At 67.6% G+C, this 44,684-nt stretch carries 34 protein-coding genes; 20 read left to right on the top strand and 14 right to left on the bottom strand.

Annotated elements, in window-relative coordinates; genetic code table 11:
• The 3 genes from AC1D2E_RS17840 to AC1D2E_RS17830 all read left to right on the top strand — a co-directional run.
• Positions 1-1,375: MFS transporter (locus tag AC1D2E_RS17840; RefSeq protein WP_478198622.1), on the top strand; the 1,375-nt coding region annotated here is incomplete at its 5' end.
• A gap of 83 nt (positions 1,376-1,458) precedes the next feature.
• Positions 1,459-3,174 carry a hypothetical protein gene (locus AC1D2E_RS17835; RefSeq protein WP_478198621.1) on the top strand — a complete coding sequence of 572 codons (1,716 nt, stop codon included), beginning with the start codon at positions 1,459-1,461 and terminating at the stop codon, positions 3,172-3,174.
• 58 nt (positions 3,175-3,232) lie between these two features.
• Positions 3,233-4,078, top strand: a complete 846-nt coding sequence (locus AC1D2E_RS17830; RefSeq protein WP_478198620.1) for a PA4780 family RIO1-like protein kinase — start codon at positions 3,233-3,235, stop codon at positions 4,076-4,078.
• Positions 4,079-4,123: 45 nt separating this feature from the next.
• On the opposite strand, the gene AC1D2E_RS17825 is transcribed toward AC1D2E_RS17830, so the two are convergent.
• Positions 4,124-5,578 (bottom strand): alpha/beta hydrolase, encoded by a 1,455-nt coding sequence (locus AC1D2E_RS17825; protein ID WP_478198619.1) that lies wholly within the window; start codon positions 5,576-5,578, stop codon positions 4,124-4,126.
• A gap of 217 nt (positions 5,579-5,795) precedes the next feature.
• On the opposite strand from AC1D2E_RS17825, the gene AC1D2E_RS17820 reads away from it, so the two are divergent.
• The 8 genes from AC1D2E_RS17820 to AC1D2E_RS17785 all read left to right on the top strand — a co-directional run bounded on the left by AC1D2E_RS17820 (position 5,796) and on the right by AC1D2E_RS17785 (position 17,377).
• Complete coding sequence (locus AC1D2E_RS17820) at positions 5,796-7,430, top strand: MFS transporter (protein WP_478198618.1); 1,635 nt, start codon at positions 5,796-5,798, stop codon at positions 7,428-7,430.
• 77 nt (positions 7,431-7,507) lie between these two features.
• On the top strand, positions 7,508-10,033 hold the full coding sequence (locus AC1D2E_RS17815; protein ID WP_478198617.1) for a hypothetical protein: 2,526 nt from the start codon (positions 7,508-7,510) through the stop codon (positions 10,031-10,033).
• A 20-nt stretch (positions 10,034-10,053) separates the two neighbouring features.
• On the top strand, positions 10,054-11,922 hold the full coding sequence (locus AC1D2E_RS17810; protein ID WP_478198616.1) for a GMC family oxidoreductase: 1,869 nt from the start codon (positions 10,054-10,056) through the stop codon (positions 11,920-11,922).
• Positions 11,923-11,983: 61 nt separating this feature from the next.
• Positions 11,984-12,415 carry a hypothetical protein gene (locus tag AC1D2E_RS17805; RefSeq protein WP_478198615.1) on the top strand — a complete coding sequence of 144 codons (432 nt, stop codon included), beginning with the start codon at positions 11,984-11,986 and terminating at the stop codon, positions 12,413-12,415.
• A 4-nt stretch (positions 12,416-12,419) separates the two neighbouring features.
• Positions 12,420-13,751: a hypothetical protein gene (locus AC1D2E_RS17800; protein ID WP_478198614.1), complete on the top strand. Its 1,332-nt coding sequence runs from the start codon at positions 12,420-12,422 to the stop codon at positions 13,749-13,751.
• 61 nt (positions 13,752-13,812) lie between these two features.
• Positions 13,813-15,309 carry a Dyp-type peroxidase gene (locus AC1D2E_RS17795; RefSeq protein WP_478198613.1) on the top strand — a complete coding sequence of 499 codons (1,497 nt, stop codon included), beginning with the start codon at positions 13,813-13,815 and terminating at the stop codon, positions 15,307-15,309.
• Positions 15,306-16,532, top strand: a complete 1,227-nt coding sequence (locus AC1D2E_RS17790) for a catalase family protein (protein ID WP_478198612.1) — start codon at positions 15,306-15,308, stop codon at positions 16,530-16,532. The genes AC1D2E_RS17795 and AC1D2E_RS17790 overlap by 4 nt, the downstream gene beginning before the upstream one ends.
• 110 nt (positions 16,533-16,642) lie before the next feature.
• Positions 16,643-17,377, top strand: coding sequence for a glutathione S-transferase family protein (locus AC1D2E_RS17785; RefSeq protein WP_478198611.1), 735 nt, complete (start codon positions 16,643-16,645; stop codon positions 17,375-17,377).
• A gap of 60 nt (positions 17,378-17,437) precedes the next feature.
• Here AC1D2E_RS17785 and AC1D2E_RS17780 read toward each other — a convergent pair whose 3' ends face one another.
• Complete coding sequence (locus AC1D2E_RS17780) at positions 17,438-18,115, bottom strand: FMN-dependent NADH-azoreductase (RefSeq protein WP_478164627.1); 678 nt, start codon at positions 18,113-18,115, stop codon at positions 17,438-17,440.
• A gap of 96 nt (positions 18,116-18,211) precedes the next feature.
• Here AC1D2E_RS17780 and AC1D2E_RS17775 point away from each other — a divergent pair, with 96 nt between their 5' ends.
• Positions 18,212-19,183: a LysR substrate-binding domain-containing protein gene (locus tag AC1D2E_RS17775; RefSeq protein ID WP_478198610.1), complete on the top strand. Its 972-nt coding sequence runs from the start codon at positions 18,212-18,214 to the stop codon at positions 19,181-19,183.
• 323 nt (positions 19,184-19,506) lie between these two features.
• Entirely contained in the window at positions 19,507-19,809 is a 303-nt protein-coding gene (locus tag AC1D2E_RS17770) for a hypothetical protein (protein WP_478198609.1), read from the top strand.
• 281 nt (positions 19,810-20,090) lie between these two features.
• Here AC1D2E_RS17770 and AC1D2E_RS17765 read toward each other — a convergent pair whose 3' ends face one another.
• The 4 genes from AC1D2E_RS17765 to AC1D2E_RS17750 form a co-directional block, all read right to left on the bottom strand.
• Complete coding sequence (locus AC1D2E_RS17765) at positions 20,091-21,446, bottom strand: MATE family efflux transporter (RefSeq protein ID WP_478198623.1); 1,356 nt, start codon at positions 21,444-21,446, stop codon at positions 20,091-20,093.
• Between the two features lie 133 nt (positions 21,447-21,579).
• Entirely contained in the window at positions 21,580-22,152 is a 573-nt protein-coding gene (locus AC1D2E_RS17760; RefSeq protein WP_478198608.1) for a DUF2239 family protein, read from the bottom strand.
• 73 nt (positions 22,153-22,225) lie between these two features.
• Complete coding sequence (locus AC1D2E_RS17755) at positions 22,226-22,588, bottom strand: GIY-YIG nuclease family protein (RefSeq protein ID WP_478086409.1); 363 nt, start codon at positions 22,586-22,588, stop codon at positions 22,226-22,228.
• Between the two features lie 59 nt (positions 22,589-22,647).
• On the bottom strand, positions 22,648-23,142 hold the full coding sequence (locus tag AC1D2E_RS17750) for a hypothetical protein (RefSeq protein WP_478198607.1): 495 nt from the start codon (positions 23,140-23,142) through the stop codon (positions 22,648-22,650).
• Between the two features lie 97 nt (positions 23,143-23,239).
• Between AC1D2E_RS17750 and AC1D2E_RS17745 the strand changes: the two genes are divergently transcribed.
• From AC1D2E_RS17745 to AC1D2E_RS17735, 3 genes are all read left to right on the top strand, one after another.
• Positions 23,240-25,612, top strand: coding sequence for a Tex family protein (locus tag AC1D2E_RS17745; protein WP_478198606.1), 2,373 nt, complete (start codon positions 23,240-23,242; stop codon positions 25,610-25,612).
• 47 nt (positions 25,613-25,659) lie between these two features.
• A complete protein-coding gene (locus AC1D2E_RS17740; RefSeq protein ID WP_478198605.1) occupies positions 25,660-26,733 on the top strand; it encodes a patatin-like phospholipase domain-containing protein in 1,074 nt (357 codons plus the stop codon).
• An 89-nt stretch (positions 26,734-26,822) separates the two neighbouring features.
• Positions 26,823-27,737, top strand: a complete 915-nt coding sequence (locus tag AC1D2E_RS17735; protein WP_478198604.1) for a LysR family transcriptional regulator — start codon at positions 26,823-26,825, stop codon at positions 27,735-27,737.
• Here the strand turns inward: AC1D2E_RS17735 and AC1D2E_RS17730 are convergent.
• The 8 genes from AC1D2E_RS17730 to AC1D2E_RS17695 form a co-directional block, all read right to left on the bottom strand.
• Positions 27,734-28,714 (bottom strand): Bug family tripartite tricarboxylate transporter substrate binding protein, encoded by a 981-nt coding sequence (locus tag AC1D2E_RS17730; RefSeq protein ID WP_478198603.1) that lies wholly within the window; start codon positions 28,712-28,714, stop codon positions 27,734-27,736. The genes AC1D2E_RS17735 and AC1D2E_RS17730 overlap by 4 nt on opposite strands.
• Positions 28,711-29,751: an NAD(P)H-dependent flavin oxidoreductase gene (locus AC1D2E_RS17725; RefSeq protein ID WP_478198602.1), complete on the bottom strand. Its 1,041-nt coding sequence runs from the start codon at positions 29,749-29,751 to the stop codon at positions 28,711-28,713. The genes AC1D2E_RS17730 and AC1D2E_RS17725 overlap by 4 nt, the downstream gene beginning before the upstream one ends.
• A gap of 26 nt (positions 29,752-29,777) precedes the next feature.
• Positions 29,778-30,512: an enoyl-CoA hydratase-related protein gene (locus tag AC1D2E_RS17720; protein ID WP_478198601.1), complete on the bottom strand. Its 735-nt coding sequence runs from the start codon at positions 30,510-30,512 to the stop codon at positions 29,778-29,780.
• Complete coding sequence (locus AC1D2E_RS17715; RefSeq protein WP_478198600.1) at positions 30,509-31,768, bottom strand: CaiB/BaiF CoA transferase family protein; 1,260 nt, start codon at positions 31,766-31,768, stop codon at positions 30,509-30,511. Before AC1D2E_RS17715 ends, AC1D2E_RS17720 begins: the two co-directional genes overlap by 4 nt.
• 29 nt (positions 31,769-31,797) lie before the next feature.
• Positions 31,798-32,940: a porin gene (locus AC1D2E_RS17710; RefSeq protein WP_478198599.1), complete on the bottom strand. Its 1,143-nt coding sequence runs from the start codon at positions 32,938-32,940 to the stop codon at positions 31,798-31,800.
• Between the two features lie 199 nt (positions 32,941-33,139).
• Complete coding sequence (locus AC1D2E_RS17705; RefSeq protein ID WP_478198598.1) at positions 33,140-34,129, bottom strand: tripartite tricarboxylate transporter substrate binding protein; 990 nt, start codon at positions 34,127-34,129, stop codon at positions 33,140-33,142.
• A gap of 66 nt (positions 34,130-34,195) precedes the next feature.
• Positions 34,196-35,362 carry a M20 metallopeptidase family protein gene (locus tag AC1D2E_RS17700; protein WP_478198597.1) on the bottom strand — a complete coding sequence of 389 codons (1,167 nt, stop codon included), beginning with the start codon at positions 35,360-35,362 and terminating at the stop codon, positions 34,196-34,198.
• A gap of 43 nt (positions 35,363-35,405) precedes the next feature.
• On the bottom strand, positions 35,406-36,329 hold the full coding sequence (locus tag AC1D2E_RS17695; RefSeq protein ID WP_478198596.1) for a carbon-nitrogen hydrolase family protein: 924 nt from the start codon (positions 36,327-36,329) through the stop codon (positions 35,406-35,408).
• An 83-nt stretch (positions 36,330-36,412) separates the two neighbouring features.
• On the opposite strand from AC1D2E_RS17695, the gene AC1D2E_RS17690 reads away from it, so the two are divergent.
• The 4 genes from AC1D2E_RS17690 to tssI form a co-directional block, all read left to right on the top strand.
• Entirely contained in the window at positions 36,413-37,333 is a 921-nt protein-coding gene (locus AC1D2E_RS17690; protein ID WP_478198595.1) for a LysR family transcriptional regulator, read from the top strand.
• Positions 37,334-37,641: 308 nt separating this feature from the next.
• On the top strand, positions 37,642-38,373 hold the full coding sequence (locus AC1D2E_RS17685) for a hypothetical protein (RefSeq protein ID WP_478198594.1): 732 nt from the start codon (positions 37,642-37,644) through the stop codon (positions 38,371-38,373).
• A 238-nt stretch (positions 38,374-38,611) separates the two neighbouring features.
• The gene (locus tag AC1D2E_RS17680) at positions 38,612-39,013 is read left to right on the top strand and encodes a hypothetical protein (protein ID WP_478198593.1); all 402 of its coding nucleotides are present in this window, start codon (positions 38,612-38,614) and stop codon (positions 39,011-39,013) included.
• A gap of 46 nt (positions 39,014-39,059) precedes the next feature.
• Positions 39,060-44,684 (top strand): type VI secretion system tip protein TssI/VgrG (tssI, locus tag AC1D2E_RS17675; RefSeq protein ID WP_478198592.1); only part of this gene is annotated, 5,625 nt, incomplete at its 3' end.

Below are 44,684 nucleotides of genomic sequence, written 5' to 3'. Positions count from 1 at the left end.
GCCGCAGCCGCAGCGCCGGCACGCCATGGTGGTGGTCATCCTCGGCATCGCGGTGGCGGTGCTCGACGGCACCATCGTCAACCTCGCGCTGCCGGGCATCGCGCGCGAGTTGCGGGCCGATCCGGCGCATGCCATCTGGGTCGTCAACGCCTACCAGATCGCCACGCTGGTGATGCTGCTGCCGCTGGCCTCGCTGGGCGACCGGATCGGCTTTCGGCGCGTCTATCTCACCGGCATGGCGCTGTTCGCGTCGGCTTCGCTGATCGCGACGCTGTCGAACTCGCTCGGCATGCTGATCGCCGGCCGCGCGCTGCAGGGGCTGGGCGCCGCCGGCATCATGAGCGTCAATGCCGCCCTGGTCCGGCTGATCTACCCGTCGGCCCAGCTCGGGCGCGGCATGGCCATCAATTCGATGGTGGTGGCGACCGCTTCGGTGGCCGGCCCGTCGGTGGCGGCCGCGATCCTGTCGGTGGCTTCGTGGCCCTGGTTGTTCGCGCTCAACGTGCCGCTTGGGGCGCTGGTGCTGGTGCTCGGGCTGAGGGCGCTGCCGGTCAATGCCGCGAAGTCGTCCGCCGTTCGCTTTTCTCTCGTCGATGTCGCGCTCAACGTGGCGATGTTCGCGCTGATCTTCATCGGCGCCGACCGCCTGGGCGTGCGCGGCGAAACGGGGCAGGGCGGCGGGCCGTTGGCCTGGGCGCTGCTGCTGGCCGGCGTCGCGGTCGGCGTCGTCTACCTGCGGCGGCAGGCCGCGCTCGCGCTGCCGCTGTTCCCGGTCGACCTGCTGCGCATCCCGGTGTTCGCGCTCTCGATGGGCACCTCGGTCGGTGCCTTCTGTGCCCAGATGCTGTCTTTCATCGCGCTGCCCTTTCTGCTGCTCGACACCTACGGGCGCTCGCACTTCGAGGCCGGCCTGCTGATCACCGCCTGGCCGCTGGCGATCGTGGTGATGGCGCCGATCGCGGGTCGGCTGATCGGTCGATATCCGGACGGCTTGCTCGGCGGCATCGGGCTGGCCCTGCTGGCCACCGGCCTGGCGCTGCTGGCGACACTGCCGGCCCAGCCGGGCAACGGCGACATCGTCTGGCGCATGGCGCTGTGCGGGCTGGGCTTCGGACTGTTCCAGTCGCCCAACAACCACACCATCGTGACCACGCCACCGCCGCACCGCAGCGGCGCGGCGAGCGGCATGCTGGGCACCGCGCGGCTCACCGGCCAGACCCTGGGGGCGGTGCTGCTGGCCGGCATCTTCAGCTTCTGGAGCCCGCACGACGGCAAGGGGCAGGTGATCGCCCTCGCGCTCGCCGCCTGCTGCGCCGCGGTGGCGGCGGTCTGCAGTACGCTGCGGACCCGCCAGGCGGCCGCCCGCCACGCCTGAACCGCCCCTCTATCTCCGACGGCCGATTGCCGGCCGCGGGGCGGGCTCCTATCGTCGGGCCCTGCGCAGCGCAAGGGGGGCCCATGCCTGATCGTTCGGACATCCTGTGGTTCAAGACCGAGTTCCAGCCGCGGATCGTTCCGCTGCTGGGCGGCACCCCGCTGACGGTGGACATGATCGCCGCCATCGCCTGCCAGGAGACCGGCCACATCTGGCCGCTGCTGCGCCGCAAGAACCTGCCGACGGCGCGAATCCTCGCGCTCTGCGTCGGCGACACGCTCGACGCGGACAAGGGACGCCGGGCCTTCCCGACCACCAAGGCAGACCTGCTGGCGCGGCCGAACGGCGACCGGATGTTCGCGATCGCGCACCAGGCGCTGGTCGACATGGCGGCGCAGGTGCCGGGCTACACGGCGGTGGCGGCGCGGCCCGACAAGTTCTGCCATGGCTACGGCATGTTCCAGCGCGACCTGCAGTTCTTCGTGTCCGACCCGGACTACTTCCTGGAGCGCCGCTACGAGCAGTTCGAGCAGACACTGGGCCAATGCCTGGACGAGCTGCGCAATGCGCTTCGGAAGCTGGGTTTTCAGAACCGCTCCTCGCTCGGCGACCTCGAACTCGCCGCCGTCGGCATCGCCTACAACACCGGCGGCTTCAAGCCGTCCAAGGGCCTCAAGCAGGGCTACTTCAACGGCACCAGCTTCTATGGCGAGCTTCTGTTCGACTACCTCCAGCTCTCGCGCAGCGTCGCGCTGGCGGGTGACCCGGCGGCGCCGGTCGAGACACCGCCGGGCGTCGCCATCGTTCCAGCGCCCGCGCCGCCGATTGCCCAGGGCCAGGCGATGGTGGTGACCACGACCGACGGCATGCTGCGCCTGCGCAGCGCGCCGGTCATCAGCGCGCCGCCGCAGGCCAACGTGGTCGCGAATCTGCCGAGCGGGCACATGGTGCGCGCCGTGACGGGCACCGCGGTCAAGGGCTTCATGGAGGTCGAGACGGCGCTGTCCGGTGCGCTGCTGCGCGGCTTTGCGTCGATGAAGTTCCTGGCGCCGGCACCCGTGCCCCGGCGCGCAGCAGCGGCCAAGGGCGCCCGGGCGACGGCGTTGACGGCAGCCTTCACGCCGCCGGCTGTGAGCATGCCGCGGGCGTCCGGCAGCGTCACCCGGCGCCGCGACCCGGCCAGCGCGCATTCGCTGAACGAAGCAAAGCAGCCGGGCCGGCCGGGCGGCAGTGCCGAGGCGCTGCGTGGCGAACTCGGCGCCATCGTCGATTGGCTGGCGGTCGACAATCCGGCGCACAAGCGCTACCAGCCGCGCGCGGGCCTGACCTTCTGCAACATCTACAGCCACGACTACTGCCACCTCGCAGGCGTCTACCTGCCGCGTGTCTGGTGGACCACGCCGGCCATTCTTTCGCTCGCGGGCGGGACGCAGGTGGCGCCACTGATCGGCAATACGATCACCGAGATGCGCGCCAACGACCTGTTCCGCTGGCTGCGCGACTTCGGCCAGGGATTCGGCTGGCGCCGCAGCGCCACCGTGACCGAATTGCAGCAGGCGGCCAACCAGGGCGCCGTCGGCCTGATCGTTGCGCGGCGGAAGGAAGACGGCCGTTCGGGCCACATCGTGGCCGTGGTGCCGGAGACCGGCACCGAGCGCGCACGCCGCAACGTCGCGGGCGACGTCGTCGCGCCACTGCAGAGCCAGGCCGGTGCGCGCAACTTCGGCCGCGGCCCCGGCAAGGCCGGCTGGTGGAATGGCGAGGAATTCGCGGAGAGCGCGTTCTGGATCCACGCCTGAAGGGCTGAATCGGGGTGTCTGCATCGGCCTGTGAAATGGCCGACGGGCAGAATGTGCCATGAAAGCACCCCCCCGACTGCAATCGCTGATCGACGAAGGACTGATCGACAGCGTGGTACGCCAGCTCATGAGCGGCAAGGAAGCGATGGTCTACGTGGTGCGCTGCGGCGACGACACGCGCTGCGCGAAGATCTACAAGGAGGCCACGCAGCGCAGTTTTCGCCAGGCCGTCGACTACACGGAAAACCGCAAGGTCAAGAACACGCGTCTCCAGCGCGCCATGGCCAAGGGCACCAAGTTCGGACGACAAGCCACCGAGGCCGCCTGGCAAAGTGCCGAGGTCGATGCCCTCTACCGGCTGGCGGCCGCGGGCGTCCGCGTGCCGGCGCCCTACAACTTCTGCGATGGCGTGCTGCTGATGGAACTGGTCACCGATGCGCTGGGGGATGCCGCACCGCGTCTCAACGACGTGCTGTTCACGCCCGAGGATGCGCGGCGGCACCATGGGACGCTGCTGGTCGAAGTGGTCCGGATGCTCTGTGCCGGCGTGGTGCATGGCGATCTTTCGGAATTCAACGTGCTGCTCGGCGCCGATGGCCCGGTGGTCATCGACCTGCCGCAAGCGGTCGACGCCGCCGGCAACAACCATGCGCGCCGGATGCTGCTGCGCGACGTGGCGAATCTCGGCGCCTTCTTCGGGCAGTTCGCGCCCGAGCTTCTTTCGATGCGCTACGGCGAAGAGATCTGGAGCCTCTACGAGCATGGCGAACTGCATCCGGCGTCGGTTCTGACGGGCAGCTTTGCAAGCGCGACCGGGCCGGTGGACCTCGGCGGCGTGTTGCGCGAGGTCGACGATGCACGGGCGGAAGAGACTGCTCGCCTGGTGCGCATGGCTGCTCGCTGATCCGGCGGCCGCCGGACCCTGGCCGCGTCGCGATTGCCGTCGCGCTCAGGGTGCCGGGATGACGGCCGCGATGCGCTCGGCCATGAAGTCGTAGAACGGGTTCGAGGACAGCCGGGTCAGCGAATCCAGGCTGACGATCAGGCCGCCGCGCTCGCCGCGCACGGCCAGGGCGCCGAGGTTGACGCCGAAGTCGTCGCTGTCGTCGGGCCGGATGCCGTACAGCGGATCGGTGATCGGGAAGGGCAGGGCCAAGTGCGAGAGCGAGAACACCTCGAGCGGGAACTCGAGCCCGATCGGCCGCGTCTGGACCGTGGTCGCTCCGGCCTCGGTCACTTGTTGGACGACCTCCCGGCTGTGGATGTCGGCATTGGTGACCAGCGTCGTGCGGAAGCGCCGCGGGGCCGGCGGCAACACCCGGTCGGGCCGCAGGTCGCTGCCGGAGCGCAGCAGCGGTCCGAACTTGACGCTGCGATTGAGGTCGAACAGCACCAGTTCGCTGCCGTTGGCCGGCAGCCGCGCATAGAGGCCGGTGACGATGGCACGGGTGCTGACCGTGAAGTCGATCAGCGACTGGAAAGTGAGGATCGGCGGCAGCTGGTCGAGCCGGCCGTCGCGCTCCTCGCGCGCCACATGGGCCTGCAGGTCGCGCGTCAGCAGCGAGGACTGGCGTGCGCCGTTGACCGGGAACGAGTTGTACTTGAAGGGATTGAACTCGGGCACGATGCCGAGCCAGGCCGCCTTGGCGAAAGCCGGGAAGATCGCCGGCCAGCCGAAGACCCCGGCGAAGCGCGACAGTTCGGTGATGCCGATCATCGGTGCGATCAGGATCAACCGGTCGGGCCGCGCGAGCTTCGGGTCGTCGATGGCGTCGAGCGCGTACTTGGTCGCCAAGGCACCGCCATTGGAGAAGCCGACGACGTGCAGCGGCAGCGGCGCCGGCACGCGGCGGCGGGCTTCGCGCACCGCGAGCTGGGTCGCGGCGGACCAGTCTTCCCATTGCACATGGGTCAGCCCCGCGGGCACCGTGCCGTGGCCCGGCATCCGGATGGCCACGACCACGAAGCCGCGGTCGCGGTACAGCGTGGCCACGTGGCGCAGGCTGTAGGGGGAATCGGTCAGGCCGTGCAGCAGCACCACCGCACCCTTCGGCGGACCTTGCGGATCGAGGACGTAGGAGCGGTTCCAGTCCTGGCGGAAGTGGCCCGGGTAGATCGGGCTGCCGTCGAAATAGCGGTTGGAGGGCGTCTTCAGCTCGGGCGGCAGCTTCTCGCTGACCTGTTGCCGGACCTCGTCGAAGGCCGCGTTCTCGGCCGCCAGCCAGGCTGGCCAGTCGGCCTTCCGGATCTCGTCGCCGGACAATTCGCGCGGCACGTGCGTGTGCCAGGGTTCGAGCGGGGGACCGCGCTGCACATCGTAGGTGCGCACCCCGATCAGGGTGACGAAAACGATGCCCAGCAGCAGCACGATGCGCTTCAGCATCCTGGTCAGCCAGGGTCCCATTCCGATCCTTTTCCGTTCTTTTCGAGCACGCCGGCCCGGGAGACTTCCCGGCGCGCAATCTATCACGAGGCTCGAGGCGGACCCGTGGCCGGTGCTCGGCCCCGGGCCCCGGGCCGACGCCGCCCGCGAGCCGATTCGGCGATCTCGGTGGCCAGGGCTTCGCAGCGTGTCATGAGCCGGTGATTGTCCGCCGCCGCATGGGGCCGCATACTGCCGCATGCCTCAGATCGGCAAACCACCCGGGGACGACAGCCTGATCCGCTACGGCTGCGAGGTGGCCGACTGCCCGCCGGCCTCCAGGCCCTGGGTGCTCGCCGCGGCCATCGTCGGCTCGAGCATGGCCTTCATCGACGGCACCGTGGTCAATGTCGCGCTGCCGGCGATCCAGGCCGACCTGCGTGCGAGCGCGTTCCAGGCGCAATGGGTGGTCGAGTCCTATGCCCTGTTCCTGGCTGCGCTGCTGCTGGTCGGCGGCTCGCTCGGCGACCACTTCGGCCGCCGCAGGATCTTTGCGCTCGGGGTGGCGTTGTTCGCGCTGGCCTCGGTGGGCTGCGCGCTGGCAGGCACTGTGCAGCAGCTGATCGCGGCGCGTGCGGTGCAGGGCGTTGGCGGCGCCTTGCTGGTGCCCGGCAGCCTGGCGCTCATCAGCGCCTCCTATCCCGAGAAGGAGCGCGGCCGGGCGATCGGCACCTGGTCGGGCGCGAGCGGCATCACGGCCGCGGTCGGGCCGGTGCTGGGCGGCTTCCTGGTCGATCGCTACTCGTGGACCTGGGCTTTCCTGGTCAACCTGCCGATGGCCGCCCTGGTGCTGTGGATCGTCTGGCGCCACGTGCCCGAAAGCCGCGGCGGCGCGGCAGCCGGCGAGCGGCTCGATCTCCGCGGTGCGGCGCTCGCCACGGTCGCGCTCGGCGGCATCGTCTATGCGTTCATCGAGTCGCCGACCCAGGGCTGGGATGCCACCGCCGTACGGGCTGCGTTGCTCGGCGGCATGGCGGCGAGCGTGGCCTTCGTCGCCATCGAGCTGCGGGTTCGCTCGCCGATGCTGCCCCTGTCGCTGCTGCGGATCGGCAATTTCGGCGGCGCCAACCTGCTCACGCTGCTGCTCTATGCGGCACTCGGGGGCGGCCTCTACTTCTTTCCGCTCAACCTGATCCAGGTGCAGGGCTACTCGGCCACCGTGGCCGGTGCGGCGCTGCTGCCCTTCATCCTGATCATGTTCGCGCTGTCGGCCTGGGCCGGACAACTGGTCGACCGCTTCGGTCCGCGCCTGCCGCTGGTGGTCGGGCCCGGCATCGCGGCCCTGGGCTTCGCGCTGTTCACGCTGCCGGGCGTCGGCGCCGGCTACTGGACCTCCTTCTTCCCGGCGGTGCTGGTGCTCGGCTTCGGCATGACGGTGACCGTCGCGCCGCTCACCACCACCGTGATGAACGCCGTCGGCCCGGATCTCGCGGGCATCGCCTCGGGCGTCAACAACGCGGTCTCGCGCGCCRCCGCGGTGCTGGCGATCGCGGTCTTCGGCCTCGTCATGGTCTGGGCCTTCGACGCCCGCCTGGGCGCCGGCCTGCGCGACATCGGCGCCTCGCCCGAGGCCGTGGCCTTCATGCAGGCCCAGCGCAGCCAGCTGGCCGGCGCCGCGCTGCCGCCGGGCGCCGATGCAAGCGCCGCCGCGGCGCTCAGGCACACGGTCCATGCCGCCTTCGTGTCCGGCTTCCGCTGGGTGATGGGCCTGTGCGCCGCCCTCGCGCTGCTGAGTGCGCTGAGCGCCTGGCTGCTCATCGGCGGTGCGCGTACGGGCGACACGCAGAAAGCCCAACCCGGGGCGAGCGATAGCCATACGTCGCATGGCCGATAGGCAATGCCTGGAGCCCCCTCCACACTGCGCTCTCGAAAGGCCCGTTCACCCAAGCGCTGGCCGCAGGAGGAATGGCAATGAACCAGGGTATCCGCCGCGGCGCTCGATGGCTGCCGCTGCTCGTCGGCGTGCTGCTTGCGGCCTGCTCGAAGGGCCCCCAGCCCGGCGAGGTGCAGGACGAGGCGAAGATCGCCGGCCGCGACGCGGCCTCGTTCCCGCACGCCGGCGAGGACTACTTCCACGACATGGACAACGGCATCGCGCTGAGCCCCGAGGAAATCAAGGGCCGCAACATGTGGCTGGTCTGGAGCGGCGGCAACGACCGCTTCTGGACCCAGATGACCGACTACACCTTCGGCGCCTTCGACCTGCTGAAGGTGATCAGCTCGCACCCCAGCCTGGGCTACTCCCGGACCAATCGCTGGCAGTACTTCGGCCTGGTCAACGAGCCCTGCTTCGGCAACGCCGCCGGACCCGACAAGGAGCGCCGCGGCCTCTGGCTCGACGTCCGCAGCAAGGACTGCGCGCCCGATCCCTTCGAGAACGAGAGCAAGTACCCGGGCGTCGCGACCGGCTCGCGCGGCAGGCCGCTGGGCGACGGCACGATGCAACCGGTGGGCTCCTTCTACGGCTGGGCCACCGGCATCGCGGGACTGCGCCTGTTTCCGAATCCGGCCTTCGACGAGAAGGCCGCCAAGACCTGGGATGCCGAGAAGTACTACACCGATCCGAGCTACTACAACCGCCAGGACCTGGTGCGCCCGTACCGGGTCGGCATGTCCTGCGGCTTCTGCCACGTCGGCCCCAGCCCGGTGAAGCCGCCGGCCGATCCGAACAATCCGAAATTCGAGAACCTGAGTTCCTCGGTGGGCGCACAGTACATGTGGGTCGACCGGCTCTTCATCTTCAACGCCAACAAGGCCGAGGGGCGGACCAACTACATGTACCAGCTGGCCCACACCTACCGGCCGGGCGCAATGGACACCTCGCTGGTCTCGACCGACGGCATCAACAATCCGCGCACCATGAACGCGGTCTACGACTTTCCGTCGCGAATGGAGATGGCGCGGCGCATCGGCCGCGAGAAGCTGGCGGGCGGCGAGCTCGACAACAAGCAGTTCAACGACTTCATCGCCAGCGGGCCGCTGACCGAGTTCTTCTCGAAGGCCGATTCGGTGGTCTACACGCCGCATGTGCTCAAGGACGGCGCCGATTCGGTCGGGCTGCTGGGCGCGCTGAACCGGGTCTACCTCAACATCGGCCTGTTCAGCGAGGAATGGCTGCTGCATTTCAATCCGGTGATCGGCGGCAAGACCATCACGCCGATCAGGATCGCCTCGGCGCAGAAGAACTCGAGCTACTGGCAGGCGACCGAAGCCGGGACGCCGAACACCGCGCTGTTCTTTCTCAAGGCTGCCCAGCCCGACCGCCTGAAGGACGCACCCGGCGGCGACACCTACCTGGGCGCGGACGCCGCCACGCTGGAGCGCGGCAAGCTGGCCTTCGCCAACACCTGTGCGCGCTGCCATTCGAGCAAGGCGCCGCCGCTGCCGGCCTCGCTCGAGCTGAATCCGGCGCGCTGTGCGGGCCCGGGCTATGTCGACTGCTTCAAGCGCTACTGGGGCTGGACCCAGACCGAGGACTACAAGGCGCAGATGCGCAAGATCGTCCAGGCGCCGGACTTCCTCAAGAACAACTACCTGTCGACCGAGGCGCGGATCCCGGTCACCTTGCTGCGTACCAACGCCTGCAGCCCGCTGGCGACCAATGCGCTGGAGGGCAACATCTGGGACAACTTCTCGTCGCAGACCTACAAGAACCTGCCCTCGGTCGGCACCGTGACCTTGAGCGATCCGTTCACGGGCGAGCCCAGGCCTTACGCGATGCCGGCGGGCGGACGCGGCTATACGCGCGTGCCGTCGCTGATCAGCGTCTGGTCGACCGCGCCTTTCCTGCTCAACAACACCGTCGGCGATGCCAACGGCGACCCGTCGGTCGCAGGCCGCATGAAGGTCTTCGACGAGGCGATCGAGCAGATGCTGTGGCCCGACAGGCGCAAGCCCGATGCGGTGCTGGGTGCCAAGGTCGGCGGCACCATCGACCGCACCACCGAACGCAGCGTCGTCACGATCCCGACCGGCTACGTGCCCGAGGCGCTGCGGCCGCTCCAGGGCGCCTTGCACCGCTGGCTGCCCTGGCTGGTGCAGAAGGACGGCGACATCGTCCTCGGCCCGATCCCCGAGGGCGTGCCGGTGAACCTGCTGGCCAATCTCAAGCTGCGCGCCGAAAGCAACGACCTGGGCGACAAGGCCTCGCATGTGAAGGACGTCGGCGAACTGCTGGTCAAGCTCAAGCTGGCGCTCGCGAGCGCGCCCGCCGGTGCCAGCGACGACGAACTGCGCAAGCACTTCGCGGCGCTGCGCGAGCCGATGCTCGAACTCAGCAAGTGCCGCGATTTCGTGGTCAACCGCGGCCACTATTTCGGCACCGCCGAGTTCAACCGGCAGGAGGGCTTGAGCGCCGACGAAAAGGCCTTCGGCCGCGAGCCCGAACTGAGCGACGACGACAAGCGGGCGCTGATCGCCTTCCTGAAGACCTTCTGAGCCCCATCGAAACGCCACGCATGCCCGGATCCGACGCGAGTGACTGGGACTACGTGATCGTCGGTTCGGGGGCGGGCGGCGGCACCCTGGCGGCCCGCCTGGCCGAGGCCGGCATGCGGGTCTTCCTGCTCGATGCCGGCGGTGATCCGCGCAGCGGCGATGCCCGCCTGCCGGACGACTACGACGTGCCGGCCTTCCATGCCTTCGCCTGCGAGAACCCGGCGCTGCGCTGGGACTTCCGCGTGCGCCACTACGCCGACGAGGCGCAGCAGGCCAGGGACTGGAAGCACCAGGCGGGGCAGGGCGTGCTCTATCCGCGCGCCGCCGGCCTCGGCGGCTGCACCTCGCACAACGCGATGATCTTCATGCTGCCGCACGCCTCGGACTGGAATCGCATCGCCCGGCTCACCGGCGACCCCTCGTGGCGCGCGACCGCCATGCGCCGCTACGCGCAGCGCGTCGAGGACTGCCGGCACCGGCCGGTCTGGCGCGCGCTGCGGCATGTCGGGCTGGACCCGACCGGCCATGGCTGGAGCGGCTGGCTGCGGACCGAGAAATCGATCCCGCTGTCGGTGCTCGGCGACGACGGCCTGCTGCGGGTGCTGCGCGAGACCGCGAGCAGCTTCACCCGCAGCCTGCCGACCCCGCTGCGCAGCACGCTGCGCTGGTTGCGCGGCGGCCTGGGCGATCCGAATTCCCGGCGCTCGCGGCCCGGCAGCTTCGAAGGGATCTGCTACACGCCCCTCGCGACCTCCGGCCACCGCCGCAGCGGCGTGCGCGAGCGGCTGCTGGAGGTCGCGGCACGCTGTCCCGACCGGCTGCACATCGAACTCGATGCGCTCGCCACGCGGGTGCTGTTCGATGCCGATGGCGAGGCCTGCGGCGTCGAGTACCTGAAGGGCGCGCGGCTCTACCGCGCCCATGCGGCGCCGAACGAGGACGCCGGCACCCGGCGCGAAGTGCGCGCCCGGCGCGAGGTGGTCCTGTGCGGCGGCGCCTTCAACACGCCGCAGCTGCTGATGCTGTCGGGCATCGGACCGGCGGCCGAGCTGCAGGCGCACGGCATTCCCGTGCGGGTCGACCTGCCGGGTGTCGGCCGCAACCTGCAGGATCGCTACGAGATCGCCGTCACGCACCGCATGCCGGCACCGTGGGGGGTGCTGCGGGGCGCACGCTTCGATCGCGGCGACCCGCTGTGGCGCCAGTGGCAACGCAGCCGCAGCGGCATGTATGCGTCCAACGGCGCCGCGCTCGGCGTGGTCCAGCGCTCGCGTGCCGCGTCGGGCCAGGAGGAGCCCGATCTCTTCTGCATGGCGCTGCTGGCGCGCTTCGAGGGCTACTTCAGCGGCTTCTCGAAGTGGATCCGCGACCAGCCCGACCAGTTGACCTGGGCCGTGCTCAAGGCCCATACGCGCAATCGCGCCGGCACCGTGCGCCTGCGTTCGGCCGATCCGCGCGACACGCCGCTGGTGAACTTCCACTATTTCGAGGAAGGCAGCGATGACGCCGGCTGTGACCTGAAGGCCGTGGTGGAGGCGATCCGCTTCGTGCGCCGCATGAGCGCGCCGCTGCTGAAGAGCGGATGGATCGCCGAGGAGCTGGCACCCGGCCCGTCGGTCGACAGCGACGAAGGCCTGGCCGACTATGCGCGCAACACCGCGTGGGGGCACCATGCCTCGTGCTCCTGCGCGATCGGCGCCGCCGGCGAGGGCGGCGTGCTCGACCGCGCCTTCAAGGTGCATGGCGTGCAGCGGCTGCGCGTGGTGGATGCCTCGGTGTTCCCGCGGATCCCGGGCTTCTTCGTCGCCGCGGCGATCTACATGATCGCGGAGAAGGCGGCCGATGMCTTGCTGGACGAGGCGCGGCGCACACCTCTTTCGGCAAATTGACGAAGCCCGCCGAAGGACTGAAACTTTGTGAACGACGGGGCTTCCCCGCAGGAGTGAGCACATGGCCTATGACGTGCAGCAGTTGCTCGACATGTCGCAGCAGCAACTCGACGACCTGTTCCGCGCCAGCCCGCCGGGAGAGATTCCGAACGGCGAGGCCGAGGGCACCGCGATCATCTCGCCCGGCACCCGCTATACCGAGTCGATCGCGAGGATCATCAATTTCTTCGGCTGGCAGGGGAAGGTGTTCGATGCCCAGAAGGGCCTGTTGAAGAACAAGGTCAGCATCCTCGGCGTGCAGGCCATCGTCGCCAGGGTCTACCTGGGCGAGAGCTGGCTCGACGGCAAGCCGTGCATCGTGCTCGACTATTCCGACACCTCCATCGTGGCGCAGTGGATCCGGGACGAGATCCGGCTCATCGGGCCCGGCTTGTACCTCGGCAAAGTCTATTGGAGCAAGAAGCGGCTGATCGACTTCTGCCTCAAGTTCTGATGCGGTGACGCCCCAGTCCCACTTCATGGTGATCGCAGCGGTCACCGATGGCCGCGAGTCCAGCCTGCGCAAGCTGCTGGACACCATGAACCTGAAGCCCGGCATGGCCGACCCCGGCAACGCGCTGATTCCGTTCGGCCGTTTCGAGCGATTGCACTTCGCGCGTTTCGCGCTGCTCACCGACGGCACGCTCGGCGACCTCGAGGCCTTCGACCTGCCGCGGCCCCGCGTGCCGCCGCTGTACATCAGCTTCCTCGGCGAATGCGATGGTCCGGCCAGCACCCAGCTGGCCGAGTTCGCGCAGGTCGCGGACGACGGCCTGCGACGCATCTTCGCGCACTGCGAGGGTTTCGACGCCGACGGCAACCTGCTCGCGTGGCTCAAGTCGCATTCGGTGTCGGCGGCCGCGGGCTACGTCAACCGCATCGGCCGCACCGTGCGGCAGGTCCGCGAGGACAGTGCGCTGCAGCGCGCGCTGGCCTCGCAGGTGCCGCGCGACATCGCGGGCGAGGCGGAAGACCCGCAGGCGTTGCGGCACCGGCTGCTGGCCTTCGTGCAGGCCGAGCAGCTCGACGGGCGGCTGCTGCTGAGCTCGCCCGAGCGCACGCCCTCGGGCTGGCTGCTGCGCAACTTCCTGCATGCGATCGCGCCGCTGTTCGCACTCCTGGTGCTGGTGCTGCTGGTGCTGCAGCTTCCGCTCCTGCTGCCGCTGCTGCTCCTGGCGGCCGCGTACCTGGTCTGGCAACTGCGCCGCCACGAAAGGACCGACCCCGAGTTCTGCCCGCGGCCGGACCGCGCCGCGGTGGTCGAGATGCAGGGGCTGGAGGACCATGACCTCACCAACAGCTTCACGGCGCTCGGTGCGGTCAAGCCCGGGCTGTTCCGGCGCTGGCTCACGCAGTTCATCCTGTACGCGATCGACTACGCCTGCCGCCATGTCTTCGGGCACGGCCACCTGGCGCGAGTGCAGACCATCCACTTCGCGCGCTGGGTGTTCCTCGACGGCAAGTCGCGCGTGCTGTTCGCCAGCAACTACGACGGCAGCCACGAGAGCTACATGGACGACTTCATCAACAAGGCGGCCTGGGGCCTGAACCTGGTCTTCAGCAACGGCTTCGGCTGGCCGCGCACCGACTGGCTGCTGAAGGGCGGAGCGCGGCACGAGCTGCGTTTCAAGTACTACCAGCGCCGGCACCAGCTCCCGACCCAGGTCTGGTACAAGGCCTATCCGGGCCTGACACTGACCGACCTCGAGCGCAACCGGCGCATCCGCGAAGGCTTCGAGATGCACCAGATGACCGACGCCCAGGCGCTGGACTGGCTGAGGCTGCTATGAGCGCCGCGCCGGGCCGCCCCAAGCAAGCTCGCACCGCAGTGCGAAGCACGGAGGTTGCCTTGTGAGCCCGCAAGCGGTCGAGTTCGACGACATCCAGGGGCTGGTGCGCTTCGGCTACAAGCGCCTGACCCAGGCCTGCTTCCTCCTGTTGCGCGTGACCGATCCGGTGGCCGCACGCGCCTGGATGGCGCAGGCGCCGGTCAGCAGCGCGAACCTGCAGCAGCCGCCACCGGCCACCGCGCTGCAGATCGCCTTCACCAGCACCGGCCTGCAGGCGCTGGGCGTTCGGCAGGACATCGTCGAGGGCTTCTCGCATGAATTCATCGTCGGCATGGCGAGCGATGCCAGCCGCGCCCGGCGCCTCGGCGACCTCGGACCGAACGACCCCGCTTCATGGCAATGGGGCGGGACGCCGGAGCAGCTGCCGCACGTGCTGCTGATGCTCTACGCGGTGCCGGGCGGCCTCGAGGACTGGCAGCGCAGCGTGCTGTCCCAGTGCGAACTCGGCTTCGAGCTGATCGCCTGCCTCGAGACCTCCGACATGGACGGCGTCGAGCCCTTCGGATTCGTCGACGGCATCTCGGAGCCGGCCATCGACTGGCAGCGCCAGCGACCGGTGCGCGACGAGGAGCGCGGCGACTACGGCAATGTCTCGTGCCTGGGCGAATACCTGCTCGGCTACCCGAACGAATACGGCGGCTACACCGATCGGCCCTTGCTCGATACCCACCGCGACCCGGAAGCGATCCTGGCGCGGGCCGAGGATGCACCGGACAAGGCCGACCTGGGCCGCAACGGCAGCTACCTCGTGCTGCGCCAGTTGCAGCAGGACGTCGCCGGCTTCTGGCGCTTCATGGACGCCCAGGTCGGGGGCGATCCCGTGCTTCGAAAGCAGCTGGCCGAGACGATGGTGGGGCGGACGATGGAAGGCGAGCCGCTGATCGGCGATACCGGCGAGCGCGTCCCCGGCGAGGACGACCCGCGCAACAGCTTCACCTACGCCAGCGACGGCGAGGGCCTGCGCTGCCCGATCGGGGCTCACATCCGGCGCAGCAATCCGCGCAACGCCGACTTGCCGCCGGGCCCTCCCGGCCTCCTTTCCTGGGCTCGGCGGACGCTCGGCTTCGACGCCCCGGCGCTGGCGGCCGACAAGGTCTCGTCGACCCGTTTCCACCGGCTGCTGCGGCGCGGCCGCGAATATGGCGCTGGGGTGTCGATCGAACAGGCCCTGTCGTCGGCAGCCGTGAACAGCGTCGATGCTACCGGCCTGCACTTCGTCTGCCTGGGCGCCAACATCGCGCGCCAGTTCGAGTTCGTGCAGTCGGCCTGGCTGTCGGGCCTGCGCTTCGAGGGCCTGGCCGACGAAAGCGACCCGCTGACGGCCACCCACCTGCCGCGCGACGACGGCACGGCCACCGATGGATTCTCGATCCCGCTCGACTCCGGCCCCGATCGCCGCGTCTGCGGCCTGCCGCAGTTCGTGACGGTGCGCGGCGGCGCCTACTTCTTCATGCCGGGCCTGCGGGCCTTGCGTTATCTGTCGAAGGTGCAGCCATGAACTCGAATGCCAGCCGTCCGACGCCGAGGGCCAACACCGGCTCCGTCTGGCGCAACTTCGTGAGCGACTCGGGCATGGCGCTGATCCGGCTGGAGCGCCGCTTCGATCCCTTGCTGCGGCCGGCCTTCGATGCCTTCCTGCGCGATCCGCTGGCGCGCTTCACGACCGCGCTGATCAACAGCCGGCGCAGCGACGAAGGGCTGGCGATCGCCGAGGAGCGGCCCTTGCCCGACGAGGAGAGCTTCACCGACTCGATCGTCAAGAGCTTCACGCGCCAGATGACCGACCTCTGGAAGCCCGGCGGCTTCGAGCGCGGCGGCAATACCAAGACCCAGGGCATCGTGCGCGGCGAGTTCACGGTGCACGAGGACATCCCCGCGCACATGAAGCGCGGCATCTACGCCACGCCGCAGACCTTCCGCTGCTGGGTCCGGTTCTCGGGGCCCGGGCCCTACATCACGCCGGACATCGACGATGTCGGCTTCATGAGCATCAGCATCAAGCTGATGGGCGTGCCGGGGCCGAAGCTGATGGAGGACGAGCAGCACACGCTCGACATGTTCGCGGTCTCGACGCCGACCTTCGTCACGCCCGACGCCAAGTGCAATGCGGCGCTTCAGCGCGAGAGCGTGAAGAACGCGCAGATCTTCTACTTCGTGAACCTGCACGATTCGCACGTGCTCGACCTCGTGATGCAGTCGCTCTTCATCAAGACCCAGAGCAGCCCTTTCGAGGCGCCGTACTTCAGCTGCGTGCCCTACCTGATGGGGGAGGGCCAGGCGATGCAGTACTCGGTCTGGCCGAAGACGACGAAGCGCACGCCGATCCCGCGCCTGCCGCTGCGCCCGCCCGACGACTACCTGCGGCAGGCGATGGTGTCGGCGCTGGCCAACGACGATGTCGAGTTCGACATCCGGCTGCAGATGCAGACCGACCCGCACCTGATGCCGATCGAGAATGCCGGCGTGCTGTGGCCCGAGAAACTCTCGCCGCGCATCACGGTGGCGACGCTGCGGCTGCCGCGGCAGCGCTTCGATTCGCCGGCGCAGATGGAATTCGCCAAGCGGCTGTCCTACAACCCGTGGCACACGATCGCCGAGCACCGGCCCCTCGGCAACCAGAGCCGGGCGCGCAAGCGGATGTACTGGGAGCTGGCGAAGCTGCGGCACACGATGAACGCGGTGCCGCACTACGAGCCGACGGGGGACGAGGTGTTCGAGTAGGCGGGGGCCTGCGGAAGAAGCGGGCTCGATGTCAGATCGATCCGGTGGAGCCGTGGCGGTCCAGTGCTCGCTGCTCTGCTAGTCTCGAAGCGAATCACAAAGAGCATCGAATGATCGTTCACACCTTCGGCCCTGCCTGGAACGCCATCGACCTGAGCCCTTTCGTCGTCAAGCTCCTGACCTGGCTGCGGATGGCGCAGCTGCCGTGCACCACGCAGGTCGCCAACGTGCGAAAGATGAGCAACACCAAGCTKCCGGCCGTGACGCTGGATGACGGTCGGCTCGTCAACGATTCGCAGCAGATCATCGAGCTGCTGCGCCAGCTGCACCAGGACCCTTTGGGCGAGCTGCGCTGGAGCCCTTCCGAGCAGGCGGTCGCCTGCGCCTGGCGATCCCTGTTCGAGACCGATCTTTATTTCGCCGCCTACTACCAGCGCTGGGTTCCGGACCCGAACTTCGCGATCCTGATCCCGGTCATGGCCGACTACATGGGTGCGCTGGGCGTGCCCGCGTTCGTGCGCCCGTGGGCGGTCAGGGCGGTGCGGCGCAACACGCTGGCCCAACTCAAGGCGCAAGGCACCGGCCGGCGACCGATCGAGCAAATCCATGCGATGGCGAACCGCGGTTACGCCGCGGCCAGCGACTTCCTGACCGACAAGCCATACTTCCTGGGCGACCGGCCGAGCGAACTCGATGCGACCGTCTTCGCCTTCCTTCACACGCTGTTGCTGCCTCCCTTCGATTCCCCGCAAAAGGAACTGGTGGCCGGCCGATCGAACCTCGTGGGCTACCACCAGCGGATGCTGGCGCAGTATTGGCCGGAGCGGGAGGCGGTGTCGACTTGACCCTCGCATCCCGGTGCCCGGTATAAGCGCTGTCTCCACTGCGTGATCTGAGCATCCGCCTCAGAGTTGCTTCGTCGTCAGCCGTTCGACGAACTGATCGACGGCGCGCTCCGCCTGTTCGATCGACCGGATCAGCCGTTCGCCGCCAAACTCGTCGTATTCCACCGCGGCGTCGAAGACCTCGGTGATGCCTATGTAGCCCAGCGCGGTGCGCACGCTGGATTCGGCGTGATTGAGGTGTGCAATGCGCTGAACGTCGCCATAGCCGAAGTCGCCACGCGAACCCAGCAACACCACGCGTTTGCCGGCATCGGACAGCAGGGGCCAGTACGGCACCTCGCCCCGCGCACGGTCGAAACCGAACGTGCGGCCCACGCGAACGACGTTGTCGATGTAGGCCTTGAACTGCGCCGGCACGCTGAAGTTGTACATCGGCAGCCCCACGACGATCAGGTCGGCCGCGAGCAACTGGTCCACCAGGCGATCGCTTTCCGCGAGGACGTCATGCATCCATGGCTCGCGCGCCTCGGGTTTCGTGAACGCCGCGTGGATCCATGGTCCCGTGACGTGCGCGGGCGGCGACCGACCCACGTCGAGGTACTCGATCGGGTCGTCGGGCCGCGAAGCGCGCCAGCGCTCGACGAAGCGGGCAGAGAGCCTGCGTGTGTGTGAACCATGGGGATCGATGCCGGAGCGGCCGGCACGGGCACTGGCGTCGATATGAAGAATCTGTGTCATCGGGGAGCTTTCGTTGGACATAATGGATGAGTTATTTTTTCTTTTCTCATTGAGAAAGGCGTCAGGACCTTTGCATTTTTAGATGTCGAATTGACGATGACAAACGATGCTTTTTTACCTTTGGATGAATTTAATTCATCTGTTCGAAGCCCCAGGCAATTGCCTCCGCTGTCGTCGCTGCGCGCATTCGAAGCCGCCGCAGCCCACCTCAGTTTTCAGCGCGCCGCGCGCGAGCTGTCCGTCACGCCGACCGCCATCAGCCATCAGGTGCGTCGCCTCGAAGAGGCGCTCGACCAGCCGCTGTTTCGCCGGCTCACGCGTCAGCTTGCATTGACGCCTGCTGGCGAACGACTTTTCGTTGCCGTGCGCGAAGGGCTGGATATGGTCGACGCGGGCGTTCGCTCCGCACGCGCACGAAGCGCCCGCGAGACGGTGACGCTGACCACCCACGCCGCCTTCGCCGCCAAATGGGTGCTGCCGCGGATGGCCAGCTTCCGGGCCGCATGCCCCGGCATCGAACTGCGCCTCCATGCGAGCGACGCGGTCGTCGATCTGACACGCGCGGAGGCCGATCTCGCGATCCGCTCGGGATCGGGGCGGTGGCCCGGACTGGTGACCGAAGCGCTGATCGCCGAACGCTATGCGCCCGTGTGCAGTCCGCATCTGGGCCTTCGCCGCGCGCAGGACCTGGCGAAGATGCCGCTGATCCACTTCGACTGGCAGGCACGGGCGCATGCGCCCGCGACTTGGATGCGCTGGTTCGACGAGGCCGGCATCGCGCCGCAAGGACGGCACGGCGGCAGGACGCGAGAAAAGGGCGGGAAGAGCGATCTGTCGTTCTCGGACGAGACGCACGCGATGCTCGCCGCATTGGCGGGCCACGGCGTCGCCTTGCTGAGCTTGACACTGTCCGCCGACGAACTGCGAAGCGGCGCATTGCTGCAACCGTTCGGGCCGATGCTCTCGACAGGCAGCTATTTCCTCGCGGCGGCAAACGGGCGCGAGCGCGAGCCTGCGATCCACGCGGTGTGGCGCTGGGCCGCGGGCGAAGCGGCGCGTCAGGGATAGCGACGCGGCACGGCAAGACTCGGACGGTCATCGATGGCGTGAAGAAGTCGATGTCGCACCGATCGCTTTGCCATGGTGGTTATTTCGGCATCGCTCTCGCAAGGATCAGCACGGCGAACCGAGCCGCCAGCCCAGCGTTGAATGCGGCGCCGTACTGCGAGCCGACGAGAGCCGTGGTGTTCGAATAGCTGCGAGAGCAGCCGTCCTTTTCCCGTCCCGGCTTGCCAGCCCGCGCGTTCCCGAGCCCAATGGCGTCAGGTGCGGCGTCGGCCCCGGGACGTACCGGCGCCGCCGCGAGTCCGACATCCGAAAGGTGGCCGCCGATGAAGCACTTCCTCATCAAGTACCAGTTCAAGAACGGCACGGCCGAGGCATGGCACGAGCACATCCGCCAGTTCATCGCCTGGCTGGACACCGAGCCCACCGTGAAGGGCAAGATCTCGTACCGCTGCCTGAAGGAGCGGGATGGCGCCGGCTACTACCATCTGGCCGCCGCGTCGGACGAGCAGGCGATCAAGGCCTTGCAGAGCCAGGATTTCTTCAAGCGCTATACCGAGGAAAGCAAGCGCGTCGCCGGCGGCGAGGTCGAGGTCGTGCCGCTGGAGTTGATCGCGCAGACGTCTTGAGTGTTGCTCGCCCCCAGGTTGGGCTCACTTCGTGTAGCCCGCCCACCCCCTACCGGGGGCGCAGCCAGCGGCCCGGCGAAGCCGGTTCCGCGGCTGCCCACGAACAGGCGCGCTGCGCGCAGCCGAGGAACAAACACAGCGATGGCGACGGAATTGTCCCGGCCGGCGCAGCCAGGCCCCGTTGGTGAGACACCGCGGCACCGGCTTCGCCGGGCCGCTGGTGTTGCCCCCGGCAGGGGGTGGGCGCCCGGACACGAAGTGCCGGGCAACCTGGGGGCGATTCATATCAGCTTTCGGATCGCCTTCTTGCGCCATACGAAGCGGTAGTAGCAAGCCTGCAGCGTCAGCATCGCGGTGAAGGCCACCGGATAGGAGATCCAGATGCCGTTCAGGCCCAGACGGTGGCTCATCCCCCACGCCACCGGCACCTCGATCAGCGCGATGCAGAAGATCGAGATCGYGGTCGGCACCAGCACCGAGCCGCTGGCCCGCATGATCCCCGACAGGGCCGCGCCCATGCCGAAGATCACGGTGCTCCACAACATGATGTGCAGCAGCGTCTGCGCCACTTCGATCACCGGCTCGCTGGTGATGAAGAATCCCATCAGCGGCCGCGAGAAGAGGTAGCCCAGCACCACCAGCGAGCCGGTCAGCACCAGGTTCATCGACAGCGCGGTGCGGGTGATCGCGCCGAGGCGCTGCACCTGGCCGGCGCCGATCGCCTGGGCACCGAGGATCGAGGCCGTGATCGCGATCGAGATCGCCGGGAACTGCACGTAGGCCACCACCTGGTTGACCGCGCCATAGGCCGCGGTCGCATCGGAACCGTAGGCATTGACGAAGGACAGCAGCGCGATCTCGGCCAGCGACACGACGATCATCTGGACGCCGGTCGGCACGCCGACCTTGAGCACCGCCTTGAGCAGCGCCGGACGCACGCGCAAGTGCCGCACGAAGTCGGCATCCGGTGCCAGCGGACTCTTCTTGCGCCGCAGATGGAAGGCCAGCCAGGCAGTCGCGACCACGAAGGAAACCACGGTGGCCCAGGCGCCGCTGGCCACGCCGAGCTGCGGCAGGCCGAACCAGCCCCTGATCAGCGCCGGCGTGATCACCAGGCCCAGCGTGGTCGAGATCATCAGCGTGTAGAGCGGGGTCACGGTGTCGCCGACGCCGCGCAGCATGGCGGTCGACAGCAGGAACACGAACAGGCCCGGCATCGCGATCAGGATGATGCGCGCGTAGCGGGTGGCGTCGACCAGGATGTCGGCCGGCGTGCCGAGCAGCTTCAGCATCGGTTCGGTGAAGATGCCGCCGAAGAGCGCGACACCGAGGCCGAACAGGATGCCCACCGTGAGCGTCGTGCCGGCTACCGCGCGCGCCTTGTCGGGCTCGCGCGCGCCCCAGGCCTGGCCGATCAGCACCGAGGCGCCAGCCCCGAGGCCGATCGTGAAGGCGATGAAGAAGAACATGATCGGGAAGAAGCCCGACACCGCCGCCAGCGCGCGCACACCGAGCATCTGCCCCAGGTAGACGTTGTTGAGCGTGCCCGAGAGCGACTGCAGGATGTTGCTCAGCAACATCGGCGCGAGGAACAGCAGGAACACCTTCCACAGCGGCTTGGACGCCATCGCGGCCATGCGCGGATTGGCGGGTGAGGCGACCGGCGGCGGCACCGTCTCGGCGCCGACGGCCGAGTCAGCGGCGCTCATTGGGATACCTCCGTGCTTCGCACTGCGGTGCGAGCTTGCTTGGGGCGGCCCGGCGCGGCGCTCATTGCTCGCTCCAGGCCGACGCGGCGAGCTTGTGGAGCTGGGCGCCGACGTCCTCGGGCCAATCCGCGACCCGTTGCCCGAAGCGCTCGCGATCGCCGGCGAACAGCGCGCGCGCGGCTTCCTCGAAACCGGGCAGGGAGCCGGCGATCACGGTCATGAAGCGATAGGCGGCTTCGCGCGCCGCACGCACGGCATCACGGTCGGCGTTGACGCGACTGGCCTCCTGGACCAGGCGCCGCAGCGCCACGGAGGCGCCGCCGGGCTGGCGATTGAGCCAGTCCCAGTGGCGCGGAAGCAGGGTGACCTCGCGCGCCACGACGCCCAGCTTGGGACGGCCTACGCCGCGCGGCGCCTCTGCAGGCGCCTCGGCGCTGCCCGCCGGTGTCGCAGCGCCGGCCCTGTGATGCACATCGAAGTCGAGCAATTCGCCCGTCTGTTCGTCGAACACGAGGCAGGGCGCATCGTCTTCCCGCGCGCGCAACTGCGCGAGCACGTCAGCCGTGCTGCCGTGGGCGATGCGCTTCAGGTCGGCAAAGACGATCAGATTGAGGGGGGCGGAATCGGACGGCATGCTGGTTTTCTTTGTTCTCGAGGGGCCGGGCAAGAAGGAGGCTCGTAATCTACCCGCTGGCGAGTCTCGAGCGTCACGGTGCGTGGTAGCCGCGTTCGCCGACACACTGGCGTTCCTCGCGCCAGAGGGCGAGGAGCTTCTCGACTTCGGCGCCACGGTCGAAGGCCGGGTCGTCGCTCTCCTTGATCCGGTCGACCACTTCGAAGCGAAAGTGCGCCGCGCCGTGCTCGATCCAGTCGCGCAGCAGCGCCTTGTTGCGGTGCGAGCGCAGGCCAAGCTCGAAGCGCGCGCGGTTCAGGGCACCCTCGACATCCAGGCTGCCGGCCATGTAGCTGCGGCCGTTCAAGGTGTTCGTGATGGCCAGGACCCCTGCCGGGCGCAGGGCGTCTTTGTACGTTCGCGTCAGGGCGCGCCGCGTTTCTTGTGGCAAGTTCATGCCCGCATATTACCCGGGTAAATTTGATTCTTCAATATACCCGGGTAAAAATAAAAAACTCAACCTTCCCGCAGGCGCCGCCAGCCCCGACGAATGCGGCGTCTCAGCGCCCGCACAAGGCGCCAGGCACGGCTCTCGCGAACGCGCGTCAGCACCCCGTCCTTCCAGCTTTTCCAGCGCGGATAGAAACGCCCGAACCATGGGATGCGCATCAGCGCCGGCTCGACCAGCTGGAACAGCCGTGCCAGGACCGCGGTGCCCACCAGCTTGGCGGCCAGCAGCAGCAGCAGGGCGCTCACTGCGTGCCCTTCGCCGAGCAGGAAGAGTCCGAAAAGCTTGACCGGCAGCAGCATCAGCGCCGGCAGAAAGAAGGCCAGCACCGCGCCCCAGGGCGGCAGCGCGCGCACCGCGGCCTCGACGTGCGCCCAGACGGGCAGCCGCGCCAGCCGGGCTGCGCCGCGGGCCAGCGGCTCCCAGCCCCACTCCTCGAACAGCAGCACCGGCACCAGCAGGGCCATGCCGAGCAGCCTCAGGAGTTTCTTCAAGATACGCATTCGGCGCCATTGTCCCCCTGGGGCCTATGGCAAACTTCCGCGCTTTATCCGCCAGGCGCCAAGGGCGCCGTCGTCCCTGGGACTTTCCTCCTCATCCATGCAGAAAATCATTCGCCAGCTCGCGGCCGAGATCAAGGTCGGCGAGCACCAGGTGAAGGCTGCCGTCGAGCTGCTCGACGGCGGTGCCACCGTGCCTTTCATTGCCCGCTACCGCAAGGAGGCCACCGACGGCCTCGACGACATCCAGCTGCGTGAACTCGAGGCCCGCCTGTCCTATCTGCGAGAGCTCGAGGATCGCCGCGCGGCGGTGTTGAAGAGCATCGATGAGCAGGGCAAGCTCACCCCTCAACTGCGCAGCGCGATCGAACTGGCGCTCACCAAGCAGGAGGTGGAGGATCTCTATCTGCCCTTCAAGCAGAAGCGCCGCACCAAGGGCCAGATCGCGCGCGAATTCGGCATCGAGCCGCTGGCCGACAAGCTGCTGGCCGATCCGACGCTGGATCCGGCCGTCGAGGCGCAAGCCTTCCTGCAGCCGGCCACGACGCTGGACGACGGCAAGCCGGGTCCGGACTTCTCGAGCGTCCCGGCCGTGCTCGATGGCGTGCGCGACATCCTGTCCGAGCGCTGGGCCGAGGATGCGGCGCTGGTGCAGCGCCTGCGCGAATGGCTCTGGGCCGAAGGCCTCTTCAAGTCCAGCCTGATGGCGGGCAAGGACGAGAACAACGCCGACATCGCCAAGTTCCGCGACTACTTCGACTACGACGAGCCGATCGGCCGCGTCCCCTCGCACCGTGCGCTGGCCGTGTTCCGCGGCCGGGCGCAGGAGGTGCTGGATGCCAAGCTGGTGCTGCCGGTGGAGCCCGAGCCCGGCAAGCCCTCGATCGCCGAAGGCAAGATCGCGCTGCACCTGGGCTGGAGCCACGCCGGCCGCGCCGCCGACGACCTGATCCGCAAGTGCGTGGCCTGGACCTGGCGGGTCAAGCTGGCGCTGTCGACCGAGCGCGACCTCTTCACGCGGCTGCGCGAGGATGCCGAGAAGACCGCGATCAAGGTCTTCGCCGACAACCTGCGCGACCTGCTGCTGGCCGCACCGGCCGGCCCGCGCGTCGTGATGGGCCTGGACCCGGGCATCCGCACCGGCGTCAAGGTGGCGGTGGTCGATTCGACCGGCAAGCTGGTCGAGACCGCGACCGTGTTCCCGCACGAGCCACGCAAGGACTGGGAAGGCTCGCTGCACACGCTCGGCAAGCTGTGCGCCAAGCATGGCGTGAACCTGATCGCGATCGGCAACGGCACGGCCAGCCGCGAGACCGACAAGCTGGCGGCCGACCTGATCAAGCTGCTGGCCAAGATGACGGCGCAGGCCGGCGCGCCGGACGTCAACGTCGACAAGGTGGTGGTCAGCGAGGCCGGCGCCTCGGTCTATTCGGCCAGCGAGTTCGCCTCGCAGGAAATGCCCGATGTCGACGTCAGCCTGCGCGGCGCTGCGAGCATCGCGCGGCGGCTGCAGGACCCATTGGCCGAACTCGTGAAGATCGATCCGAAGTCGATCGGCGTCGGCCAGTACCAGCACGACGTGAACCAGAGCGAACTCGCACGCACGCTGCATGCGGTGGTCGAGGATTGCGTGAACTCGGTCGGCGTCGACCTCAACACGGCCAGCGTGCCGCTGCTGTCGCGGGTCTCGGGCCTGTCGGCCAGCGTCGCCAAGGCGGTGGTGCGCTGGCGCGAGGCCAACGGCGCCTTCGCCAGCCGCCAGCAGCTGCTCGACGTCAGCGGCTTCGGTGCCAAGACCTTCGAGCAGAGCGCGGGCTTCCTGCGCATCCGCGGCGGCAGCAATCCGCTCGACGTGACCGGCGTGCATCCGGAAACCTATCCGGTGGTCGAGCAGATGATGGAAAAGACCGGCAAGCCCGTGGCCGAGCTGATGGGCCGCGCCGAGATGCTCAAGACCCTCAAGCCCGAGCTGTTCGCCAACGAGAAGTTCGGCGTCATCACGGTCAAGGACATCCTCGGCGAGCTCGAGAAGCCGGGCCGCGACCCGCGCCCGGACTTCAAGGTGGCGCGCTTCAACGACGGCGTCGACGACATCAAGGACCTGGTCGAGGGCATGGTGCTCGAGGGCACGGTGAGCAACGTCGCGCAGTTCGGCGCCTTCGTCGACCTCGGCGTGCACCAGGACGGCCTGGTGCACGTGAGCCAGCTCTCGCACAAGTTCGTCAACGATGCGCGCGAGGTCGTGAAGACCGGCGACATCGTCAAGGTCAAGGTGATGGAAGTCGACGTGGCGCGCAAGCGCATCGGCCTGTCGATGAAGCTCGACGCCGCGCCGGCGCGCCGCGATGGTCCGCGCGAGAACCGTTTTGAAGGGGCAGGGCGCGGACAGCAGGGTCCGCGCCGCGACAATTCGCCGCAGCCGGCCGGCCAGATGGCCTCCGCCTTCGCCAAGCTGCAGGGGCTGCGCAAGTAGGTGGCGGCCGCGGGAGCGAGCGCAACATTCTTGCCGGCAAGCATTGCATGAAGGCGCTTCGCATCTACGCCGGCCCGGCCGCGCGTGCGCACATCGCGGCCCACGGCCTGCGTCCGCAGGACGTGCGCACGGTTCCGGGCGCGGCCGGCGGCCCCAAGGGGCTGGTGCTCGGTCCGCTCGACCGCTTCCTGTTCGGCGACTGGCTGCCGCAAAGCGCGCAGCCGATCGACCTGGTCGGCGCCTCGATCGGCGCCTGGCGGCTGGCGAACGCCTGCCTGGGCGACACGAAGACCGCCTTCGAAGAATTCGAGAAGGGCTACATCCACCAGCATTTCGAGCTGCCGCCGGGCCAGAAGCGGCTGAGCGCGAGGCAGGTCAGCGCGCAGTTCGGCGAGGGGCTGCGCAGCTTCTACGGCGGCCGGACGGCGGAAGTGCTCGGGCATGCGCGCTACCGCCTGCATGTCGTCACGGCGCGCGGCCGGCACATCCTCGGACGCGAGGGCCCGGCCCGCACGCCGGTGGGCTACCTGGGGGCCTTCCTCACCAACAGCGTGCACCGCAAGAGCCTGGGCGCATGGCTGGAGCGCGTGGTGTTCTCGACCCCCGGCGCGGCGCTGCCCTTCGGTACGCGGGATTTCCGCACCCGCCAGGTGGACCTGGTCGAGGCCAATTTCGAGCTCGCACTGCAGGCCTCGTGCTCGATCCCGTTCATGCTCGAGGCGGTGCACGACATTCCCGGCGCACCGGCGGGCGCCTACTGGGACGGCGGCATCACCGACTACCACCTGCACCTGGACTACGGCCATGCCGAAGGCCTCGTGCTGTATCCGCATTTCCAGCGTGCGGTGGTGCCGGGCTGGCTCGACAAGGGGCTCAAGTGGCGCCACAAGCCCACCGGTTTCCTCGACCGCATGGTGGTGCTGGCGCCGGACCCGGAATGGGTGCGGTCATTGCCCAACGGCAAGCTGCCGGACCGCAACGACTTCATCCGCTACGGCAACGACCTGCGCGGGCGCATCAAGGCGTGGAGCGCTGCGGCAGCCGAGTCGCAGCGGCTGGCGGACGAGTTCGGCGAATGGCTGGACGGTGGCTGCGGCGCGCTGGACGTGCGCCCGCTCTAGTGGCGCGGTTGCTAGAGTGAGCGTGCGCCTGTGCGGCGCGCGTTTCAGCAGCAACCTGGTCCCGCCCGCCGCTGGTGCCATTCGCGTCCATGATCAACATTCGTGACATCTATGCCTTTCTCGAACTGGTCGAGCAATGCAACTTCAATGCGGCCGCCGAAAGCCTGCACCTGACGCAATCCGGACTGTCCCGGAAGATCGCCCGGATCGAAGCCCAGGTCACGCAGCGGCTCTTCGATCGAACGACGCGCTTCGTGAAACCCACGCCCGCGTGCCTGCTGCTGGCACGCCATTGGAGAGAGGCCTTGCACGGCTATCAAGCCGGCCTCGATGCGATCCAGGGCTCCGACGACGAGCTCGCGGGATCGCTGGTGGTAGGCGTCAGCGCAACGTCTCGCCATGGCGTCTGGCAAGGCCTAGGCGAGCGCTTTGCCCAGCGCTATCCCAAGGTCAGTGTCCGGATCGAGACCATTCCGTCGCAGGACGTGATCCATCACGTCAAGAACGGCGATCTGGATGCCGGGTTCTGCGGTGGCCCGGTCGACGATCCTTCGCTGGGCGTGATCCGCATCGAGACGGTTCGCTACCAGGCCCTGGTGCCCGCGGCCCATCGCTTCGCTCGCCGGAAGGGCTTGAAGCTGGCCGACCTCCAGGAGGAGCCGCTCGTGCTGGTGAACCGCCGCACATGGCCGCGCGTGCGGGCGCCGATCGATGCCATCCTGGAGCCGCTCGGCCTGCTTGATCACGTCGTCTTCGAGCCTCACCTTTCCGAGGTGCTGCTCCGGCACGTCGTGCAGGATGGCCTGCTCGCCATTCATCCGGTGGGCGCCTGTCAGCTGCTGCCAAGCGGGATGAAGACCATGGAGATCCGCGATCTGGCCCTGTCGCTGGACAACTCGTTCATCTGGCGCAGGTCCACCACGTCGCCGATCGTGCGAACGCTGGTGAACGCGGTCAAAGGCATGGACCGGTCGATCGCGGCCGAATACGAGGAGCCTGTCTAGACGGTGGGCAGCTTGGCGAAGCGGACCGCTTCGCGCCAGGCCGCGAGCTGTGTCTTGAGGAGGGTCTCCAGCGCTTCAGGCGAACTGCCCGCCAGGATATTGCCGTTCTGCGAGAAGATCGCCCTCAGCTCGGGGCGTTCGAAAACCGTGACCATCTCGCGCGACAGGCGCGCCACGACCGGCGCCGGCGTTCTGGCCGGTGCGAAGAAGCCGGTCCATGGCAGCAGATTGACCTGCGGCAGGCCGATCTCCGAGAAGGTCGGCAATTCAGGTGCGCGGACACTTCGCTCAGGCAGCAGAACGGCCAGCGGCTTGCCCTGGCCGCGAAACTTGTCGATCAGGTCGATGGTTCCGATCGTGAGCTGGACGCGGCCCGCCATGAAGTCGTTCACGATCTGCGCGCTGCCCTTGTACGGCACGTGGATCAGTTCGATGCCCGCGTGCATCTGGACCTGCGCCATGGCGATGATGCTGGTGGAATCTCCGGTGCCATAGGCCAGCTGCCGAGGATGGGTCCTGGCGTAGTCGATCAGTTGCTGCATGCTGTCGACCGGAACGCTCCGGTGCACGAACAGGAGATACGTGAACGACGTAAAGCGCGAGACCGGCAGGAAATCCTTCAGCGGGTCGTAGGGCGGTTTGGTGACATGGATCGCCGGCACGTAGTTGAGTGCACTGGGCGTTGCGAGCAACAGCGTGTGGCCATCGGGCGCCGCCCGCGCAACCTCCACGGCCGCAATCGATCCGTCGCCGCCCGGGCGGTTGTCCACCAGCACCGGCTGGCCGAGTGCTTCGGTGAGCGGCTGCGCAACGATCCGGGCCGCACTGTCGGCCGGGCCGCCGGCCGTGAATGGAACGATGAGGCGAATCGCCTTGGTTGGAAAATCGACTGCCGCGGCGGACTCCTCGAGCGAGCCCCCCGCGGCGCAGACTGCGGCGGCCCTGAGCAGCAGGCGGCGGGTGATCGGGTGGTTCATGCCGGTTCGCCGCGGAGGCGCCGCCTTGCCGTCTCGTACTCGTGCCGGAGTCTTGCGACATAGTTCTCGGTCGCCAGAATTTCGGTGACGGCGTCGATGCCTTGGCCGCAGCCCCAGACGTCCTTCCAGGCCTTGGCCGCCGAATCGGGGGGCGCGGTCGGGGCGGCTTCATTGCCCGGCTGCGCCTCGTCCAACGATTGCCACTTGTGCTGCTGGCGTTCGGTATCGAAAGCCAGCAGGCGCGACGTGCGCTGCGGCAGGTTCTCGGGGTCGAGGCCGGCCCGGAGGATCGATGGCTTCAGGTAATTGCCATGGACGCCGGTGAACAGGTTGGTGTAGACAATGTCCGTCGAAGCGCCGTCCACGATCGCCTGCTTGTAGGCCTCCTTGGCGCGGGCCTCCAGGGTCGCAATGAACGCCGAGCCGATGTAGGCGAAGTCGGCGCCCATGACTTGCGCGGCCAGTACCGCGGAGCCGGTCGCGATGGCGCCGCCCAGCGCCAGCGGGCCGTCGAACCAGCGCCGGATTTCCTGCACCAGCGCGAACGGGCTCGTCGTGCCCGCATGGCCGCCGGCACCGCAGGCGACGGCAATCAGGCCGTCGGCGCCTTTCTCGATCGCCTTGCGGGCAAAGCCGTCGTTGACGACGTCGTGCAGCACCACGCCGCCGTAGCCTCGAATGGCCTCGTTGACTTCGGTGCGGGCGCCGAGCGAGGTGATCACGACTGGAACCCTGTGCCGGACGACCGCGGCCAGATCCGCATCGAGACGGTCATTGCTCTTGTGCACGATCAGATTGACGCCGTAGGGCGCTGCCGGGCGCTCGGGCTGGCAGCGATCGTAGGCGGCCAGAGTTTCCGCGACCTCGCCCAGCCACTCGTCGAGTTGCGCGGCCGGTCTGGCGTTGAGCGTGGGCATCGTGCCCAGAACACCGGCCTTGCACTGCGCGATCACCGTGGCAGGCGTGCTCACGATGAACAATGGCGATCCGATGACCGGGAGTGGCAGCTTTCGCAAAAGAGGGGGTAGGGTTGACATGGGTGGGTCCTGTCGTGGGTTGAGGCTCAAGCGCCCTTGAATCGGGCCAGACGCTTGTCGCGCAGTGCCTGCAAGCCTTCGGCGCGGTCTTCACTGCGGGCGATCCGGTCGAGCATCTGCAATTGCGCGAAATGCGCTTCGACCGGCCCCTTGGGCAAGGTCTGCATGGCGATCGCCTTCATCGACTGAACGACCAGCGGCGCGTTCAGCGCAATGCGCTCGGCAATGGCCATGGCGCGCTCGAAGGCCGTGCCGTCGGCGACCACTTCGTTCACCATGCCGATCTCGTGGGCGCGCTGGGAGGACATCGAGTCGCCGGTCATGATCCATTGCAGGCCGGGCCGGAACATGAACCGTCCCGGGAAGCCGGCCATCAGGCCGCCGTACAGGCCCATGCGGGCCTCCAGATAGGCGAAGCTGGCGCTCTGCCCTGCGATGACGATGTCGCACATCAGCACGAAGGAGCAGGCCATGCCCAGGCAGGCGCCTTCGGTGGCAACGAGGATGGGCTTGTTGCAGGGCACGGAGGTGTTGGGCATCGCACCCGCATCCGTCTCGGGTGGGTTCTTGATGTCGACGCCAGCCGAGAAGCACGGTCCCGTGGCATGGACCACACAGACCCTGGCGTCCGATGCGGCGAATGCCTTCCAGGCGAGATGCATGCCTTCGCACATCGCCTGGTTCCAGGCGTTGCGGGCCTCGGGCCGGTTCATCCGGATGAGGAACACTGCGCCGATCTGTTCGGTGATCACGGGGTTCATGGGAGGCACTCCTGCGGGTCCGGGTTGGCACCGGATACTGGTTGATCAGGGGAAAGGAAGCGACGCAGGATCACTTCGGTGTCGGCGCCCAGGCGCGGCGGAGGCCGTGCCTGCAACGGCGTCTTGGAGAATCGCAGCGGATTGGCGACGACGCGGATGCTGCCCGCATCGGAGAGGTGCATTTCCTGGACCAGTTGCCGATGACGGACCTGAGGTTCGTCGAAGGCCTCGGCAATCGTGTTGACGACGGCACATGGCACCCCCGCGCCGGCAACGCGGGTGACCCATTCGGCCTTCGGCCGCCGCAGCGTGATCTCCGCAACCAGTGCATCGAGTTGCGCGGCATTCTTCAGGCGGTCTGCCAGCGTCGCGAAGCGCGGGTCGGACAGCCACGCCTCTCGTTGCAGGACCGAGCACAAGACAGGCCAGTGCCGTGCGTTGGACTGGATGATCACGAAGCCGTCCGAGCAGGGATAGACACCCGACGGCGCCGCCGCGATGCCGGAGTTGCCAACACGCCCCTGCGAATGTCCCGAAGCCAGATAGTTGCCGGCGATGTAGGCATTGCCCGCTACCGCGACATCGAGCAAGGCGAGGTCGATGTACTGCCCCTCGCCGGTCGCGCGGCGATGCAGCAAGGCCGCCAGGATGCCGGTGCATGCATACATGCCGGTCAGCACATCGGTATGCGGGACCAGCGTTCGCATCGGGCCGCCGCCCGGCTTGTCGTCGGGCAGGCCACAGGTGCTCATGGCACCCGACAAGCCCTGGAACAGGAGGTCATAGCCGGGGTAGGTCGACAAGGGTCCCGTCTGCCCATATCCGGTGATGGAGCAGTAGACCAGCGCGGGGTTCAAGTCCGACAGCGACGCGTAGTCCAATCCATACCGCGCCAGATTGCCGGCCTTGAAGTTCTCGACCACCACGTCGCTGTTCCTGGCAAGTTCGCGGATGGTCGCTTGGCCGTCGGCACTGCGGATGTCCACGACGACCGATTTCTTTCCCCGATTGCAGCAGGCGAAGAATCCGGACATTCCTTGCGCCGAGGTGCCCGACGTCGCCGATGTCGTCGATGGGTCCGATGGCAATTCGGTGCCGGGATAGTGCGGTGGAAAGCTTCGCGCCTCGTCGCCGCCATGCGGGCTTTCGATCTTGATCACCTCCGCCCCCATGTCCGCGAGCACCTGCGTGCACCAGGGCCCCGCGAGAACCCGGGTGAGATCGAGCACTCGGATGTTGTCGAGTATGTTGGCCATGAATCCAGTCCTTCGAAAGGGGAAGAGGGTTAGAAGGCGCTGCGGACACCGAATGCAATGCCCTGTGGTGCAGCGCCCGGGCCGCCTGCCGAAACCACGGGGTCGCCCGCTGCCAGCGGAAAGCTGGCTTTCTCACCGTTCTTCACTTTTCCAGCCGTGGCATACAAGCCGGTCCGCCTGGACAGCGCATACACGTAGCCGATCCCGTAGGACGTGCCTGCCTGCCCCGCGCTGCACGAGGCATGGCAGAGCCTCTGGACCAGCAGCGACACTTTGCTCGCGCCGCTGGTCCAGCTGCCACCGACCCAGATGTCCTGGCCGTCGGCATGCGGCGTCGGATGGCTGACCTTGAAATACCCTCCTGAGAAGGACATGGAACCCGTCGTGTAGGTTGCGCCGACGATCAGGTCCTTGCGTGTTGCCAGACCTTCGAATGCGCCGGCGCGCACCAGGGGCAGCTTGAGGCGCTGGTGCGCCCCGGCCAGAAGCCAGGGGCCGCTCTTGTATTGAAGGCCGACTGCCACGAGTTCATTGGCGCCCTTGGGCGGTGCCGGGTCGACGCCGCTGCTCTCCGAGCCGAGGCTGTACACCAGCCGCGCCGTGCACCCGCTGCTTGTCGGCGAGGTGTAGAAGATGCCGTTGCTGACTCGCCCGAAGCGCTCGATGCCGGTGCCCGATCGCGCGCCGATGGCCTGCAGATTGCCGTAGAGGCTGAAGCTCATCGGATCTGTGGCGGCGCCGGTCCAGAACAATGGCGTGTAGTCTCGTCCAGCCAACAAGGTTCCGAAGGCGCCGCTGAGCCCGATGTGAGAGCGTCGATTGAATCCACTCGGTGTCAGTGCGCCGCCGGGCAATGCGGGCGACGCACTGGCAGGGTTGCCTGCGTAGGCCTTGGGGTTTCCGGTGTCGAGGTCGAAGCCGGATTCGAGCGTGAAGACCGATCTGAGCCCCCCGCCGAGATCGTCCGAGCCCATGAATCCAAGGCGGCTTCCGCTGCCGTATCCGGACGCCAGCCTCGTGACTTTCGCCCCGCCCGGGCCGCCACTCTTTTCGAATCCGATGCCGACGTCTGCGATGCCGTACACGCTGACGCTGGCCTGCGCCAAAGTGGGTGCCCAAAGCGCGCTGAAAATCGTCCGCAGGCGTTGCGCCCGCTGGCGGTTCTTGATCATGTCTCGCTCCCTGTCTTTCTTGTTCCGGCGATTCGCCGACACGCGGCGTTTCGTCAAGGGAAGACGATAGGGAGGTCGGCGATGCCGGTCCAATGCGGCCTCAGAATTTATTCATGACTGTCGGTCATCGAAGACCGGCACCAATGAATGTCAGGCCGGCCACTGCGCCAGGTGGAACAGCGGACGCGGATCGAACTGCCTATTGCGGCTGCAACCCGATCGACTTCGCCAGTGCCCGGTAGCGCGCGCTTTCCGAGGCCAGGAATTTCGCCGATTCCTGCAGCGACATGGGTGGGGCGAGTGCCGACCCCTGCGCTTCGAGGCGGGCGCGGAGATCCGGCTCCTGGAGCGCGTCGGCGATCACCTCCTGCAGCCGCTGCACCTTGTCTTCCGGGGTGCTGCTCCTGACCAGGTAGGCGCTCCAGATCGTGAATTCGAAGTCTTTCAGCAGCGCGCTTTCATTGACCGACGGCAAAGGGCCCGCCCCTTCGGGCGGCGTGCCACCCACACTGGCCAGGATCTTGAGGCGCCCCTGCCTGGCCATCGCCACCGTGGCCGGTCCGTAGGCCACGATCGCGAAATCGACCTGGCCGCCGCCAAGGTCCTGCATCAGCGGAGCGCCTCCCTTGTAGGGCACGTGGGTCAGGCTTGCCCCGATGCGCTGGCCAAGATGTGCAGCAAGCAGGTGATACAAGGAACCAACGCCGACGCTGCCATAGGACAACGGTGCCCCGATGTCGCTCGATCGCCGGGCCAGTGCGACCAGGTCATCGACCGAGCCGACTGGCAGGTCCTTGCGCGTGAGAATCGCGATCGGCGAATGCGCCACCAGTTGCACGAGTCGGAAGTCTTCCGTCCTGTATTTGGCGAAGGCATTGGCCAATGGCGCCAGGATCAGTTCGTTGGGCGTTCCCTGGAACAGGTAGTGGCCATCGGCGGGCGCGGAAAGAACCTTCTGCGCAGCGATGGAGCCGCCCGCGCCACCCTGGTTCTCGACCAGCACCGGCTGCCCCAACTGTGCGTTCATCGACGTGCTGAACAGCCGAGCGACCCCGTCTGAAAGCCCGCCAGCCGGATACGGCACCATGAGCCTGACGGGCCTGGAAGGGTAGGCGTCGGCCGCCACAGCGGCCGTGGCGCAGAAGAACATCGCGGCCAGAAGGCCGCTCAGCAGTCGAGTCAGTTTCATGGTGTGTGCTTTCTTGGACGATGGCTTTGGGGTCTACAAGCAGCGCATGGGCGCTGCTTGCCTTGTTCAGTCGGCTTGCAGGAAGGCCCTGGTGATCTCCACGAAGGCCTGCGCCGCCACCGGCAGGATGGCGTCGGGAAAGTCATAGCCGCCGGTATGCAGATCGGGATGCGACTCGCCGACGCCGACGAAAAAGAGGCAGCCCGGAATCTGCTCGAGGTAGTGGGCGAAGTCTTCGCCGCCCAGTGTCGGCAGCTCGGTCAGCAGCCGGCTGCTGCCCGGCGGCATGGCGCGGACCACCGTCTCGTGGAAGAAGCGCGCCATGGCCGGATCGTTGACGACCGCCGGCGTGCTCGAGATCGTCTCGAAGGCATGGCTCGCGCCCCAGGCATCGCAAAGGCCCGCCGTCAGCGCCCGCAGGTGCGTGACGATCGTCGCCCGCGTGGCGGGGCAGTCATAGCGCACGCTGACGCCGATCTCGCAGGACGTGGGCACCGCGCCGCCGGCCGCGAACGCGCCCGCATTCAGGCTGGTGACAGACACCAGCCCCGAGGCCAGCGGCGACAGCGCCCGCGAGACGATGCCCTGCCAGGCCTGGATGACCAGCGTCGCGAGGTAGACGGGGTCGGCCGCGAGATGCGGGCGCGAAGGGTGTCCACCGGGGCCACGGATCGTGAGTCGGATGCGGTCGCCGCCGCCGCTCGTGGGACCGGGCCGCACCGCGATCTCGCCTTGGCGCAGGCCGGGCCGGTTGTGATAGCCGAAGATCGCATCCACGCCAGCGATCGCCCCCTCGGCGATCATGCGCAGCGCGCCTTGCGTGTCTTCTTCCGCGGGCTGGAACAGCAGCCGGACGGTGCCGGGCAGCGCCGGCATCAGCTCGGCGATCTTTCGCGCCGCAAGCAGGAGGGAAGCGGTATGACCATCATGTCCGCAGGCGTGCATGACGCCCGGATTTCGCGAGCGGTAGGGCAGGTCGTTCTGCTCGCTGATGGGCAGTGCATCCATGTCGGCTCTGAGCGCGATCGTCCGGGCTCGCGGCCGCGTTCGGCCGCCCCGCAGCTCTGCGACGACCCCGGTGCCCGCGACGCCGCGCCGCAGCGCGTAGCCGAGCGCCAGCAATTCGTCGGCCACCAGCGCGGCGGTCGCATGCTCCTCGAAATGCAATTCGGGGTGGCGGTGAATGCGGTGCCGCAGGCCAATGGCGTGCTGCACGTCTGGGTCTGAAAACAAGGCGCCTCCGGATCGTGGTGATGTTGGGGTGCGGGACGGCACGTCAGCCGTGGAACTCGACCGCGTGCTTGCTGCGCTGATCCACGTTCAGCGAGAACACATCGGGACGCGCGTAGTGCCCCACCACATCGAAGTCGTAGCGCGCGCGCACCAGTTCCTCGACGTCGATCGGCGCCACGACCAGTCCGGTGTCGTCGAAGAGCGGCCCGGCGAGCACGTCACCGTAGGGGCCGACGATCAGGCTGCCGCCACGAATCAAGGCACGTTCAGGGTCCCAGCCGGGGACGTCGATCCCGAGTTGCCTGGGCGACGGCTGGACCTGGCAGGCGCTGACCACGAAGCAACGCCCTTCGTGGGCGATGTGACGCATGGCGCACTGCCAGATGTCGCGCTCGTCGACTGTGGGCGCGCACCAGAGCTGAACCCCTTTGGCGTACATGGCAGTGCGCAGCAGCGGCATGTGGTTCTCCCAGCAGATCGCGGCGCCGATCCGGCCCGCGGCCGACTCCACCACCGGCAGGGTCGAACCGTCGCCTTGCCCCCAGATCAGCCGTTCGGTGCCGGTGGGCATCAGCTTGCGATGCCTGGCTACCAGTCCCGACCGCGGATCGAAGAACAGCACCGTGCAGTAGAGGGTGTGGCCGCAACGCTCGATCACGCCGACGACGAGACTGGCTTGCGTGCGTTGCGACAGGCCGGCCAGGGCCTCGGTTTCGGGGCCCGGCACATCGATCGCGTTGTCGTAGTAGCGGGCATAGGCCTCGCGGCCTTCGGGCAGGCGATAGCCGAGCCGGGTCCCGAAAATCTCGCCTTTCGGGTACCCGCCCAGCACGGCTTCGGGCATCACGACGACGCAGGCCTGCGACGCGATGATTTGCGCCTCGAAGCCGAGGATCCGAGCCAGCGTTGCGTGCTTTCCCGCGGGAAGCGATCCGATCTGGAGAGCGGCGACTTTGGTCTTGGACATGTGGGGGTGGGGAGACGGTGAGAGGACTGCCTAGTATTCGGCGCCGCCTAAAATCAATCAACCCGCCTTCACTTGTGATTGATATGAACGCCGTTGATATCTATGGACTGGACCTCAATGTCCTCAAAGTGTTCGAAGCGTTGTACGAAGAGGGCAGCGCTACGCGCGCGGCCATCCGTCTGGGCCTCACCCAGTCCGCCGTGAGCGCGACGCTGGGGCGATTGCGTACCGTGTACGGGGACGTCCTGTTCACACGGACCGGGCGTGGCCTGGTGCCGACCTTGAGGGCGGACGAACTCAAGCCATTGATCAGCGAGGGATTGGGCAAATGCCGTGAAAGCCTCGCGCTCGGACGCGGCAGGGCAGAGACCTACGACGGCCGCTCCATCGCGGTAGGGCTGTCGGACGACTTCGAGATCGCCTTCGGCCGAAGCATCATCGATGCCGTCGCGGCGCGCGCGCCGGGCTTGCGGCTTGTCTTTCGCCAGACGCACAGCCTGATCGTGGGCGAGATGCTGCAGGCCCGGCTGCTCGACCTGGCGATCGTCTCGGGCGGGCTGTCGTCGCGTGCGCTCAGCCGCGAGGTGGTGGGTGAAGGTCGCTATGCCTGTCTTCTGGATGCCACCCATCTTCCCTTGAAGCGCGGCCCGCTCACGCTGAAGGAATATCTGCGCCGCGATCACATCCTGATCTCTTCAGGGGGCTTCGTCGGCGTCGTCGACGAGGCCCTGGCGGCCATCGGGCACAAGCGCCGCGTCGTCGCCTCCACCACGCATTTTTCCGCGCTGCCTTTTCTGCTGGGCGGCAGCGATGCGGTCGCCACGATGCCCAGGCACGCGGCCACGGCGATCGCCGCACGCACCGGGCTGCATCTGTTCGCTTGTCCAATCGCGATACCGCGTTATGCCGTCGAAGTCGGATGGCGTACCGGTTCGGTGCGCGACGCGGCTGTTGCGATGGTCCGGGCCACGCTTTTGGAACTGCTGGGCGTATTTCGATGGTGAGTGAGGGCTGCTGACAGGCGGGCGCAAGCGCTGAAGCCGAGGCAGCACCCAGCTAATTCGGCCGTCCGACGAACCCGTGTCGTCCTCCATCTGCGAAATCTCCCACAGCACATTGCGCCCCGTCTTTCCCTTGGGTGAATCAGTATCGAAGGCTCACTGCCCGCGGCTCATGCATGACACGTCGGGCATCCAGGAACAATGATCGAGGGGGATCGCTGACATGTTCGGCACATTGCATCAGCGAGTTGGATGGCGCGTTGCTTCGGCTGGGTGCGTGGTCCTGGCGACCCCGAGCCTGCGGAGAGCGCATGGCCCGTCCTGATGATGTCGAGTGGGAGGGCACCGTCCTCGTCGGACCCGGAACCGTTTCGATCGTTCGCATCCCGGTGCCCGGAACCAACGGACTGTGCATTCAACTCGATGCCCCCGGTGGCTACAAGGGGTCCACGTCCACGTTGTTCTTCGTCGAGGACGCCAGCCAGAAGTTCGGACGGCAGCTTCGCCTGGACTACGGACCCAGGCCCACGACGGTCAATGGTCAAAAGGTGACCGTGATCGACTACCACTGGAACCAGAAGGGGACGATGGGCGACTTCGGCATTCCCGACCACTCGCCGGCATCGCCCGCGGGCCGCTATGTGCACGGGGCCGCAAAGTACTTCAGGTACGGTGGCCGGATCCTGCTCGTGGCAGGAGCGACTTTCGATGCCATTTCGATCGTGAAGGCCGACAAGCCACTGCGGCGCGCGTCCGAGGTCGTCGCGGGATGGGCCGGCGCATGGCTCGGTTGTCGGATCGTCGGGGCAGGAGGCGCGTATGTGGGCGGCGCGGCCGGGTCCGTCGCACCCGTGGTCGGCAACGCGGCCGGCGCGGCGATCGGCGGCATTGGGGGCTGCATCGTTGGCGGCCTGGGCGGCTATTGGGCCGGCAGCGAGGCGGCAGGCGTCGTCTACGACTGGGCCGACGACACCTCGTTTTCGCCCCTGATGCGCGTCACCGAAAACGAAGTCCATCTMTGGCTGCGCGAGCGTGGGCTTTGATCAGATGAATCCCTTGATCACGCTGGCGAGGGCCGAAGTCTCGTCGCCGATCACGGCATGCGAGTTGTTCTGGTCGACCACTCCAGAGTCGCAGGACGAGGGCATGGATGCGCGCGTCATCGATTGCCTCAGCGAGACCTTCTGCGCTTACGGCGCCACCGCCTTCATCTCCGACATGCCGCAATCCAGCGATCGCTTCATCGACCACGCCAAGAGCTTGTTCCGGTCTTCGCAGCCCGTGGTTCAGAAGGACGGCTACAACTTTCGTCGATTGCGCATGCCCCGCGTTCGTGCCCGATCGCTGTGGCTGGTCGATACCGAGCGTGCCGACATTGCCAKAAGCTTTTTCCTTCTACAGGCTTGGCACTACGCCCCTTGCCAGATCGCCTTCTTTCGCGAGCCGGCCAGTCAACCAGTTGCGCTTGCCGATGTCGATCTTCAGGCGGCCATCCTCGATGGCGGCTGGGAGGCATTGACCACCGCCTTGCACGCATCTTCTTCCGTGGCCGTCTGCACACCGGGCCACGACGGCGGCTGGTTGAAGTTCGTCTTCGCGGATGCGCAGGCCATGCGCCGCTTCGACGAAATCCTCAAGGCCCGCTGCACCGCTTTTCAGATGCCCTACACCAGCGCCCTTTGAGTGAGCGCCAGTTTTTCAAGAATGAACCCAAGGACTGCCTGATTCCATGAGCCGCACCGTCACCGTATCCAGTCCCGCGATGCCGAGCCTGTTGGGCGCGCCAGCCCTCGAGTTCCGAAGCCTGGAAGGCGACGAAGGATTGGGCCGGCTGTTCCGCTACGCGATCGAACTGCAGACCCCCGACAACGCCTCATTGAGCGACTACGTCACGGCCAACGTCCCCATCAAGGACCTGGTGGGCAAGGAGTTCTCGGTGGTCATCGAGCTCGACGGCATGGGCTTCGGACTCGGTGTGGGTGCCGGCACGCGCGAGATCAATGGCTTCGTCACGAGCGCACGCTTCGTGCGCAGCGAGGAACGCCGCTCGATCTACGAAGTGGTGATCGAGCCCTGGCTGGTGCTGGCCACGCGCACCAGCGACTACAAGATCTTCCAGAACAAGACGCCGCTGGAGATCATCCGGGAGGTGCTGGCCGACTATGGGTTCCCGGTCGAGGTCCGGGTGAGCCACAGCTACCCGCAGCGGATCTTTCAGGTGCAGTATGGGGAGCGAGACTTCTCGTTCGTCAGCCGCTTGATGGAAGAGTTCGGGATCTACTACTTCTTCGAGCACTCGAACGGCGCGCACCGCATGGTGCTGGTCGATGATGCCGGCGCCCACCAGCCCTTCGCGAGCGCCGCCTACCAGGCCATCCGCTTCCAGGCGGAGAGCGTCAAGATCGACGAGGAGTACTGCAACCACTTCGACGTCACCGACACCCTGGCCTCGGGCGCCTGGGTCACCGATGACTTCGACTTCACCAAGCCCAAGGCCAAGCTGCAGCAAATCTCCAAGATGCCGCGCAAGACCGGCAACAACGACCAGGAGATGTACCGCTGGCCCGGCGACTACGCCGACCCCGAGGAAGGCCGCACGCTCGCGCGCGTCCGCATGGAGGAAGCGGGCGCCGTGGGCAAGCGCGCCAACGGCAGCGGAAACCTGCGCGCGATGGTGCCGGGCTGCACGTTCAGGCTTCAGCACCACCCGCAGGACAGCAGCAACCGCGAGTGGCTGATCATCGGGGCCACCCTGTCGCTGCATGAATCCGGCTCTGCCTCCGGACAGGCCACGTACAGCTGCGAGACCCGCTTCTACGTCCAGCCGGCCAACGACACCTACCGAAGTCCGCAGCGCCACGAGAAGCCCCGCACCACCGGCCCGCAGACGGCCATCGTCACCGGCCCGCCCGGCCAAGAGATCTGGACCAACGAATACGGCCAGGTCAAGCTGAGCTTCCACTGGAACCGCTACTGCACCAAGGACCAGAACTCCTCGTGCTGGATTCGCGTGTCGTACCCGTGGGCGGGCAACGGCTTCGGCAGCATCGCCATCCCGCGCATCGGCCAGGAGGTCATCGTCGACTTCGAGAACGGCGACCCGGACCGGCCGATCATCAGCGGACGGGTCTACAACGCGCTGAACATGCCGCCGTGGGAGTTGCCCGCCAACGCCACGCAGAGCGGTGTTCTGACCCGCTCCAGCCTGGAAGGCGCCCGCGGCAAGGGAATGAAGAACGGCCCCGGCGACGCCAACGCCCTGCGCTTCGAAGACAAGAAGGGCCAGGAGCAACTCTGGCTGCACGCCCAGAAGGACCAGCTCACCGAAGTCGAGCACGACGAAGACAAGTGGGTCGGCAACGACCGCCGCAAGACGGTGGACCGCGACGAGACCAGCGTCATCCACCGCGACCGCACAGAGACGGTCGACCATGACGAAACCATCACGGTCCACAACGACCGCCACGAGCAGGTGGACGGCAACGAGGACGTCCGCATCGGCGGCAACCAGGATCTGACGGTCGAGAAGACCAAGACCGAGACCATTCAAAAATTCTCGATCCAGAACGTGGGGCTCGCGCGCATGGAGAACGTGGGGCTGGCCTACAACCGCAACGTGGGTGCCGCGATGGCCACCACCGTCGGGCTCGCACGCACCGACATCGTCGGCATGAGCTGGTCGCAGAGCATCGGGCGGAACTACGAGATCACGGTGGCGGACCAGTACAGCGTGACCTGTGGCAAGGCCAGCTTCCTGATGAACAAGGATGGCCTTGTGGAAATCAAGGGCGACAAGATCCGCGTGAACGGCCAGACCCTGACGGATGTCACGGGCGGCAAGAGCGGCACGAAGTGGGAAGACACGGGCATCACGCACGAGACGCCGGGCCGCTCGCGCACGCACGCGGCGCAGCACAGCCTGGTGGGGCCGGCAAGCAAGCCCTCAGTGCTGGCGCCGGCAGAACAGGACTGCCAGGAGTGCAAGAACGCCGCCAAGAGCGGCACCGGCGGCAGCATCAGCTTCGCGCGCGGCACAGAGCGCCTCGCGCACACCGACTTCGTGCTCCAGGCACCGCTGCCGATCACGTGGACGCGGCACTACAACTCAGGGTTCGTCGGCTACGACAGCGCAGGCGAACTCGGCGCACGCTGGGTCACGCCCTACACAGTGGCGCTTCATACCTTGGGCCTCGACAAGGTACGCTACCTCGCAAGCGATGGACGCACCCATGACTACCCGGTGCCGGCGGTCGGCGAGGTCCATGTGGACCCGATCGAGGAACTGCTGCTGCGCCGAACGAGTGCGACCGAGGTGGTGATCGAGCGCGGTCCCGACTGGCATGAGGTGTTCGAGTGGGCGGGCTCGTGGTGGCGCCCGATCGCCTACCGCACGCCGCAGGGCAACCGCATCGAGATGCGCTACAGCGAGGAACGCGAGAGCGCGCAGCCCCAGCACGACATCATCCCGGAGCGGCCCGACGCGCACGGGCTGCCCGCCCCGGCCGCGTTGCCCAAGAGCCTGCTGAGCGACGTCCTGAGCTACCAGGGCGAGATGCTGATTGCTCATGCGCAAGTCGAGTTCAAAGACGGTCGCATCGCCTTTGTGTGGGAGGTCCGGGACGGCGAGCGCACGCGCCGGCTGGCGGCCTACCGGTACGACGAGGCCGGTGACCTGGTCCAGGCGCTGGACGAGAACGCGCTGATGCTCGACGTGCCGACCCAGGCCGTGCGGAGCTACACCTACGGCAACCACTTGCTCACGCGCTACACCGACCGCACGGGCCGGGCGATGAACCTGCAGTGGTCCGGCACGGTGGAAGACGCCAAGGCGGGACGTGCCCGCGCGGTGCGCGAATGGGCCGACGATGGCAGCTTCGACACCCGGCTCGCGTGGGCTAAAACGGGCGCGGCCACCGTCACCGATGCGCTGGGCCACAGCACCGTGCACCACGTCGACCGCCTGGGCTACACGCGCCAGATCGACCATCCCGACGGCACCATCGAGCGCCTGGAGCGCGATGCGGCCTGCAACGTCACCGCCCACCACCACCCGGACGGCAGCGTCGAGCACTTCAGCTACCAGGCGGGCGCCGATGGCCGCAGCCACCTGGTCGAGCACCTGCGCGCGGACGGCAGCCGGATCGCCTACAGCTGGGATGCTCAAGGCCGGCTCGGCGCCATCGTCGATCCGGTCGGCGGGCGATGGACACGCACCTACACCGCAGCCGGCCTGCTCGCGACCCAGACCGATGCGCTGGGCCGTGTGACACGCCACGTCTACGACGACAAGAACCAACTCGTCGAGATCATCGACCCCAAGGGCGCCAGCAAGAAGCTGGCGTACACCGCGGACGGCCAACTGGCCAGCTTCACCGACTGCTCGGGCCACACCAGCCGCTGGGCCTACGACGCGCAGGGGCGCCAGCAGGCCACCACCGACGCGGCGGGGCGCAAGACCGAATACGTCTACGAGCACGGCCAACTGGCCGCCATCGTCCATCCCGACAAGACCGAGACGCGCCTGGAGCGCGATGCCGAGGGCCGGTTGTTTGCGCACATCGATCCGCTGGAGCGCAAGACCAATTACCACTACAACGCAGCCGGCCTGATCCAGCAGCGTGTTCAAGGTGGCCACAGCCTGCGCTACGAGTGGGACAAGCTCGCCCGGCTGTCGGCGCTGGTCAACGAGAACGGCGCACGCTACGGCTTCAGCTACGACCCGATGGGCCGTCTCGTCGAGGAACGCGACTTCGACAAGCAAGTGACGCGCTACCTCCACAAGCCCCAAGCGGTGCGCCAGCACACCGGACATTGGTTCCTGCACCACGAGTACGACCCGATGGGTCGCCTGTTGCGCCGACAGGCCGAAGAGTTGCAGGAATGCAGCGACGGCTACCTGCGCCCGATCCCGGACCAGAGAGAACAGATCGAGAGCTTCCAGTACGACCCTGCGGGCCGCTTGGTCGCAGCCAACAACAACGACGCGCGCCTGCAGTGGTTCTACGATCCCGTGGGCAACGTGGTGCGCGAGCACCAGCACTACGACTTCCTGCGCGAGCCGCCCTGCCATGTGTGGCAGCACGAGTACGACGAGTTGGACCAGCGCATCGCCACGGTGCGCTCGAACGGCAGCCGCCAGCAATGGCTCACCTACGGCTCGGGCCACGTGCACGGCCTGATGCTCGACGGCGAGGAACTGGTGGGCTTCGAGCGTGACAAGCTGCACCGCGAGACCGCGCGCATCCAGGGCAATGGCCTGACGCAGCACAGCGTCTACGACCCGGCCGGGCGATTGAAGCTGCAGCGCTATGGGGCCACGCCCATCACCGGCAAGGGCGAAGCGGGAACGCCGCCACCGCCCAGCCTGCGCGGCATCCAGCGCGAGTACGCCTACGACCCGAGCGGGCAGCTGCAGACGATCAACGACGCCCGGCGTGGAATGCTGGCCTACAAGTACGACGCRGTGGGGCGTCTGGTAGARGCGCGCAACGGCCTGGGCCTGGAGAGCTTCGAGTTCGACCCTGCGGGCAACCTGCTGGGCGAGCCGCAGCGCGTGGCCGAGGACCTGGCGGCGGCGCAGGCACAAGTGAAGGCGCGGGAATGGGGCATACCGGGCCTTCGCCCCACGCCCACCTCGGCGCTGCTGGACAACCTGCTGCGCAAGTTCGGCGACGCCAGCTACGAGCATGACGAGCGCGGCAACCTGCTGAAGGCGCAGAACCCCGGCCAGCGCAGCCAGGTCTTCGAGTGGGATGGCTTCGGACGGCTGCGCCGCTTCGAGACCCTGCACGACTCCGAGATGCGCTACTTCTACGACCCGCTGGGTCGGCGCATCGGCAAGGAGAGTTGCGCGGTGGTGCTGCCGAACTATTCGGCGGGCTCGGGCTGGCGCGCTGCGGAACTCCATCGCATCAACACCGAGCGCGGCTACGGCATGACCACCTTCGGTTGGGATGGCGATGCACTGGCCTGGGAGCGCAGCGCACGCGCGTTGATTCACTACCTGTATGAACCGGGAGCGAGCTTCGTGCCGATGGTGCAGGTGAGACGCGAAGCGGAGGGAAATCAATGGGGGCCGGTGCGCAAGGCCTGGTACCAGTGCGACCACCTCGGAACACCAATGGAACTGACCGACGACAAGGGAAAGATCGTCTGGGAGGGGGACTACAAGGCCTTCGGCAAGGCCAAAGCAACGAGCTTCGATGGGTTCACGAACAACATCCGGTTCCAGGGGCAGTACTTCGATGAGGAGTCGGGGCTGCACTACAACCGGTATCGGTATTACGACCCGCTGGCGGGAAGATATCTAAGCAAAGACCCCATAAAATTGCTGGGAGGCTTCAACGTCTATAGC

The organism is Variovorax sp. P1_H2 (assembly GCF_056405295.1).
The sequence above is the reverse complement of the archived record's forward strand: the minus strand, read 5'-3'. Positions and strand labels throughout refer to the sequence as shown.

What these genes read in the sequence shown, in the direction of transcription:
- AC1D2E_RS17780 (WP_478164627.1), bottom strand. Translation starts at nt 18,115, where the DNA reads ATGACACAGATTCTTCATATCGACGCCAGTGCCCGTGCCGGCCGCTCC.
- AC1D2E_RS17705 (WP_478198598.1), bottom strand. Translation starts at nt 34,129, where the DNA reads ATGAAACTGACTCGACTGCTGAGCGGCCTTCTGGCCGCGATGTTCTTC.
- AC1D2E_RS17730 (WP_478198603.1), bottom strand. Translation starts at nt 28,714, where the DNA reads ATGAACCACCCGATCACCCGCCGCCTGCTGCTCAGGGCCGCCGCAGTC.
- AC1D2E_RS17790 (WP_478198612.1), top strand. Translation starts at nt 15,306, where the DNA reads ATGAACTCGAATGCCAGCCGTCCGACGCCGAGGGCCAACACCGGCTCC.
- AC1D2E_RS17760 (WP_478198608.1), bottom strand. Translation starts at nt 22,152, where the DNA reads ATGCCGTCCGATTCCGCCCCCCTCAATCTGATCGTCTTTGCCGACCTG.
- AC1D2E_RS17695 (WP_478198596.1), bottom strand. Translation starts at nt 36,329, where the DNA reads ATGTCCAAGACCAAAGTCGCCGCTCTCCAGATCGGATCGCTTCCCGCG.
- AC1D2E_RS17770 (WP_478198609.1), top strand. Translation starts at nt 19,507, where the DNA reads ATGAAGCACTTCCTCATCAAGTACCAGTTCAAGAACGGCACGGCCGAG.
- AC1D2E_RS17710 (WP_478198599.1), bottom strand. Translation starts at nt 32,940, where the DNA reads ATGATCAAGAACCGCCAGCGGGCGCAACGCCTGCGGACGATTTTCAGC.
- AC1D2E_RS17725 (WP_478198602.1), bottom strand. Translation starts at nt 29,751, where the DNA reads ATGTCAACCCTACCCCCTCTTTTGCGAAAGCTGCCACTCCCGGTCATC.
- AC1D2E_RS17775 (WP_478198610.1), top strand. Translation starts at nt 18,212, where the DNA reads ATGACAAACGATGCTTTTTTACCTTTGGATGAATTTAATTCATCTGTT.
- AC1D2E_RS17745 (WP_478198606.1), top strand. Translation starts at nt 23,240, where the DNA reads ATGCAGAAAATCATTCGCCAGCTCGCGGCCGAGATCAAGGTCGGCGAG.
- AC1D2E_RS17825 (WP_478198619.1), bottom strand. Translation starts at nt 5,578, where the DNA reads ATGGGACCCTGGCTGACCAGGATGCTGAAGCGCATCGTGCTGCTGCTG.
- AC1D2E_RS17740 (WP_478198605.1), top strand. Translation starts at nt 25,660, where the DNA reads ATGAAGGCGCTTCGCATCTACGCCGGCCCGGCCGCGCGTGCGCACATC.
- AC1D2E_RS17715 (WP_478198600.1), bottom strand. Translation starts at nt 31,768, where the DNA reads ATGGCCAACATACTCGACAACATCCGAGTGCTCGATCTCACCCGGGTT.
- AC1D2E_RS17835 (WP_478198621.1), top strand. Translation starts at nt 1,459, where the DNA reads ATGCCTGATCGTTCGGACATCCTGTGGTTCAAGACCGAGTTCCAGCCG.
- AC1D2E_RS17755 (WP_478086409.1), bottom strand. Translation starts at nt 22,588, where the DNA reads ATGAACTTGCCACAAGAAACGCGGCGCGCCCTGACGCGAACGTACAAA.
- AC1D2E_RS17735 (WP_478198604.1), top strand. Translation starts at nt 26,823, where the DNA reads ATGATCAACATTCGTGACATCTATGCCTTTCTCGAACTGGTCGAGCAA.
- AC1D2E_RS17805 (WP_478198615.1), top strand. Translation starts at nt 11,984, where the DNA reads ATGGCCTATGACGTGCAGCAGTTGCTCGACATGTCGCAGCAGCAACTC.
- AC1D2E_RS17830 (WP_478198620.1), top strand. Translation starts at nt 3,233, where the DNA reads ATGAAAGCACCCCCCCGACTGCAATCGCTGATCGACGAAGGACTGATC.
- AC1D2E_RS17690 (WP_478198595.1), top strand. Translation starts at nt 36,413, where the DNA reads ATGAACGCCGTTGATATCTATGGACTGGACCTCAATGTCCTCAAAGTG.
- AC1D2E_RS17750 (WP_478198607.1), bottom strand. Translation starts at nt 23,142, where the DNA reads ATGCGTATCTTGAAGAAACTCCTGAGGCTGCTCGGCATGGCCCTGCTG.
- AC1D2E_RS17720 (WP_478198601.1), bottom strand. Translation starts at nt 30,512, where the DNA reads ATGAACCCCGTGATCACCGAACAGATCGGCGCAGTGTTCCTCATCCGG.
- AC1D2E_RS17815 (WP_478198617.1), top strand. Translation starts at nt 7,508, where the DNA reads ATGAACCAGGGTATCCGCCGCGGCGCTCGATGGCTGCCGCTGCTCGTC.